The organism is Phenylobacterium sp., from assembly GCF_035309685.1.
Classification (GTDB): Bacteria; Pseudomonadota; Alphaproteobacteria; order Caulobacterales; family Caulobacteraceae; genus Phenylobacterium.
Genome location: NZ_DATGEX010000036.1, coordinates 1 through 55,896, shown reverse-complemented (window position 1 = coordinate 55,896; position 55,896 = coordinate 1). Strand labels below are relative to the sequence as shown.

50 protein-coding genes (1 of these 50 only partly in view) are annotated in these 55,896 nt (G+C 69.7%); 23 read left to right on the top strand and 27 right to left on the bottom strand.

Annotation, left to right across the window (positions count from 1 at the left end; genetic code table 11):
* A protein-coding gene (locus VKQ35_RS11870; RefSeq protein WP_324361810.1) for a class II glutamine amidotransferase crosses the window boundary here: on the bottom strand, positions 1 to 440 show its start. 475 nt of this gene lie to the left of the window's left edge; the window shows 440 of its 915 coding nt (coding positions 1-440); the start codon lies at positions 438 to 440; the stop codon falls past the left edge of the window.
* Positions 433 to 1,425, bottom strand: a complete 993-nt coding sequence (locus VKQ35_RS11865; RefSeq protein ID WP_324361808.1) for a cyclic nucleotide-binding domain-containing protein — start codon at positions 1,423 to 1,425, stop codon at positions 433 to 435. Before VKQ35_RS11865 ends, VKQ35_RS11870 begins: the two co-directional genes overlap by 8 nt.
* An 80-nt stretch (positions 1,426 to 1,505) precedes the next feature.
* On the opposite strand from VKQ35_RS11865, the gene VKQ35_RS11860 reads away from it, so the two are divergent.
* The 4 genes from VKQ35_RS11860 (at position 1,506) to VKQ35_RS11845 (ending at position 6,268) form a co-directional block, all read left to right on the top strand.
* A complete protein-coding gene (locus VKQ35_RS11860) occupies positions 1,506 to 2,660 on the top strand; it encodes a tetratricopeptide repeat protein (RefSeq protein ID WP_324361806.1) in 1,155 nt (384 codons plus the stop codon).
* A gap of 28 nt (positions 2,661 to 2,688) precedes the next feature.
* Positions 2,689 to 3,693 (top strand): YihY/virulence factor BrkB family protein, encoded by a 1,005-nt coding sequence (locus VKQ35_RS11855; RefSeq protein ID WP_324361804.1) that lies wholly within the window; start codon positions 2,689 to 2,691, stop codon positions 3,691 to 3,693.
* 108 nt (positions 3,694 to 3,801) lie between these two features.
* Positions 3,802 to 5,406 (top strand): hypothetical protein, encoded by a 1,605-nt coding sequence (locus tag VKQ35_RS11850; RefSeq protein WP_324361802.1) that lies wholly within the window; start codon positions 3,802 to 3,804, stop codon positions 5,404 to 5,406.
* A gap of 4 nt (positions 5,407 to 5,410) precedes the next feature.
* Positions 5,411 to 6,268, top strand: a complete 858-nt coding sequence (locus VKQ35_RS11845) for a hypothetical protein (RefSeq protein ID WP_324361800.1) — start codon at positions 5,411 to 5,413, stop codon at positions 6,266 to 6,268.
* A 12-nt stretch (positions 6,269 to 6,280) separates the two neighbouring features.
* Here VKQ35_RS11845 and VKQ35_RS11840 read toward each other — a convergent pair whose 3' ends face one another.
* Both VKQ35_RS11840 and prfA read right to left on the bottom strand, forming a co-directional pair.
* A complete protein-coding gene (locus VKQ35_RS11840) occupies positions 6,281 to 6,682 on the bottom strand; it encodes a hypothetical protein (protein ID WP_324361798.1) in 402 nt (133 codons plus the stop codon).
* Between the two features lie 51 nt (positions 6,683 to 6,733).
* Positions 6,734 to 7,810, bottom strand: a complete 1,077-nt coding sequence (gene prfA, locus VKQ35_RS11835; protein WP_324361796.1) for a peptide chain release factor 1 — start codon at positions 7,808 to 7,810, stop codon at positions 6,734 to 6,736.
* Between the two features lie 83 nt (positions 7,811 to 7,893).
* On the opposite strand from prfA, the gene VKQ35_RS11830 reads away from it, so the two are divergent.
* Both VKQ35_RS11830 and VKQ35_RS11825 read left to right on the top strand, forming a co-directional pair.
* Positions 7,894 to 8,472 carry a pyridoxamine 5'-phosphate oxidase family protein gene (locus tag VKQ35_RS11830; protein WP_324361794.1) on the top strand — a complete coding sequence of 193 codons (579 nt, stop codon included), beginning with the start codon at positions 7,894 to 7,896 and terminating at the stop codon, positions 8,470 to 8,472.
* 63 nt (positions 8,473 to 8,535) lie between these two features.
* Complete coding sequence (locus tag VKQ35_RS11825; RefSeq protein ID WP_324361792.1) at positions 8,536 to 8,703, top strand: hypothetical protein; 168 nt, start codon at positions 8,536 to 8,538, stop codon at positions 8,701 to 8,703.
* Between the two features lie 64 nt (positions 8,704 to 8,767).
* Here the strand turns inward: VKQ35_RS11825 and VKQ35_RS11820 are convergent, their stop codons facing one another.
* The 5 genes from VKQ35_RS11820 to ptsP form a co-directional block, all read right to left on the bottom strand.
* Complete coding sequence (locus VKQ35_RS11820; protein WP_324361790.1) at positions 8,768 to 9,064, bottom strand: hypothetical protein; 297 nt, start codon at positions 9,062 to 9,064, stop codon at positions 8,768 to 8,770.
* A 207-nt stretch (positions 9,065 to 9,271) separates the two neighbouring features.
* On the bottom strand, positions 9,272 to 10,420 hold the full coding sequence (gene ispG, locus VKQ35_RS11815) for a flavodoxin-dependent (E)-4-hydroxy-3-methylbut-2-enyl-diphosphate synthase (protein WP_324361788.1): 1,149 nt from the start codon (positions 10,418 to 10,420) through the stop codon (positions 9,272 to 9,274).
* A gap of 47 nt (positions 10,421 to 10,467) precedes the next feature.
* A complete protein-coding gene (locus VKQ35_RS11810; protein ID WP_324361787.1) occupies positions 10,468 to 10,773 on the bottom strand; it encodes a hypothetical protein in 306 nt (101 codons plus the stop codon).
* A gap of 44 nt (positions 10,774 to 10,817) precedes the next feature.
* Positions 10,818 to 11,756 carry a helix-turn-helix domain-containing protein gene (locus VKQ35_RS11805; protein ID WP_324361785.1) on the bottom strand — a complete coding sequence of 313 codons (939 nt, stop codon included), beginning with the start codon at positions 11,754 to 11,756 and terminating at the stop codon, positions 10,818 to 10,820.
* 18 nt (positions 11,757 to 11,774) lie between these two features.
* Complete coding sequence (gene ptsP, locus VKQ35_RS11800; protein ID WP_324361783.1) at positions 11,775 to 14,039, bottom strand: phosphoenolpyruvate--protein phosphotransferase; 2,265 nt, start codon at positions 14,037 to 14,039, stop codon at positions 11,775 to 11,777.
* A gap of 191 nt (positions 14,040 to 14,230) precedes the next feature.
* On the opposite strand from ptsP, the gene VKQ35_RS11795 reads away from it, so the two are divergent.
* From VKQ35_RS11795 to VKQ35_RS11780, 4 genes are all read left to right on the top strand, one after another.
* Positions 14,231 to 15,964 (top strand): alpha/beta hydrolase family protein, encoded by a 1,734-nt coding sequence (locus VKQ35_RS11795; protein WP_324361781.1) that lies wholly within the window; start codon positions 14,231 to 14,233, stop codon positions 15,962 to 15,964.
* 82 nt (positions 15,965 to 16,046) lie between these two features.
* Positions 16,047 to 16,724 carry a nitroreductase gene (locus VKQ35_RS11790; RefSeq protein ID WP_324361779.1) on the top strand — a complete coding sequence of 226 codons (678 nt, stop codon included), beginning with the start codon at positions 16,047 to 16,049 and terminating at the stop codon, positions 16,722 to 16,724.
* 9 nt (positions 16,725 to 16,733) lie between these two features.
* Positions 16,734 to 18,128, top strand: coding sequence for an MFS transporter (locus VKQ35_RS11785; protein ID WP_324361777.1), 1,395 nt, complete (start codon positions 16,734 to 16,736; stop codon positions 18,126 to 18,128).
* Positions 18,129 to 18,137: 9 nt separating this feature from the next.
* The gene (locus tag VKQ35_RS11780; RefSeq protein ID WP_324361775.1) at positions 18,138 to 18,551 is read left to right on the top strand and encodes a GNAT family N-acetyltransferase; all 414 of its coding nucleotides are present in this window, start codon (positions 18,138 to 18,140) and stop codon (positions 18,549 to 18,551) included.
* On the opposite strand, the gene VKQ35_RS11775 is transcribed toward VKQ35_RS11780, so the two are convergent.
* Positions 18,548 to 19,813, bottom strand: a complete 1,266-nt coding sequence (locus VKQ35_RS11775; protein WP_324361773.1) for an aspartate kinase — start codon at positions 19,811 to 19,813, stop codon at positions 18,548 to 18,550. The two genes, VKQ35_RS11780 and VKQ35_RS11775, sit on opposite strands and share 4 nt — an antisense overlap.
* A 120-nt stretch (positions 19,814 to 19,933) precedes the next feature.
* Here VKQ35_RS11775 and VKQ35_RS11770 point away from each other — a divergent pair, with 120 nt between their 5' ends.
* Genes VKQ35_RS11770 through VKQ35_RS11755 form a run of 4 tightly spaced genes read left to right on the top strand, consistent with a single transcriptional unit; the run spans position 19,934 to position 22,400 of the window.
* Entirely contained in the window at positions 19,934 to 20,416 is a 483-nt protein-coding gene (locus VKQ35_RS11770; RefSeq protein WP_324361771.1) for an AbrB/MazE/SpoVT family DNA-binding domain-containing protein, read from the top strand.
* Complete coding sequence (locus tag VKQ35_RS11765; RefSeq protein ID WP_324361769.1) at positions 20,409 to 20,789, top strand: type II toxin-antitoxin system VapC family toxin; 381 nt, start codon at positions 20,409 to 20,411, stop codon at positions 20,787 to 20,789. The genes VKQ35_RS11770 and VKQ35_RS11765 overlap by 8 nt, the downstream gene beginning before the upstream one ends.
* A 4-nt stretch (positions 20,790 to 20,793) precedes the next feature.
* A complete protein-coding gene (ubiG, locus tag VKQ35_RS11760) occupies positions 20,794 to 21,564 on the top strand; it encodes a bifunctional 2-polyprenyl-6-hydroxyphenol methylase/3-demethylubiquinol 3-O-methyltransferase UbiG (protein WP_324361767.1) in 771 nt (256 codons plus the stop codon).
* A gap of 32 nt (positions 21,565 to 21,596) precedes the next feature.
* On the top strand, positions 21,597 to 22,400 hold the full coding sequence (locus VKQ35_RS11755; protein WP_324361765.1) for an FkbM family methyltransferase: 804 nt from the start codon (positions 21,597 to 21,599) through the stop codon (positions 22,398 to 22,400).
* 60 nt (positions 22,401 to 22,460) lie between these two features.
* On the opposite strand, the gene VKQ35_RS11750 is transcribed toward VKQ35_RS11755, so the two are convergent.
* Positions 22,461 to 22,919: a PAS domain-containing protein gene (locus VKQ35_RS11750; RefSeq protein ID WP_324361763.1), complete on the bottom strand. Its 459-nt coding sequence runs from the start codon at positions 22,917 to 22,919 to the stop codon at positions 22,461 to 22,463.
* A gap of 245 nt (positions 22,920 to 23,164) precedes the next feature.
* On the opposite strand from VKQ35_RS11750, the gene VKQ35_RS11745 reads away from it, so the two are divergent.
* From VKQ35_RS11745 to VKQ35_RS11735, 3 genes are all read left to right on the top strand, one after another.
* Positions 23,165 to 24,676 (top strand): carboxylesterase/lipase family protein, encoded by a 1,512-nt coding sequence (locus VKQ35_RS11745; RefSeq protein WP_324361761.1) that lies wholly within the window; start codon positions 23,165 to 23,167, stop codon positions 24,674 to 24,676.
* A 221-nt stretch (positions 24,677 to 24,897) separates the two neighbouring features.
* On the top strand, positions 24,898 to 26,529 hold the full coding sequence (locus tag VKQ35_RS11740) for a long-chain fatty acid--CoA ligase (protein ID WP_324361759.1): 1,632 nt from the start codon (positions 24,898 to 24,900) through the stop codon (positions 26,527 to 26,529).
* A gap of 85 nt (positions 26,530 to 26,614) precedes the next feature.
* Positions 26,615 to 27,556, top strand: a complete 942-nt coding sequence (locus tag VKQ35_RS11735; RefSeq protein WP_324361757.1) for an alpha/beta hydrolase — start codon at positions 26,615 to 26,617, stop codon at positions 27,554 to 27,556.
* A 2-nt stretch (positions 27,557 to 27,558) separates the two neighbouring features.
* Here the strand turns inward: VKQ35_RS11735 and chrA are convergent, their stop codons facing one another.
* Positions 27,559 to 28,800, bottom strand: a complete 1,242-nt coding sequence (gene chrA, locus VKQ35_RS11730; RefSeq protein WP_324361755.1) for a chromate efflux transporter — start codon at positions 28,798 to 28,800, stop codon at positions 27,559 to 27,561.
* Positions 28,801 to 28,970: 170 nt separating this feature from the next.
* Here chrA and VKQ35_RS11725 point away from each other — a divergent pair, with 170 nt between their 5' ends.
* Positions 28,971 to 30,056, top strand: coding sequence for a Zn-dependent alcohol dehydrogenase (locus VKQ35_RS11725; RefSeq protein WP_324361753.1), 1,086 nt, complete (start codon positions 28,971 to 28,973; stop codon positions 30,054 to 30,056).
* Positions 30,057 to 30,264: 208 nt separating this feature from the next.
* Here the strand turns inward: VKQ35_RS11725 and VKQ35_RS11720 are convergent, their stop codons facing one another.
* From VKQ35_RS11720 to VKQ35_RS11695, 6 genes are all read right to left on the bottom strand, one after another.
* Positions 30,265 to 31,776 carry a carboxylesterase/lipase family protein gene (locus VKQ35_RS11720; RefSeq protein WP_324361751.1) on the bottom strand — a complete coding sequence of 504 codons (1,512 nt, stop codon included), beginning with the start codon at positions 31,774 to 31,776 and terminating at the stop codon, positions 30,265 to 30,267.
* 89 nt (positions 31,777 to 31,865) lie between these two features.
* The gene (locus VKQ35_RS11715) at positions 31,866 to 32,672 is read right to left on the bottom strand and encodes a hypothetical protein (protein WP_324361749.1); all 807 of its coding nucleotides are present in this window, start codon (positions 32,670 to 32,672) and stop codon (positions 31,866 to 31,868) included.
* A gap of 7 nt (positions 32,673 to 32,679) precedes the next feature.
* Positions 32,680 to 34,041, bottom strand: coding sequence for a M23 family metallopeptidase (locus tag VKQ35_RS11710; RefSeq protein ID WP_324361747.1), 1,362 nt, complete (start codon positions 34,039 to 34,041; stop codon positions 32,680 to 32,682).
* A 149-nt stretch (positions 34,042 to 34,190) separates the two neighbouring features.
* Entirely contained in the window at positions 34,191 to 34,541 is a 351-nt protein-coding gene (arsC, locus tag VKQ35_RS11705) for an arsenate reductase (glutaredoxin) (RefSeq protein WP_324361745.1), read from the bottom strand.
* 54 nt (positions 34,542 to 34,595) lie between these two features.
* On the bottom strand, positions 34,596 to 36,980 hold the full coding sequence (locus VKQ35_RS11700; RefSeq protein ID WP_324361743.1) for a M20/M25/M40 family metallo-hydrolase: 2,385 nt from the start codon (positions 36,978 to 36,980) through the stop codon (positions 34,596 to 34,598).
* Positions 36,981 to 37,077: 97 nt separating this feature from the next.
* Positions 37,078 to 37,464, bottom strand: coding sequence for a response regulator (locus VKQ35_RS11695; protein ID WP_324361741.1), 387 nt, complete (start codon positions 37,462 to 37,464; stop codon positions 37,078 to 37,080).
* Between the two features lie 334 nt (positions 37,465 to 37,798).
* Here VKQ35_RS11695 and VKQ35_RS11690 point away from each other — a divergent pair, with 334 nt between their 5' ends.
* Positions 37,799 to 40,306 carry a PAS domain S-box protein gene (locus tag VKQ35_RS11690; RefSeq protein ID WP_324361738.1) on the top strand — a complete coding sequence of 836 codons (2,508 nt, stop codon included), beginning with the start codon at positions 37,799 to 37,801 and terminating at the stop codon, positions 40,304 to 40,306.
* Positions 40,290 to 40,898, top strand: a complete 609-nt coding sequence (gene fixJ / locus VKQ35_RS11685; protein ID WP_324361736.1) for a response regulator FixJ — start codon at positions 40,290 to 40,292, stop codon at positions 40,896 to 40,898. The genes VKQ35_RS11690 and fixJ overlap by 17 nt, the downstream gene beginning before the upstream one ends.
* A 205-nt stretch (positions 40,899 to 41,103) precedes the next feature.
* Here fixJ and VKQ35_RS11680 read toward each other — a convergent pair whose 3' ends face one another.
* Together VKQ35_RS11680 and ctrA are read right to left on the bottom strand one after the other, a co-directional pair.
* Positions 41,104 to 45,003, bottom strand: coding sequence for a PIN domain-containing protein (locus VKQ35_RS11680; protein WP_324361734.1), 3,900 nt, complete (start codon positions 45,001 to 45,003; stop codon positions 41,104 to 41,106).
* Between the two features lie 849 nt (positions 45,004 to 45,852).
* The gene (gene ctrA / locus VKQ35_RS11675) at positions 45,853 to 46,554 is read right to left on the bottom strand and encodes a response regulator transcription factor CtrA (protein WP_293370110.1); all 702 of its coding nucleotides are present in this window, start codon (positions 46,552 to 46,554) and stop codon (positions 45,853 to 45,855) included.
* Positions 46,555 to 46,863: 309 nt separating this feature from the next.
* Between ctrA and VKQ35_RS11670 the strand changes: the two genes are divergently transcribed.
* Genes VKQ35_RS11670 through VKQ35_RS11660 form a run of 3 tightly spaced genes read left to right on the top strand, consistent with a single transcriptional unit; the run spans position 46,864 to position 49,498 of the window.
* Positions 46,864 to 47,676 (top strand): SDR family NAD(P)-dependent oxidoreductase, encoded by an 813-nt coding sequence (locus VKQ35_RS11670; protein WP_324361729.1) that lies wholly within the window; start codon positions 46,864 to 46,866, stop codon positions 47,674 to 47,676.
* A gap of 60 nt (positions 47,677 to 47,736) precedes the next feature.
* Positions 47,737 to 49,074, top strand: a complete 1,338-nt coding sequence (gene fliI, locus VKQ35_RS11665; protein ID WP_324361727.1) for a flagellar protein export ATPase FliI — start codon at positions 47,737 to 47,739, stop codon at positions 49,072 to 49,074.
* Positions 49,075 to 49,102: 28 nt separating this feature from the next.
* A complete protein-coding gene (locus tag VKQ35_RS11660) occupies positions 49,103 to 49,498 on the top strand; it encodes a flagellar FliJ family protein (protein ID WP_324361726.1) in 396 nt (131 codons plus the stop codon).
* Positions 49,499 to 49,501: 3 nt separating this feature from the next.
* Here the strand turns inward: VKQ35_RS11660 and VKQ35_RS11655 are convergent, their stop codons facing one another.
* The 7 genes from VKQ35_RS11655 to VKQ35_RS11625 form a co-directional block, all read right to left on the bottom strand.
* A complete protein-coding gene (locus VKQ35_RS11655) occupies positions 49,502 to 50,032 on the bottom strand; it encodes a MarR family transcriptional regulator (protein ID WP_324361724.1) in 531 nt (176 codons plus the stop codon).
* 103 nt (positions 50,033 to 50,135) lie between these two features.
* Positions 50,136 to 50,990: a PEPxxWA-CTERM sorting domain-containing protein gene (locus VKQ35_RS11650; protein ID WP_324361723.1), complete on the bottom strand. Its 855-nt coding sequence runs from the start codon at positions 50,988 to 50,990 to the stop codon at positions 50,136 to 50,138.
* Positions 50,991 to 51,192: 202 nt separating this feature from the next.
* Positions 51,193 to 51,564 (bottom strand): DUF4282 domain-containing protein, encoded by a 372-nt coding sequence (locus VKQ35_RS11645; RefSeq protein ID WP_324361721.1) that lies wholly within the window; start codon positions 51,562 to 51,564, stop codon positions 51,193 to 51,195.
* Between the two features lie 84 nt (positions 51,565 to 51,648).
* Complete coding sequence (locus tag VKQ35_RS11640) at positions 51,649 to 52,542, bottom strand: sulfite exporter TauE/SafE family protein (RefSeq protein ID WP_324361720.1); 894 nt, start codon at positions 52,540 to 52,542, stop codon at positions 51,649 to 51,651.
* A 197-nt stretch (positions 52,543 to 52,739) separates the two neighbouring features.
* Positions 52,740 to 53,303 (bottom strand): SRPBCC domain-containing protein, encoded by a 564-nt coding sequence (locus VKQ35_RS11635; RefSeq protein ID WP_324361719.1) that lies wholly within the window; start codon positions 53,301 to 53,303, stop codon positions 52,740 to 52,742.
* 1 nt (position 53,304) lies between these two features.
* Complete coding sequence (locus tag VKQ35_RS11630) at positions 53,305 to 54,177, bottom strand: permease (protein WP_324361718.1); 873 nt, start codon at positions 54,175 to 54,177, stop codon at positions 53,305 to 53,307.
* Positions 54,178 to 54,215: 38 nt separating this feature from the next.
* Positions 54,216 to 55,896 (bottom strand): flagellar biosynthesis protein FlhA (locus tag VKQ35_RS11625; protein ID WP_324361717.1); only part of this gene is annotated, 1,681 nt, incomplete at its 5' end.

Genomic DNA, 55,896 nt, shown 5'->3' with positions numbered 1-55,896 from the left:
CCGTGGATGCGGCGCGCGAACTCCGGCCTGATGTGCTCCACCAGGTCGAAGCGCATCTGCTGGAAGCCCGACAGATCGCCGTTATGGGCCATGACGATGGGCAGGCCCTCGAAGTGGAAGGGGTGCACGTTCTCGATATTGACCTGGGTGTCGGAGCGGTAGGGGACGCCCCGCAGGTGGGCCACCACCGCGCGGGCCTGCAGCTTGCGCGCCATGGCCTGGACGTTGCGGTCGAAGATGGCGACCTGGGTGTTGCGGTAGCAGAGCGGCGCCTCGGGTTTCGGCCAGTCCGGATCCCAGGCGGCGAAGCCGAAGCCCGCGAGGTTCAGCATGGCCAGCATCTGGGCGTCGACGGTCTGCTTCAGCAGCGAGCTGTCGGGCGCATAGAGCAGGTCGTCTAGCAGCACCGGCGGCCCGAGATAGCCCAGCATCCTACACATGGGCGGCCTCTCCGGACGCGCGCCGGGCGTTGAGCGCGGCCATGCTGCGCTGGCGCCCCTGGCGGCGCGACAGCGCGCGCAGGTCGGCGGTGAGTTGCTTGCTGACCATGTCGACCAGCTTGACCGCGGCGGAGCCGGCGTCGGCCTCCAGCTTGGCCATACGCTCCTGCGGCAGGTGGATCAGGATGGCGTCCTCGCGCACGTCGAGCTGGGCGGGCTGCGGGCCGCCGTCGATAGCGGCGACGGCGCCGACGATCTTGCCGGGGCCGTGGATCAAGAGCTGCTCGATGCCGCCGCCGAGCGGCAGGCCGGTGCGCACCGCGCCGCGCAGGATCACCCAGAGCCCGTCCGGCGGCGAGGCGGGGGCGGCCAGCACCACGCCCCGCGCCGCGTCGGCGACGGCGGCGGCGCGCAGCAGCTGGGCGATCTCCTCGGGCCTGAAATGGCTGAACTGGTGCAGGGCCTGCAACATGGCCGCCGCGCCGTCCTTGGCGCGGGCCTTGGCCGAGGCCTGGGCCGGCGGCGCGGGGCGCATCTCGGCGGCGCCGGACGGGGTCTGGGCGATCGCGGCGATGGTGCTGCGGGTCCTCGCGCAGGCCAGGTGACGGATGTGGCGGGCAAGGCCGGTGGCGGCCGCGTCGCCCATGAAGATCAGCCGCTCGAATTGTTCGCGGGCCAGGAAATGGCCGCTCGTCGCCTCGACCGCCTCGGCGGTGGCCGAGCGGCGGCCAAGGTCGATCAGGCTGAATTCGCCGACGATGTCGCCCGGCCCGACCTCGGCCAGCTGCACCAGGCCGTCGGCCAGCGTGCGGCCCTGCACGCGGATGCGCCCTTGCGCGATCACATGCATGCCGTCGGCCGGGTCGTTCTGGCGGAACAACAGCTCGCCGGGCTCAACGGCGAAGGCGGTCAGGGAGGCCCGCAAAGCCTCGATCAGGTCGGGCCCGATTCCTCCGGCGGCGCCTGTTTCAACATGGCTCGACATCGCGTCGCTCCCCCCAAGGCGCAGGTAACAACGGTTTCGGGGTCGCGCGCAATTGCGCCTCTCCGCTAAGCTTCCCGGCTATGGATTTCGACGCCGATTTCAAGGCCGCCCTGGAGGCCCAGAACACGGGCCGCACGGCGGAGGCTGAGCAGGCTTACCGCGCCATCGTCGCCGAGACCGACCACCTGGCTTCGCTGCACAATCTGGGTGTGATCCTGGAGCGGACCGGCCGGGCCGAGGAGGCCGCGGCGGTCTATGGCCGGGCGGCGCGGGCGGCGCCGGACGACCCCAGGCCCGTCCGCACGCTCGCCGCCCACTACCGGATCATGCGCGACTTCGCGGCCGCCGAGCCGCTCTATCGCCGGGTGCTGGAGCTGACGCCCGGCGATGACGATGCGGCGGTCGAGTTCGCCATGGTGCTGCTCGCCCAGGGCCGCTTCGCCGAGGGCTGGGCGCTGAACGAGCGGCGCCCGCCCCGCCAGCAGTTCCTGAAGCACGACCTCAGCTTCCCGGAATGGCGGGGCGAGCCCTTGGCCGGCAAGCGGCTGTTCGTCTGGCGCGAGCAGGGATTCGGCGACCAGATCATGATGGCGCGCTTCCTGACCCGGCTGGGCGCGGCGCAGATCACCTACGCCGGGCCCGCGGCCCTGCAGCGGCTGTTCGAGCAGCTCGGCGTCAGCTTCATGCCCTTCGGCCAGGGGCGCTTCAGCGTGCCGGAGAGCGACTACTGGTGTCTGCCGCAGTCGCTGCCGGCGCGGCTTGGCGCGACGCCGCAGACCCTGCCGCAGCCGGCCTATTTCAGCGGCCGTCCGGCGGCGTCCGGCGCACGGATCGGCGTCGTCTGGAAGGGCGAGGCCGCCAACGCCAACAACCGCTTCCGCTCGCTCCCGCCCGAGCAGGCGCAGCGTCTGCTGGCGCTCCCGGGCGCGGTCAGCCTCGACCCCGCCGACAGCGGTGCGGCGGACTTCCAGGCGACGGCGGACCTCATCGCCGGCCTCGACCTGGTGATCAGTGTCGACACCGCCACGGCGCACCTGGCCGGCGCCATGGGCCGTCCGGTCTGGGTGATGCTGGCCCGCCACGCCAACGACTGGCAGTGGCCGCGCGAGGGCGCCTCGCCCTGGTATCCCAGCGCGCGGCTCTTCGCGCAGGCGCGCGCCGGGGACTGGGCGCCGGTGGTGGACGCGGTGTGCGAGGCGGCGCGGCGGGAACCAGAAGGCGCAGGTTCGTCTTGATGCCCTGAACGACGACTTCGGGGCGAGGATGACGGCCAGCCAAACTCCAGCCCGCGCCCCGCGCGCGCCGCATCTGCGGTTCGGCCGCTGGAGCGCCTTCCTGGCGGGCGCGGCTGCGGGGCTGGCGACCGTCGCGGCGGACGGGGTGCTGCTCAAGGCCCTTAAGCTCGCCACCGTCCAGCCGGCCGACGATGTGGCCGAGGTCAGCGCGCGCAGCTGGAAGCTGATCGCCCGGCGCACGCTCAAGGAATTCACCGAGGACCGCATCCCGGCGGTGGCGGCGGGTTCGGCCTTCTACGCGCTTCTGGCCCTGTTCCCGGCGCTCGGCGTCTTCGTCTCGCTCTACGGCCTGGTCGGCGACCTGCAGGGGGCGCAGCGCCAGATCGCCGACCTGCAGGGCCTGCTGCCGGCCGGCGGCGTCAGCGTGCTCAGCGAACAGATCGCGCGGCTCGCCATCACCTCGCACGCCAGCCTGGGCCTGACCTTCCTGGTCAGCCTGCTGCTGTCGGTCTGGACCTCCAACGCCGGGATGAAAGGCCTGATCGGGGGCTTGAACGTCGCCTACGAGTGCAAGGAGAAGCGCAACTTCTTCGTCCTCAACCTGGTGTCCCTGACCTTCACCGCCGGCGCGATCCTGTTCACCACCGCCGCCATGGCCGCCGTCGTCGCGGCGCCGGAAGTGCTGTCGTGGCTTGGCCTGCGGGCCTGGGCGAGCGCCAGCCTCCTGCGCTGGCCGGCCATGTTCTTGGTGGCGGTGGGCGCCCTGTCGATCCTCTATCGCTTCGCCCCCTCGCGCCCCCACGCCCGTTGGCGCTGGATCACGCCGGGCGGGGTGCTGGCGGCCGTGGCCTGGATGGGGATGAGCGTGGCCTTCTCGGCCTATGTCGGCCGCTTTGGAAGCTACGACCGCACCTACGGCTCGCTGGGCGCCATCGTCGGCTTCATGACCTGGATATGGCTCTCCCTGACCATCGTGCTGGCCGGCGCGGAGTTCAATTCCGAGCTCGAGGACCAGGTCGGCGCGGAGCCTTGAGCCGCGGTCGTCGGCCGTAACCGGGGCCGCAAACATTGTCGCGATGTAATCCGCGCAGGCCCTGAGGCGCGTTGCGTTGGCCGCGGCCGCGCTCTTACATGCAAGGCGATGGCGACGAACGACAACAAGGCCGGGATCCTGCCGCCAAGACGCGAGGGGGGCGGTGCGGGCGCGTCGGACAAGTGGCCGAAACATCTGGCCATTCCGGCGCTCGGCCGCGAGCACGCCGCCGACCATGAGCGGCTCAAGCAGAAGCTGAAGCTCGAGCAGCAGGCCCGCGACGACGGCGCCCACGGTCTGCCGCACAAGGACGACCGCGAGCTCAACGCCATGCAGCGGCGGATCTGCGAGGAGATCTTCCGCGGCATCGCCTCGGTGCATCGGTTCCTCGCCGAACAGCTGGCCCGCGCGGCCCAGCTCCTGGCCGGCCTGCGCCCCGCGGCCCTCGACGAGGCGCTGGAGAAATCCCGGATCGATCAGGTGGTCACGCGCTCGCTGAACGAGCACCGCGCCGAGCTGATCGACCTCAAGGAGCGCGAGCTCGACGCCCTCCTGGACCTCCGCTACTTCCGCGCCAACAACAAGCTGCAGCGCGCCGCGGTCTACCGGGCCTCGCCGCACGGCCTGGCCTCGCTGTTGGCGCTCCTGATGCTGGTGGAGTCCGGCTTCAACGGCCTGCTGCTGCGCAAGATCTCCGACGAGGGCTGGATCGGCGGCATCTTCATCGCGCTCTTGATCAGCGCGGTGAACCTGGCGCTCGGCATCGCCGCCGGCGGGTTCGGCTGGCGGCTGATGGGCCATGTGCGGTGGCAGACCCGGCTGCTGGGCGGGGCGGTGAGCGCGGCCTGCCTGACGGCCGCTGTGGTCTGGAACATCTACGTCGCCCACTTCCGCGAGGTCGCCGAGCTGGCCGCCAGCCAGTATGCTTCAGGCGCCCTGCCGCAGGCCGCGCTCGACGCCTGGCGCCACGTGCGCAGCGAGGGCCTGTTCGGGCTGCACACCATGTACAGCTGGGCGCTGCTGGTCCTGGGGCTGGGCGCGCACCTGCTGGTCAGCAAGGAAGCCTGGGATCACCTGGCCGACCGCTATTTCGACTACATGAAGGTCGATCGGCGCTATCAGCACGCCCGCGACGCCTTCACCGACGCCATGGCCGAGGTCGAGGACAATGCGCGGGCGGCCATGGAAGAGACCCTGGCCGAGCTCGACCGGGCGGTGGCGGAGAGCGAGCAGGCCGCGGCCCAGACCCGCTACGTCAACGATCAGGCCCATCAGCGCCACAGCGAGGCGCTGGCCGCGGAAGCGGAATGGGTGCGCCAGGGCGCCTCGCTGCTGCAGGCCTACCGCGAGGAGAACCTGAAGGTCCGCCACGAAGGCACCGAACCGGCCTATTTCCGCAGCTTCCCGAGCCTTTCCGACTACCGCGACGGACGGTTTGGCGAGGCGGGTGAAAAGGCCGAGCTGCACGGCTCGCTGCAGACGGTCGAGGCCAGGCTCGCGGCGTTCCGCGACCATCTCAAAGGCGCGCAGGATCAGGTCGCCGAAAACGTCCGGATCGCCAAGCGCCTGCGCCTGCACGGCGAGGGGCTGCTCGCCGTGCTTGGCGACGGCGTCCGCGAGATCGAGGCCGAGGTGCTGCAAGTCGCCGACCGGCAGGTCTCGCAACGCCGGGAGCTGGCCGCCGCGGCCATCCCCACAACCCGAGTGGCCTGAGGCCATGGCGCTGGGCCGGGGCCCGCGGCGGCGGCTTCTGTCATCGCGCCGCCGTCCGGCGTCGGCCGAGCGGGTCGCCGAGACCCGCCGGGCGCTGAAGTTCTACGCCGCCGTCGGCGTCGGCGCGGCCCTGCTGCTCGGCCTCGCGATCCTGGCGCGGCCGAAGCCCGTGGACGTGGCCACCGGCTGCGAGACCGACCAGCTGCTGCCCAAGGCCCACACGGTGCTGGTGATCGACCAGACCGACCGCTTCACGCCCGCCCAGATCAGCTACGCCAAGAAGGTGCTGCTCTACGAATACGACCGCCTGCACCGCTACGACCTCTTGACCGTGCGCGGCGTCGGCGAGAACGCCGACACGCCGATGCGCAACTTCAAGCTCTGCCGGGTGCTGAAACGCGATGAGGTCTACGGCATCGCGGTCAACGAGGACCAGGTCGCCCACCGCTTCGAGGTCGTCGCCGGCAAGCCGATGGCCCGCTACCTGGATTCGCTGGCCCGGGTCGGGGAGGCCGAAACCTCGCCGCTGGTGGAGACCTTCAGCAACATCTCCCGCGAGGAGGATTTCGGGCCGGGCGTCGGCCAGCGCCGGCTGGTGATCATCTCCGACATGGCCCAGAACAGCGCCAACTTCTCGCAGTACAAGAATCGGGGCGCGCAGGTCGCCTTGCCAAGCGACCTCGGCGTCTTCCGCCCCGACCTGAAGGGCGCGACCGTGCGCGTCCACTACCTGCTGCGCCCAAGCCTGCGGCGCCTGCAGGGCCCGGCGCACGAGGCGACCTGGCAGGACTATTTCGAGCGGGCCGGCGCGAAGGACGTCAAGTTCGGCTGGGGCGTGGGCCTCGGCGACGCCAAGCGCTAGCTGCGCCGCGTCTCAACCGATGATCCGGGGTTCTCGGATATAGTCGAAATCGCCGACGCCAGGCCAGGCTTGCCCGTCCGGATAGCGCACTTCGACGCCGGACAGGTCCCGCTCCGCCGCCAGCCACATGTTGACGCCCATCAGCGTGTTTCCGAATTTCGACGCCGCGCTCTGGGTCAGGACGAAATGGGTCGTCGAGCCGCACTCGGCGCAGAAATGGACTTCGGCGTTCGGGGCGTCCTTATCTGCTCGGCAGTAGCCTGTCGTCGGGCCGTCGACGCGCACCTCCGACGGGTGGAAATACCCCCAGCGAGCGCCCGCCTTCGTGCAAAGCGTGCAGTTGCATTCGTTGATGTATTCCGGTCGCCGCTCCAGCGTGAGGCAGACGTGACCGCAAAGGCAGGAAAGCGTCATCGGGTGACTACCATGGCAAGAGGACCGCTCGGACCGTCGCGAGCATAGGCCCTAGCCGAACTCGTCTTCCAGCGCCGACAGCCTTGCCGCCTGATCCTCGGCGATCAGCGGGTCGATGACGTCGTCCAGCGCCTCGCCCTCCATGATCTTGGGCAGGTTGTAGAGGGTCAGGTTGATGCGGTGGTCGGTCACTCGCCCCTGCGGGTAGTTGTAGGTGCGGATGCGTTCGGAGCGGTCGCCGGAGCCCACCTGGCTCTTGCGCGCGTCGGAGCGGGCGGTGTCCAGCGCCTCGCGCTGCTGGTCGTAGAGCTTGACCTTCAGCGCCTTCATGGCGCGCGCGCGGTTCTGGTGTTGCGACTTCTCCGAGCTCGTCACCACGATGCCGGTCGGCAGGTGGGTGATGCGCACCGCCGAGTCGGTCTTGTTGACGTGCTGGCCGCCGGCGCCGCTGGAGCGGTAGGTGTCGATGCGGATGTCCTCGGTCTTGATGTCGATCTCCACGTCCTCGGGCTCGGGCAGGACGGCGACGGTGGCGGCCGAGGTGTGGATGCGCCCTTGCGCCTCGGTGGCCGGCACGCGCTGGACGCGGTGGACGCCGCTCTCAAACTTCAGGCGGCCGAACACGCCGTCGCCGGTGACCGCGGCGATGATTTCCTTGTAGCCGCCGGCGTCGCCCTCCGAGAGGCTGTCGATCTCCACCCGCCAGCCGCGCTCGGCGGCATAGCGCTGGTACATGCGGAAGAGGTCGCCGGCGAACAGCGCCGCTTCGTCGCCCCCGGTGCCGGCCCGCACTTCCAGGATCGCCGAGGCGTTCTCGTCCTTGTCCTTGGGCGCCAGCAGCAGCGCGACCTCATGCTCCAGGACCGGCAGGCGGGCCTTCAGCGCGTCCAGTTCGTCGCGGGCCATGGCGGCCATCTCGGCGTCGTCGCCGGCGGCCATCTCCTCGAGTTCGGGCCCCTCGGCGCGGGCGCGCTGCACCGCTTCGACCGCCTCGACCACGGGTTTGAGCTCGGCGTGCTCCTTGCCCAGGCGCACGATCTCCTGGCCGTCGGTCGCCGCGCCCATCCGCGCCTCGATCTCGCGGAAGCGGTCGAGCACCTGATCGAGCCTGGCCTGGGGAAGTCGCAAGGGTCTGGACGCCTTAAGAGAAGGGGAGCTTCCTTAGCCTTCCGCTGTCCGGATGCCAAACCGGCGGCGAGAGGGAGGGCCCCATGTACCATGAGGGTAACCGCGCGCTGCAAGACGCCTTCGGCAGCCGCGCGCTCGCCGACCGCCTGGACGAGAAGCTGCGGCGCAGCCAGTTCAACGACGACGACGCGGCCTTCATCGGCTCGCTCGGCTTCTTCTTCCTGGCGACGGCGGATGCGCAGGGACGGCCGGACTGCTCGTTCAAGGGCGGGCCGCCGGGGTTCGTCCGCGTCGCGGCGCCGGACCTGCTGGTGTTCCCCGACTACGACGGCAATGGGATGTTCAAGAGCCTGGGGAACCTCGGCGTAAACCGCCACGTCGGCATCCTGTTCATCGCCTTTGGCGAGGCGCCCAAGCGGCTGCGCTTGAACGGCGTGGCGCAGGTCGTCGGCGACGACCCGCTGATGGCGGATATCCCCGGCGCCCAGCTGCTGGTGAAAGTCACGCCGGTCGACATCTTCCCCAATTGCCCGCGCTATGTGCCGAACCTGGCGTTGGTCGAGCCGTCGGCCTACCTCCCCGACCCGGAGGCGCCGCCGCTTGAGCCGAAATGGAAGACCTTCGAGATCTTCAGCGACGTCGTCCCGGCCCGCCGACGCTAGTCCGGTCGCCGGAACATCGCCGCCGGGCGCCCGTTAAGACGCCTCGTAGCGTTGGAGACCGCGATGGCAGGCGAACGGACAGGACTGAGTGGGAAGGCCGTGCTGATCGGCCTGATCGCCGCGGTGCTGGTGGGCTTCACGGTGCTCTTGCTGCTCCACGCCCGGCAGAACCAGCCGCTGAGCACCGACGCGGTGCCGAGCGCGTCCTCGGCGCTCGCCGCCTCGCGCTAGCAAAAAGGCCTCCGCCCATCGCTGGGGGAGGCCTCAACGCTCACGCCCGGAGGCGCGGAATGGCTTAGGCGCGGACGCCGCTCAGCGGAGCGTTGCCGAAGGCGCCGAGCTTCACGTTGCCGGTCATGGCGTCGCCGGCCACGGTGGCCGAGAACTCCAAGGTCATCGGCATCGGCTGGGTGATGTTGGCGCTCCAGGTGAGGGTGTCGCCGTCGACCTTGCCGCTGACTTCGCTGTCGCCCATGCGGCCCGAGGTCTTGCCGGTGAAGGTGTCGCCGTTGGTGGTGATCGAAGCGGTCACCTCCTGGGCGCCCATCGGCGTGTTGATGGTGATCTTCCAGTTTCCGTCGGCTGCGGCCATGGTCTCGCTCCCAAAAAAGGCAGCCGCACCTAAGCGCGGATGCGAGAGCCGCGCAAGAGTGACACGGGCGTCATTTTTTAGATCCTCCCCCGCAGGGGGAGGGGGACCGCGCAGCGGTGGAGGGGGTTTCAGCCACCGACTCAGGAGATGGAACCCCCTCAGTCTGTCTTCGCAGACAGCTCCCCCTGAGGGGGAGCATCTCCTGGTCTACTCCGCCGCTAGCGGCGCCTCGGCGGCCTTCAGCGCCGCCGCGCGGGCTTCGACGAGGCCGACGATGTGGTCGACCATCTGGTCGTTGTCCATCTTGTGGTCCGGGCGGCCGGCCACATAGACCATGCCCGAGCCCTTGCCGCCGCCGGTGAAGCCGAGGTCGGTCATCAAGGCCTCGCCCGGGCCGTTCACCACGCAGCCGATGATCGACAGACTCATGGGCTGGGCGATGTGGGCCAGCCGGGCCTCCAGCGCTTCCACGGTCTTGATCACGTTGAAGCCCTGCCGCGCGCAGGAGGGGCAGGCGATGATGTTGACGCCGCGGTGGCGCAGGCCGAGCGATTTCAACAGGTCGAAGCCGACCTTGATCTCCTCCACCGGGTCAGCCGCCAGGCTGACGCGGATGGTGTCGCCGATCCCGGCCCAGAGCAGGTTGCCCATGCCGATCGAGGACTTCACGGTCCCGGTGCGCAGGGCGCCGGCCTCGGTGATGCCCAGGTGCAGCGGGCAGTCGATGGCCTCGGCCAGCAGGTTGTAGGCGGCCACCGTCATGAAGACGTCCGACGCCTTCACGCTGATCTTGAACTCGTGGAAGTCGTGGTCCTGCAGGATGCGGGCGTGGCGCAGCGCGCTCTCCAGCATGGCGTCGGGGCAGGGCTCGCCGTACTTTTCCAGGAGGTCGCGCTCCAGCGAGCCGGCGTTGACCCCGATCCGCATGGAGCAGCCGTGATCGCGCGCCGCCTGGATCACGTCGCGCACCCGGTCGGGACTGCCGATGTTGCCGGGATTGATCCGCAGGCACGCCGCGCCGGCCTCGGCCGCCTCGATGCCGCGCTTGTAGTGGAAGTGGATGTCGGCCACGAGCGGGACCTTCGAGGCCTTGACGATGGCCCGGAACGCCTTGGTGGAGTCCTCGTCGGGGCAGGAGACGCGCACGATGTCGGCGCCGGCCTCCTCCAGCTGGCGGACCTGGTCGATGGTCGCCTGGGCGTCGGCGGTCAGCGTGTTGGTCATCGACTGGACGGTGATTGGCGCATCGCCGCCCACCGGCACCTTGCCGACCATGATCTGGCGGCTCTTGCGCCGCTGGATCGAACGCCAGGGGCGCAGCGCGGTGTGGTCCTGGACGTGGTCTTTGACGCTCATGATCTTGCGAAAATAGGCGTTTGTGCGCGCGAACCCAAGCCGCGATCTCAGACGCCAGTCCAGATCGGCGCACCGCCGATCACTCGGCCGATGAGGACCGCGGGCGCGGAGCAAAGCCCGGTCAGGAACATCATGCCGTAGAGTTGCCCAAACAAGCTGGGCTGGCCTGGAATCCCCTGGTTCGCGTTCAGTTGGCGCAGAAACCGCCATTGCAGGAGGCTGGCTGCCAGCCCGAAGCCCAAGATCGCGTATGCGAGGTAGATGTTGTCCAGCCGAAGGGCCGAGACCAACACGCAGGCCGCCATCGACAAGCCGATGGCGACCATGGCGAGCGGCGCCAATTTGAGGGTCATCCGAGGCCTTTCCACGCAGCCGGGGCTGGATGGGAAACGCGGTTTCAGCCCTGCGGTTCGGCGAGCTTGCCCAGCGACACCTGGGCGGCGGGTAGCACGCCCTTCGACTGGCCCCCGACGAACACCTGGAAGCTGGCGGGCGCCGAGACCGTGGCGGTCAGGCCGGCCAGTTCCGGGACGCGGTAGGCTTCGCCCGGGCCGAACTGCCGGGCGAAGTAGATCTGGCCATCCTGGCCGCGCACGATCAGCGAGGCGGACTTCAGCGCCTGCAGGGTGACCGTCGAGGGCTGCGGCGCCACGGCGCCATAGATCTTGCCCTGCGCCACGAACACCGGCGACAGCGTCTTGGGGTCGACCGTCACCGTGTCGGTGGGGAGGCCCGGCTTGGCGACGCTGGTCGGCTTGGTCCAGGTCCCGTCGGGATTGAGCGTCGGCATGCCCGGCGTCTCGTAGGGCGGCGGCACGGTGGATTCCACCGGCGCCGGCAGGGGCGCGCCGAGCTCGACCGGGCCGGCCTTCTGGGCGGCCAGCGCATTGGCCGTGGAGCGCGGCGAGGCGGTCGGCGGCGGCGGGGCGTTGGCCAGCATCGCGCGCTGGGCGACGTTCCACAGCACGATGGCCGCCAGGATGATGACGATGCCGACGACGATGGCCGCCACCCGGGGATCGCCGCTCTGCACCACCCCCACCGGCGCGCGCAGCGGCTCGTCGAGGTTCGGCTCCTCGGCCTTGAAGCGCTCCACCGCGGCGTCGCCGTCCAGCCCCATGGCCTCGGCGTAGGCGCGGATGTAGCCGATGGTGAAGGGCCGCGAGGGCAGGCGGTCCAGCCGCATGATCTCGATGTCGGCGAGATAGGCGCGGCGGACCCGCGTCAAGTCGGCGACCTCCTCCAGCGTGAGCTTGCGCTGCTCGCGGATCGCCTTCAGCGCCTGGCCGATGTCGCTGCCGAAGTGCAGGTCGGGCGGAGTGTTGTCGATAGCCAAGCGCGTAGGACCCCGGACCTAGACCGCCGCCGAAATCTTGCGCGCCAGGGTCTCGATCTCGTTGCGCACCGACCCCGCGCTGCTCTTCAACAGCGCCGCGACGCCGCGCCGCGCGGCCTCGCGGTCGCAGGAGAGCACCATCTGCTTCACCGGACCGACCCCGGCCGGCGGCATGGACAGCCGCTCGAAGCCCAGCGCCACCAGGGCGAAGGCTTCCAGCGGCCGGCCCGCCATCTCGCCGCAGACGCTGACCGGCGTGCCGGTCTCGGCGCAGGCGCGCTGGATCTGCTCCAGCGCCCGCAGAGCCGGCGGCGACAGCGGGTCGTAGCGTTCGGCCATCCGCGGGTTCCCCCGGTCGGCGGCGAACAGATATTGCATCAGGTCGTTGGTCCCGACGCTGACGAAGTCGGTGAGCGGCAGCAGCGCGTCCAGGTGCCAGACCAGCGACGGCGCCTCGATCATCGCGCCCACGTGCAGGCGCGACGGCGCGGCGCGGCCCCGCCGCTGCGCCCAGGCGATCTCCACGTCCACCCAGGCGCGGGCGGCGCGGAACTCGTCGACGTTGGAGATCAGCGGGAACATGATCCGCAGCTCCCGCCCGCGCGCCGCGGCGATCAGCGCCCGCAGCTGCAGGCGCAGGAGCGCCGGGCGGTCCAGGCCCATGCGGATCGCCCGCCAGCCCAGCGCCGGATTGTCCTCCCGCTCGGCCTCCATGTAGGGCAGCACCTTGTCGCCGCCGAGGTCGAGGGTGCGGAAGGTCACCGGCTGGTCGCCGGCCGCGTCCATCACCCGGCCGTAGAGCGCAGTCTGGGCGTTGAAGCGCGGCATCTCCTCGGCGACCATGAACTGGAACTCGGTGCGGAACAGGCCGATGCCCTCCGCCCCGGTCTCGGCCAGGATGTCGAGGTCGACGTCGAGGCCGGCGTTCATCAAGAGCGTGATCTTGGCGCCGTCGCGGGTGAAGGCAGGCGTGTCGCGCAGCTTGGCGAACTCGGCGCGGCGTTGCCGGCGCACGTCGATGCGCGCCTGGATCGCCTTCACCACGTCGGTGCGTGGGCGCAGGTAGGCTTCCGCCGTCTCGGCGTCGACGATCACCATGTCGCCTTCGGAGACCGCGTCTCGCAGGCCCGGCAGGCGCCCGACGCAGGGGATATCCAGCGCGCGGGCGACGATCGCCGCGTGGCTGGCCGCCGAGCCTTCCTCGAGCAGCAGGCCGCGCAGCTTGGTGCGGTCGTATTCCAGGAGGTCCGCCGGCCCCAGGTTGCGCGCGATCAGGATGGCGTTGTCGGGCAGCTCGCGCGCCTCGTGGCCGTCGCCGGACAGGTGGCGCAACAGCCGGTCGTTGAGGTCCTCCAGATCGTGCAGCCGCTCGCGCAGATAGGGGTCGCGGGCCTGGCCGAGGCGCGCGCGGTGCTCGGAGCGCACGCGCTCGACGGCGGCCTCTGCGGTGAGGCCGTTGCTCACCGCGTCCTGCAGGCTGCGCAACCAGCTCTGCGAATGGGCGAACATCCGGTAGGTGTCGAGCACCTCGAAGGAGGCGTCGACCAGGCCGGCGTTGCCCTCCAGCATCTGGTCGATCTGGGCCTGCAGGCTGGCGATGGCGGCGGCGAGGCGGCGCTCCTCGGCGGCCACGTCCTCCGACAGCAGCTGCGAGGGCGCGACGGGCGGCTCGTGCAGCACCGCCACGCCATAGGCCAGGCCGTCGCCGAACCGCGAGCCCTTCAGCCGCTCGGGCCGGTGCGGCGCGATCTCCACGCCCTTCAGCGCCGCCTCGCCGATCAGCTCGCCGGCGGCGACCATCTCGGCCAGCACCATGGCGACGATCTGCAGGTCCTCGACCTCGTCGTCGGTGTAGTTGCGCGCCGTGCGGTTCTGGACGACCAGCACCCCGATGGCGCGGCCGCCGCGCAGCAGGGGCACGCCCAGGAACGCGTGGTAGGGGTCTTCGCCGGTTTCCGGGCGGTAGGAGAAGGCCGGGTGCTCGGGCGCGTCGGCCAGGTTCAGCGGCCGGCCGAGCTTCATGATCTCGCCCACCAGGCCCTCGCCCGGCTTCATGCGGGTGACGTGGACGGCGGCGGGGTCGAGACCTTCGGTGGCGAACAGCTCCATGTCGCCGGCCGCGCGGCGCATGTAGAGCGAGCACACCTCGGCGACCATGGAGCGCGCGATGATCCGCACCACCATGTCCAGGCGCGCCTGCGCCGGGCCGCCGCCCGCAAGCGCCTCCCGGATCTGCCGAAGCAGACTGCGCTGACCGCGTATGGCTACCCCAGGCTGGGCCATCGGCCTTCCGGACTCTCCCTCATTCTTTTCCGCGTCCTAGCAGGTTTGTGTCGCCGAACGGAGACCGAAAGGGACGTTTCCACCGTTTGACGCCGTTGCACAGCAATCGGGCGCCCACGCTTGAGCTTTCCCTCCAGTCGACGCATCGTCGCGCCCAACGAACAGAAAACACCTGTCCTCGGGGGGACGCCATGCTGCGGAAATGGGGCTTCTTCATCCTGGGCCTGGTGCTGATCCTGGGGGGATCGGTCCTGGCCCATCAGATCGAGACCGCGGGCCACGTCTCGCTGCGCGAGGTGCGCTTCGCCGGGGACAAGGGACTGACCCAGGCTGGCCTGCTCTATGTGCCGGCGAGCGCGACGCCCGCCCATCCGGCCCCGGCGGTGCTGGTCAGCCACGGCTACATCAACACCCGCGAGATGCAGAGCCCGTTCGCCATCGAACTCGCCCGGCGCGGCTTCGTGGTCCTGGCCATGGACATGGTCGGCCACGGCTATTCCGAGGGCGCAGTGGGGCAGGTGAGGGATCTGGGCGGTCCGGCGGCGCTGAAATACCTGCAGAGCCTGCCGATGGTCGACAAGGCCAATATCGGACTGGAAGGCCACTCCATGGGCGGCGTGCCGATCACCGGCGCCGCGGCCGCCCAGCCGGACGGCTACAAGGCCATCGTCTTCGAGGGTTCGACGCCGAGCTTCCTGGGCGTCAAAGGGCCCGCGACCTACCACGACCTGGCGGTCGTCTACGGGCAGTTCGATGAGTTCGCGCCCTTGATGTGGGGCGTGCCCAAGGGCTCGCTCGTCCCGACGTCCAAGAAGCTCGCCAAGGTGTTTGGCCAGCCATCCCCGATCCTGGTCGGCAAGATCTACGGGACCATCGCCGACGGCAGCGCGCGGATCCTGGAAAACCCGCCGGTGACGCACCCCTGGGAGCACTTCAGCCGCGCCGGCGTCGGCGGCGCCGTCGACTGGTTCGAAAAGACCCTGACGGGCGAGGCCAATCCCCTGCCGCCCGGCGACCAGATCTGGCTCTGGAAGGACATCGGCACCGCGATCGGCTTCGCGGGCTTTATCTGCCTGCTGATCGGGACCTTCGAGGTGCTGCTGACCACCCGGGTCTTCGCCAGCCTCAACCACCCCATGGAGCCGGTCGCCGAGCGGCGCGGCTGGAAGTGGTGGCTGGCCGCCCTGCTGACCGCGGCGATTCCCGCGCTGACGTATTATCCGGTGATGAAGGCCGGCGTGTTCTTCTTCCCGATGCAGCTCTTCCCGCAGTCGATCCAGAACCAGCTCATCGTCTGGGCGCTCGCCAACGCCATCATCTCGCTGGTGCTGAGCTTCGTCCTGCGCGGCGGCAAGCCGGTGTTCACCCACGATTGGCTGAAGTCGGCGGGGATCGCCGTGGCGACCATCGCGGTGGGCTATCTGTCGCTGGCCGTCGTCGATGCGGTGTTCAAGGTCGACTACCGCTTTTGGGTGCTGGGCCTGCATCCGCTGGACGGGCGCCACGCCCTGATGGCGATTCCCTACGCCCTGCTCTGGGCCGTCTACTTCCTGGTGGCGCTACGGGCCATGGCGGCGAACCTGGCGGTGAAGGGCGAGGGCTTCATGTTCCAGACCGGCGCCTGGAAGCTGGCGGCGTGCCTGGGCTTCATCGTCCTGCTGGTGGTGGAGTATTCCACCCTGTTCCGCACCGGCTTCCTGTTCACGCCGACCGAGCCCCTGAACACCATCGTGGCGATCCAGTTCGTGCCGCTGCTGGCGGTGGTGGGCGCGATCGCGGCGATCACCTACCGCCGCACCAACTCCTATGTCCCGGGCGCGCTGATCTGCGCCCTGCTGCTCAGCTGGTACGTGACCGCCGGCACCGCGACCCACTGGTATCCCGGCTTCAAGCTGCCGACGCCGGGGGCGGCGAGGGCGCGGTAGGGAAAGGCCCGTTGTCATTGCAGAGGAGGTGGGCGACAGAGGTCCACCGGCTGACACGCGCCCAACGAGTCCAGGATCCTTCATGCAGTTCGACGACGTCATCCTCGGCCGCCGCAGCATCCGCGGCTACAAGCCCGATCCGGTGCCCCGGGCGCTGATCGAGGAGATCATCGGCCTGGCCATGCGCGCGCCCTCGTCGATGAACACCCAGCCGTGGAATTTCTACATCATCACCGGCGAGCCGCTCGACCGGATCCGCGCCGGCAACACCGAACGCAATCTGGCGGGCGTGCCGCACAGCCGGGAGTTCCGCATCGGCCAGGCGTTCGCCGGCCCGCACCGCGAGCGGCAGATCGGCGTCGCCAAGCAGCTGTTTTCCGCCATGGGCATCGCGCGTGAGGATGCGGCCGGCCGCCAGGACTGGGTGCTGCGCGGTTTCCGCCAGTTCGACGCGCCGGTCTGCGTGATCATCACCTACGACAAGGTGCTGGCCGACAGCGACGACACGCCCTTCGACTGCGGCGCCGTGGCGACTGCGCTCGTCAACGCCGCCTGGTCGCGCGGCCTGGGCTGCGTGATCAATAGCCAGGGCATCATGCAGTCGCCGGTCGTCCGCCAGCACGCCGGCATCGCCGACGATCAGGTGATCATGAAAAGCATCGCGCTCGGCTGGCCCGACGAAAGCTTCCCGGCCAATGCGGTGGTCTCCGAACGCAAGCCGGTGGCCGAGGCGACGGTGTTCGTCGGTTTCGGGGACTAGGCCGACGGGGTGAGCAGGGCGAACGAGAACAGCTGGGCCGACCTGCTGGCCGATGGCCGGCTGCCGCGCTTTGCGTTGATCTGCCTGGGCGTCTGGCTGAACGCCGCCGACAGCCTGGTCACCGCCACCATCATGCCCAGCGTCGGCGCCCAGCTCGGCGGCTACGCCTATTTCAGCTGGGCGACGGCGGGCTTCCTGGTCGGCGCGATCCTGGCGGGGGCGAGTTCGGGCCGGGTCTCGGAGATCTTCGGCCTGCGCGGCGCGACGGCCGCGGCGGGCGCCCTGATGGCCGCCGGCTGCGTGATGAGCGCGCTCGCGCCCGACGTCGGCACGTTTCTCGTGGGCCGCCTGATCCAGGGCCTGGGCTCCGGCTGGATCAGCGGCTTCGCCATGGTCGCCATCGCGCTGATGTTCCCGGAGCGGCATCTGGCGCGGGTGTTCGCCAGCGTGACCTTCATCTGGGGGATCGCCACGGTGCTGGGGCCGCTGTTCGGCGGCGCGGTGCTGCAGGCCGGAAATTGGCGCGACGTGTTCTGGCTGTTCGCCCTGCAGGCCGGCGTCTTCGCGGCCGCCGCGCCCTTCCTGCTGCGCGGCTCCGCCAAGGCCGGCGGCGGGCCGGGCATCCCCTGGACCCAGCTTGGCGTGCTGGGCGTCGGCGTCGCGGCGATCGCCCTCGGCGATGTGGTTCAAGCGCCGGCGCTTGCGATCGGGCTGGTGGCCGCCGGGATCGCGGTGCTGGGCCTGGTGGTCTGGATCGACCGGTTCGCCCCTGTGCGCCTCTTGCCGCACAGGGCCGGCGACCTGCGCACCGTCTGCGGCTCGGGCTATTTCGCCATGTTCGCGCTCACCGCCGCGACCATGGGCTTCGCCATCTACTGCCCGCCGATCCTGCAGCAGCTGCGCCACTTCAGCCCGCTCGGCGCCGGCTACGCCATCGGCTCGGAGTCGGCGGCCTGGACCCTGGCGGCGATGCTGGTGGCCGGCGCGACTGGCCTCTGGGACGGCCGCTGGATTCGCGTCGGCGTGATCTGCCTGGTCGTCAGCCTCGTCGTGCTGGCCTGGAGCCAGGCGGACGGGCCCTTCCTCTGGGTGCTGGCCGGCGGCGCCCTGATGGGCACGGCCTTCGGCTTCTCCTGGTCGTTCATGAGCCGCCGCCTGCTGATGGCGCTCTCGGAGGAAGACAAGGCCATCGGCTCGTCGGCCATCACCGCGGTGCGGCAGACCGGCGCCGCGGCCGGCTCGGCGATCAGCGGCGTCGCGGCCAACCTCTCCGGCTTCTCGACCGGGCTGACCGACGCCAGCGCGCGATCAACCTCGCTGTGGATCTACGTCTCAGTCATCCCGCTGGCGCTCGTCGGCGCCTGGGCGGCGTTCAGGCTGACGGGGAGCGCGGAGAAGGCGTAGGGTTCGCGTATGGAAATCCGCCGCCTGCAGCCCGGAGACGAGGATCTCCTCATCGAGGCCGTGGCCCTGACCGACGAGGACTGCCCGTCGGAGGCCGCGCCCGGCCACCTCGCCGACAAGGACCTGGTCTGCATCGTGGGCCTGGACGCCGGCGAAGTCGTCGGTTTCATCTACGGGCACATCCTGCGCCGCTTCGAGGCCACGAGCCTGTTCATCTATTCGGTGGACACCGCGCCGACCCACCAGCGCCAGGGTATCGCCAAGTCCATGCTTCAGGCGCTTGCGGCGGAGGGGCGGACAGGCCGCTGGGATGAGATGTTTGTCTTCACCAACCGCTCGAACGCCGCGGCCATGGCGCTCTACGCCAGCGCCGGCGGTGTCAGCCCGCCGCCGGACGACGTGGTGATGTTCGACTTCGCCTAGAGCTGGTCCAGCCCGTAGGCGGCGTGCAGGGCGCGCACCGCCAGCTCGGTATAGGCCGCGTCGATCAGCACGCTGATCTTGATCTCCGACGTCGAGATCACCTGGATGTTGACACCCTTTTCCGCCAGCGCGGCGAACATGGTCTTGGCGACGCCGGTGTGGCTGCGCATGCCGACCCCGATCACCGAGACTTTGGAGACCTCGTCGTTCACCGCCACGTCGTCGAAGCCGATGGTCGACTGGGCGGCGCGGACGATCTCGACGGCGCGGGCGGCGTCGCGCTTGCCGACGGTGAACTCCATATTAGCGGTGTCGGCGGTGCGCGCGTGGCTCTGGACGATCATGTCCACATTGACGTTGGCGTCGGCCAGCGCCCCGAAGATCGAGGAGGACACGCCCGGATGGTCGGGCAGGCCGAAGAGGCTGATCTTCGCCTCGTCGCGGCTGAAGGCCACGCCGCTCACGATCCGCTTTTCCATGATCTCATCCTCGTCGCAGACGATTGTACCCTGCCCCGAACCGTCAAGATTGGGCGCTTCCCCCGGCTCTACAAAACTCGACAGCACCCGCACCGGCACGTTCTGCGCCATCGCCAGCTCGACCGAACGCGTCTGCAGCACCTTGGCGCCGAGCGAGGCCATTTCCAGCATCTCCTCGTAGGAGATCTTGGCCAGGCGCCTGGCCTTGCTCTCGATGCGCGGGTCGGTGGTGTAGACCCCGTCCACGTCGGTGTAGATGTCGCAGCGCACCGCCTTCACCGCCGCGGCGATGGCGACCGCGCTGGTGTCGGAACCGCCCCGGCCGAGCGTCGCGATGCGCCCGTCGCGGGTCACGCCCTGGAAGCCGGCGATCACCGCCACCTGGCCGGAGTCCATGGCGGCGATCAGCTTCTCCGGCTCCACGTCGTCGATCCGGGCGCGGCCATGGGCGTCGTCGGCGATGATCGGGATCTGCCAGCCCATCCAGGAGCGCGCGGGCGTGCCGGAGTTGCGCAGCGTCATGGCCAGCAGGCCCGCGGTCACCTGCTCGCCGCTCGCCACCACCACGTCATATTCGTCGTCGGAAGGGTCGAGCCCCTGCGCCGCCGCGCCCGAGCCGTCGGTCCAGGCCACCAGCTCGTTGGTCTTGCCGGCCATGGCCGAGACCACCACGGCCACCTGATGCCCAGCCGCCACCTCGGCGTTCACCAGCCGCGCGACGCGCCGGATCCGCTCCAGGTCGGCCACCGACGTGCCGCCGAATTTCATGACAAGGCGAGACACGTCGCGCCGGACCCCTTCGACAAGAGGGCGCCGTTCTAACGATGGTCCGGAAGCGGCACAACGGCCTTGACCGGCAAGAGATTCGAAACTATCTAACTAACTATCAAGTGGAGGTCGAAAATGGATAGCCCCAATGTCGCTCGCATCGTCGGCGGAGACATGACGGTGTCTGACAAGATCCGCGCTCTGGATGCGGAGGGCTATCCGCGAGCCGATATCGCCCGTGTCCTGGGCAAGCGCTATCAGCACGTCCGCAATGTCCTGGAAGCCGACAAGCTTCATCCGCCGAAGGAAAAGCCCCTCGCCGCCGATCCCAGTCCTGGGGTTCAGGACGCGGGCCGCCATTTCGAGAGCAGCCAGCGTCTGTCTGTCGAGGCGGGAGGCGTCGTGCGCCTGCCGCCGGAGTTGTTGGCCGTGCTCCAGGCGAAGCCGGGCTCAGTGGTCATCGCAGAAGTCCAGGACGACGGCGTCAAACTGTTCAGCAATGGCGCTGCATGGGACCGGGTGAGAGCCCTGGTCAAACAATTCGGGATCGATCCGAAACGTGATCTGGTGGCCGAATTGATCGCGGAGCGCCGGGCCGAGGCTGCTCAGGATGACTGAGGCCGTGCTCGACGCCTCGGCAGTTCTCGCCCTGATCCAGGGCGAGCCCGGCGGCGCGGCCGTCGAGGCTCGCCTGGACCGGGCGAAGCTATCGGCGGTTAATCTGGCGGAGGTGGCGCAGCGCCTGAACGATCAGTGGCCGGACGACATGGTGGCGACGGTGCTGGCGAAGCTCCCCTGCGAGGTCGTCGATTTCAACGCGGCGCTGGCCCTGCGCGCCGGCCTGTTGCGCCGCCTGACCCGGGCGAAGGGTCTATCACTCGGCGACCGGGCCTGCTTGGCCCTGGCCGAGCGCGAGAGCGCCGCCGTGCTCACAGGGGACCGCGCCTGGGCCGAACTGGACCTTGGGGTGGAAGTCGTGCTGATACGGTGAGGTCATGAATCCCGCCGTCGTCAAATCCTCCATCGATCCTGCCGAGGTCGAGCGGTTCTCGCGGATCGCCGCCGAATGGTGGGACCCGAAGGGCAAGTTCGCGCCGCTGCACAAATTCAACCCGACGCGGCTCGCCTTCATCCGCGATCAGGCGCTGCACCGTTTCGGCCGCGACGGCGCCCAGCGGCGCCCGTTCGAGGGCCTGACCCTGCTCGACATCGGCTGCGGCGGCGGCCTCTTGAGCGAGCCCATGAGCCGTCTGGGCTTCACGGTCACCGGCGTCGACGCCTCGGAGCGCAACATCGGCACCGCGAGCGCGCATGCCGCCGAGGTCGGCGCCACCGTCGACTACCGCTGCGCCACGGCCGAGGCCCTGCTGGCGGCCGGCGAGGCCTTCGACGTGATCCTTAACATGGAGGTGATCGAGCACGTGGCCGACCCGGGCCAGTTCCTGCGCGACTGCGCCGCCATGCTCAAACCCCCCTCTGAAGGCAAAATGGGCGGCCTGATGATCGTCGCCACGCTCAACCGCACGCTGAAGGCCTTTGCGCTCGCCAAGGTCGGCGCCGAATACGTCCTGCGCTGGCTGCCGGCCGGCACCCACGACTGGAACAAGTTCCTCAAGCCCGAGGAACTGCGCGGCTTCCTGGCGGATACGCCACTGGCCGTCGACGGTCCCTACGGCGTCGTCTTCGATCCGCTGAGCGGCCGCTGGAGCCAGAGCCACGACGCCGACATCAACTACATGATGACGGTTGCGCGCGACGCGGCCTAAGTCTCGCCATGGCTGGGGAGCAAACGTCACCGATGCCTTCGTTACGCGTGCTGGGACACGCCTTCCGGGCCTGGCGACGCAACCGGCGCTGGCGCAAGCACGAACCTGAGACGCCCTACCTCGCCGACCTGCTGTCGGGCGCGCCCACCTGCCTGCACGTGGGCGCCAGCGACGGGCGCCATTCCTACGTCATGACCCAGGTCGCGCCCAAGGCGACGATCTACGCCATCGAGCCCTCGGCCTTCTCCTTCGCGGTGCTGAACCTGACGCTGGCCTGGCACGGCATCAAGGACCGCGTGACGCCGGTCCACGCCGCGGTCGGCGACAAGCCCGGCGAGATGCTGCTGATCACGCCCCGCAATATCACCGGCCGCATGGGCCGCGCCTACGCCTTCGTCGCCGACGAGGCGCCGGTGGGCGAGGTTCGCCCCGACCTGCAGGACACCGGCATGGAGCTGCAGACCACGCCCGTCACCACCATCGACGCCTTCTGCGCCGAGCGGGGCCTGGGCAAGGTCGACTTCATCCGCATGGACATCGAAGGCGCCGAGCTGATGGCGCTGAAAGGCGCCGCCCACATCCTCGACCGCGACCGCCCCCACGTCCTCCTGGAAATCCACCCCACCATGCTCGCCGCTCGCTTCGGCGGCACGGCCGAACAGGTGATCGAGCTCTTCACCGACCGCGGCTACCGCATGTTCGCCCTCAACGGCGACCGCCTGGAAGAACGCTTCGGCGTCGTCACCGACAAGCCCTGGAAGGACTACTTCTTCATCCACCCGGCGCGGGCCGCACGCCTGCCCGACGGGGTGTTCAAGGCGCGGATGGCGGCCTAAGCACACCCTCAACACCGCTCATCCCCCGGGAAAGCGGGGTCCAGCTTTTTTGGCCGTCGGCTATCCCCGCAGAATCTCGTTGAAGGTGTCTTCGGATATCGGCTCAAAAAAGTTCAGCAGTTCGCCGTGCCGCCGAGGAGAACTCGGGAGCGCCTTGGGGTTGCCCCGGAACCATGCCCAGGACCCATCCTTCTTCCTGAACCGGTGAACGCGTGCGCTCGACGCGTCGCCTGGGCGAAAGACCGAGGCGGTGTTCGCGATGAACCGGTCTCGATCGTCGGGATGCACGAAATCCACCCCCATTTTGCCAACCAGGTCCTTGGGCTCGTAGCCCAGAATGCGGCAGGTCGCGGACACCGACAGGATCACCCCGCGGGCGTCCGCCGTGATGATGATGTCCGGTCCAAGCGCGGCGCCACGGCCGTTGGGATCCGCTCCGTCGTCACTCATTTGCGATTTCCCCCGGCGGCGCGCTTCGAGCCCGTCGCGCAAAAAGCGGCTGAACACCCAGAGCGTCAAGACGTCGTCCCATGGCCGCAACCTCAGCCGTCGCCGCAGGAAGGTCTGTCGGCATGATCGCTATTCGGCGGAGCCCATGATGGCGCATAGAGGCGCGCCGCCCTCTCGAATCTCGACCTCATGAGCGGCCGAAGGCCAATATTGTGCGCGCCGCTGGACCGGACAGCGAGCTAGGCTCGCGGGGTCCACGCCCTCTTTCGTGTATTTCGTGTATTTCGTGGTTCGTAAAGCGGGGAAGCGACCACATGACGATCCTGAAGATGCTGCTGGCGACCGTCGCCGCCGCCATCGCCGGCGCGGCGCACGCCGGGCTGACCGCGAAGCTGGACGCCGGCGTGGTCGAGGGATCGGCGAACGGCGACGTGGCCGTCTGGCGCGGCATCCCCTACGCTGGCCCCGCCTCGGGCGCGTTCCGCTGGCGCGCGCCGCAGCCGGTGAAGCCCTGGGCCGGCGCGCGGCCGGCCACGGCCAACGGCGCGGCGTGCCTGCAGCCGCATCTCAGCGACGATCCCTGGGCGCAGGTGGGCGCGCAGAGCGAGGACTGTCTGTTCCTCAACGTCTTCGCGCCCGCGAAAACCCCAAAGAGCGGCGACGCGGTGATGGTGTTCATCCACGGCGGCTCGTTCATCCGTGGCTCCGGCGGCGTGCCGCTCTATGACGGCTCGGCGCTGGCCAGGCGCGGCGTGGTGGTGGTGACCATCAACTATCGGCTCGGCCGCTTCGGCTATTTCGCGCACCCGGCGCTGACCGCCGAGAACGCCGATGGCGGCAGGCTGGGCAACTACGGCCTGATGGACCAGATCGCCGCGCTGCAGTGGGTGCAGAAGAACATCAGGGCGTTCGGCGGCGACCCCAGGAACGTCACGGTCTTTGGCGAGAGCGCCGGCGCGGTGGCCGTCCAGATGCTGACCACCAGCCCGGCGGCCAAGGGCCTCTTCGTGCGCGCCATCGCCGAATCCGGCGGCGGCACGGCGGCGGCCGCGGCGATCCGTGGGCCCGGGCTCACCTACGAGACGGTCGGCGCGGCCTGGGCCAAGGCCGCCGGCGCCCCTGACGCCACGCCCGCGCAGCTGCGCGCCATCCCGGCCGCCGAGGTGCTGAAGACCGGCCCGGTCGGCCCGATGATCGACGGCGTCATGCTCAAGCGCAGCCCGGGCGACGCCTACCGCAAGGGCGAGCAACTGCGCGTCGGCCTGATGATCGGCGGCAACTCGCACGAGGCGAGCCTGTTCGGCGAGAATGTCGCCGTCGCCAAGGCAGGCCTGGGCGCCGCCTTTCCCGCGCTGCTGGAGGAGGCCAAGGTTCATCCGTCCAAGGCCGGCGCCGAGTCCGACCTGATCACCCAGACCGCGGCGATCCAGTCCTCGCGCTACCTCGCGGAACGCAACGCCGCGTTGGGCCTGCCGTCCTACTCCTACTATTTCGACGAGGTGGCCGGCTCCGACCGCGCCAAGGCCAAGGGGACCGACCACGGCGGCGAGCTCAGCTTCCTGTTCGGCACGCGCATCGACAAGGAGGTCTGGGACGACCAGGACCGCCACGTGTCTCAGCTCACGGGCGACTACTGGACCAACTTCGCCAAGACCGGCGACCCCAACGGCGGCGTCGCCCCCCACTGGGACCCGGTCACCAAGACCGCCTCGCCCTACATGCACATCGACGCCGCGCCCCACACCGAGCACCCCACACCGCTGCAGGACCACATCGAAGCCGCCGCCGTCGCCGTCGCCGAAAAGGCCTGGGACGCGCAGAAATGAAGGCGTCCCTGCTCCTGGCCTCCGCACCAGCGGAGGCGCCCAATGCCAACACGAAGGCCACAAAGGGCACGAAGACCACGAAGAGGCGTGCGCGATCGCTGACGCAGCGGCAGGCAGGGCGCCTTCGTGATCTTCGTGCCCTTTGTGGTCTTCGTGTCGAATGACTGAGCCGCCGCTGTCGCGGCGGCTCCGAGGATGATGTGCGTGATGGGAAGGTGAGCATGCAATCCCTGATGATGGACCGGGCGCTGACGCTGCCCTCGATCCTGGAATACGCCGCCCGGTATCACCCGCACCGGCAGGTGGTGGACCGCACCGTCGAGGGGCCGATCCACCGCTACGGCTATGCGGACGCGCTTGCGCGCACCAAGCGGATGGCCAATGCGCTGATCGCGATGGGTGTAAGGCCCGGCGACCGCGTGGCGACGCTGGCCTGGTCGACGCACCGGCATTTCGAGCTCTATTTCGCGGTGACCGGCGTCGGCGCGGTGCTGCACACCATCAATCCGCGGCTGCATTCCGACCAGATCGTCTGGGTGGCGAACCACGCCGAGGACGCGTTCCTGTTCTTCGACATCACCTTCGCGGGCCAGGTCGCCGAGCTGAAGGGCCGCATGCCCCTGGTGCAGGCCTTCGTGGCCATGACCGACGCGGCGCACCTTCCCACCGATGCGCCGGGCGACGCGCTGATCTACGAGGACCTGATCGCGGCCAATTCGGCGGACTTCACCTGGCCGGAGATCGACGAGAAGCAGGCGTCGGGGCTCTGCTACACCTCCGGCACGACGGGCAATCCCAAGGGAGTGCTCTATTCGCACCGGTCCACGGTGCTGCACGCCATGGCGCTGGCGCTCCCGGACGCCTTCGACTTCTCGGCCCGCGACGTGGTGATGCCCTGCGCCCAGATGTACCACGCCAACGCCTGGTGCACGCCCTATGCGGCGCCTCTGGTCGGCGCGACCCTGGTGCTGCCGGGCCGGGCGCTCGACGGCGAGAGCATCGCCGAGCTGATCCAGAGCGAGGGCGTGACCTTCCTGCTGGGCGTGCCGACCATCTGGGTGGGGGTCGCCGATCACCTGGACCAGACCGGCGAGCGGCTGAGCTCGGTCAGGACCATCGCGGTCGGCGGCTCGGCGCCGACCGCCGCCCTGGTCGCGCGCATCGAGGACCGCCTGGGCGGCCAGGTGCGCCAGATCTGGGGCATGACCGAGACTTCGCCCCTCGGCGTCATCAACACGCCCTTGCCGGAGCACGCGGACGAGGACGCCGCGGCCGCGTCGCAGCGCAAGCTGAAGCAGGGCCGCGGCCTCTGGGGCGTCGACCTGCGCATCGTCGGCGAGGACGGCGTCGAACTGCCCCGCGACGGGGTCAGCGCCGGCGCCCTGCAGGTCCGCGGCCCCTGGACCGTCGGCGCCTATTTCAAGCACGACGGCGGCGAGGTGTTCACCGCAGACGGCTGGTTCGACACCGGCGACATCGCCACCATCGACGCCCAGGGTTATCTGCGCCTCACCGACCGGGCCAAGGACGTCATCAAGTCCGGCGGCGAGTGGATCTCCACCCTCGACCTGGAGGACGCGGTCTGCAGCCACCCGGCGGTCGCCATGGCCGCCGCGGTCGGCGTGCCGCACCCCAAGTGGGACGAGCGGCCGCTGCTCTTGGTGACGCTGCGCCCCGGCCAGACCGCGGACCCGGAAGACCTCAAGGCCCACGTCGCCGCCCGGGTCGCCAAGTGGTGGACGCCGGACGAGGTGCGGATCGTCGACGCGCTCCCGATCGGGCCCACCGGCAAGGTCCTGAAACGCGAATTGCGTGATCGGCTGGCCACAGGCGCGCCGATAAGCGCGGCCTGAAGCTGAACAGGAGCGAACCAAGCCTTTCAGACGGCGTTCCGAGTACCCAGGTCACAGTCTAAGCGGACCTGAGGAGATTGCCGCCGTGACCGCCGCCACCATCTCGCGCAAAAGACCCAAAGGCGTCCTGGCCATGGGCTGGGCCAGCTTCGAAAGCGCCGCGCGCGGCCGCACCGAACATGCCCCGACCTCCGCCGACTATCCCGACAGCGTGGTCCGCCGCACGAGCTTCACCGCCGGCGGGGGCCTCGGCTGGCGGATTTCGGCGCTGGAGACGCCCCGGGCCGCGCCCGCGCCCTGGAAGATCGTGGTGATCACCGGCGCGCCGTCCTGGGCCGAGTACTGGGCCGAGACGCTGGCCGAACTGCCGCTGGACCGCGAGATGATCGTCGTCGACCGCCCCGGCTATGGCGCGTCGGAGCCGCAGGAGCCGGTCACCGACATCCGCACCCAGGCGCTGGCGCTGGCGCCCCTGCTGAACGCGGCGCGCGGGCAGAAGATCATCCTGGTCGGCCAGAGCTACGGCGCGGCGATCGCCACCCTGATGGCGCAGGACAACCCCGGTAAGGTGGAGAGCCTGGTGCTGCTGTCCGGCTTCTTCTCCGAGCCCGGCGCCACGGCGCGCTGGCTGCTCGACATGGGCGGCAAGGCGCTGAAGCTGCTGCCGCGCGACCTGCGCCATGCGGTCATCGAATGCACCGGCCAGCGGCCGCAGCTCGCCTACGCCAAGCGCGCGCTGGCGAGGCTCTCGATCCCGATCCACATGATCCACGGCGACAAGGACGACTTCGCCCCCATCGAGGTCGCCGAGCGTCTGGCCGCCGAGACCGCGACGCGGCGGCCGATCGACTTCGTGCGCACGCCCGGCGGCAACCACTTCCTGAACGACGGCCCGGCCGAGCAGTTGATCGCCGTCCTGGAAGCCTGCATCCCGGCCCGCCAGCCCTGGACCTTCCGCTGGCCGAAACTGCCGGCGATCAGCCTGCCGGGCGTCTTTGGCCTCGGCGCGCCGCGCCAGACCGCCTGAGCCTAGATGGGGGATTTCGCCAGGAGGCCGAAGATCGCCGCCGAGCCCAGCACCACCAGCCAGGGCGGCAGCTTGGCGACCGACAGGAAGACAAACGCGCCTGCCGCCAGCAGCCAGTCGCTGGGCTTGCGGATGGCGGTCATCAAGACCGGGTTCCACAGCGCCGCGGCCAGCACGCCCACCACCACCGCGTTCAGCCCCGCCATCGCCGCCCGCGCCAGCGGCTGGCCCTTCAGCCGGTCCCAGAGCGGCAGCACGCCCAGGATCAGCAGCAGACCCGGCAGGAAGATCGCCGTCAGGGCTGTCAGCCCGCCCCGCCAGCCGCCCGGCGCCACCTCCTGGGCCGCGCCCACGAAACCCGCGAAGCTGAACAGCGGGCCGGGCAGGGCCTGCGCCGCGCCATAGCCGCCCAGGAAGTCGTCCAGGTTCAGCCAGCCCCGGCCCACCACCTCGCTCTGCAGCAGCGGCAGCACCACATGGCCGCCGCCGAACACCAGGGCGCCGGCCCGGTAGAAAACGCTGGCGAGACCGAGGCTGGGGCTGTCCAGCAAGGCCGCCAGGAACGGCAGGAGGCCGAGCAGCAGGGCGAAGACCGCCAGCGCGCCTGCCGAGACCTCCAGCGGCACGCGATGCGTCGCCGGATCGTCGGGCGGGCTCTCGCCTTGCGGCTCGCGCAGGAAGGCCGCCCCGAAGGCCGCGCCGGCCAGCAGCACCAGGATCTGCGCAACCGGTCCGTGGGCGACGATGAGGCCGAGGCCGCCGCCGATGGCGAGGCCCGCGCGGATCGGCCCGACCGCGAGCGTCCGCGCCATGGCGACCAGCGCGTTCAGCACGACCGCCGCGGCGGCGATCTGCAGCCCATGCAGCACGCCCTCGCCCCAGACCCCGTCCAGGCGCGGCGTCAGATAGCCCAGCGCGATCATCGCCGCGCCCGCCGGCAGCGTGAACCCGAGCCACGCGGCCAGCAGGCCGGCGTAGCCGGCGCGCCTAAGCCCGATCGCCATGCCGAGCTGGCTCGACGCGGGTCCGGGCAGGAACTGGGCGAGCGCCAGCAGGTCGGCGAAGGCCGCCTCGCTGAGCCAGCCGCGCCGCTCGACGAACTCGCGGCGGAAATAGCCGATGTGCGCCACCGGCCCGCCGAACGCGGTCAGGCCCTGGACCAGGAAGGCCCGGAAAACCTCCAGGGCCTTTCCTGGCCAGGCGCCGCTGCTGTCGGCGACCTCTTGCGACGCGGGCTCGTCCATCAGGTCCTGTCTTGCGGCTCGCGGCGCAGGCTGTCGATTCCTTTGACGGGCAGAAGGCGGCTGCTTTTGGACCGCGTAAAGGCGAAAGCCCCTTGGCCGGCCGATCTGATCGGCGATAAGGCTTCTCGCGAAGGCCCGGTGAGCGGGCTCAAAAGCCTAAGGAAACCGCCATGAAGGCCGCCGTGCTGCGCGAAGTGGGTCAGCCGCTCCAGATCGAGCAAGTCCAGATCAACAAGCCGGGCCCGCACGAGGTGCTGATCCGCACCGCCGCCGCAGGCCTCTGCCACTCCGACCTGCACTTCATGCAGGGCTCCTATCCGCACCCGCTGCCGGCCGTGCTGGGCCACGAGAGTTCGGGCGTCGTCGAGCAGGTCGGCTCGGAAGTCCGCACGGTGAAGCCGGGCGACCACGTGATCACCTGCCTTTCGGCCTTCTGCGGCCACTGCGAGTTCTGCCTCACCGGCCACATGAGCCTTTGCGTCTCACCCGAGACCAAGCGCGGCAAGGACGACGAACCGCGCCTGTCGGCCCCCACCGGCCCGATGATGCAGTTCCTCAATCTGTCGTCCTTCGCCGAGCATATGTTGATCCACGAGCACGCCTGCGTGGCGATCCGCAAGGACATGCCGCTCGACCGCGCCGCCCTCATCGGCTGTTCGGTGACCACCGGCGTTGGCGCGGCGATCCACACCTCCAACGTTAGGCCCGGGGAGACCGTGGCGGTGATCGGCTGCGGCGGCGTGGGTCTGTCGGCGATCAACGGCGCGGCGATCGCCGGCGCCAGCCGGATCATCGCCATCGATATGAACGCCACCAAGGGCAACCTCGCCATGGAGTTCGGGGCCACCGACTTCGTCAACGCGTCGGAGACCGACGCGGTGAAGGAAGTGATCGAGATGACCAAGGGCGGCGTCCACCACGCCTTCGAGGCGATCGGCCTGGCGAAGACCGCCGAGCAGGCGTTCAACATGCTGCGCCGGGGCGGCACCGCCAACATCATCGGCATGATCCCGGTCGGTCAGATGGTCTCGATCATGGGCGCGGCCTTCCTCGGCGAGAAGAAGCTGCAGGGCTCGCTGATGGGCTCCAACCGCTTCCCGGTCGACATGCCGCGGTTCGTGGACTTCTACATGTCCGGCAAGCTGAAGCTCGACCAGATGATCTCCCAGCGGATCAAGCTGGAGCAGGTCAACGAGGGTTTCGAGGACATGAAGAAGGGCGAACTGGCCCGCTCCGTGATCGTCTTCGACGCCTAGGACGGATTCAGGGTCGAATCTCCCTTCCCCTCGATGGGGAAGGGTCGGGGATGGGGCGTGCACACCGTGATGACGTGGCCCCGCTGTTCGGCGAGGGCGCCAACTCGCGCCCCGGCTCGACGTCGGGGTCACACCCCAACCCAACCCTTCCCCATCGAGGGGAAGGGCTCGGAAGTGGCCCGCGCCGGCGGGCGAAAGCCAATCCGCTCTAGCTCTGCAGCACCGCGCGGACGCCCGGCAGCGGGTCGTTCACGACCCGGCTTTCCAGGCCGAACAGCATGGTGGCCCGCGTCTTCGCATCATAGGCCGGCCAGCCCGGATCGCCGGTCTTGGCGAAGGCCAGCCAGGCCGTCGACATCTGGTCGGCGACCACCTGCGGCTCGTCGCCCCGGCCGACGAAGTTGCGGGCCTTTTCGACATTGTCGAAGACCAGCGGAATCTCGATGGCGTGCGGGCTGCGCAGGCGCCCCTTCGCCACCGGCGTCTCCCAGGTCAGCAGGTACATCCAGACCGGCGCGGCGGCTTGCGCCGCCTTGCGCTCGGCGAGCTTGATCGAACCCGCCCACATGCCCGCGGCGGTGGCCACGCCGGACGCCACGTGGGTCGGGCTGTAGTCCGGATAGGCGGCGCGGATGGCGGCGGTGAGCGCGTGGGCCTTGTCGCCGGCGCTGCTCTTGGCGTGCTTCTCGAGGTCCGCCTCATCGAAATTTCCGAACTTCGGATGGCCCAGCATGAACAGCGTCGACTCGTCCTTGTTGGTGCCGATCAAGAGCGGCACGTCGGCGTTGAGCGGCGAGGCGTCCGGCTCGAACGGGTCGCGGGGCAGGGCGACGCCATCCACGACCGGGGTGAAGAGGCGCATGGGCTCGCCCGGGACCTTGACGCTGGCGTGGCTGATCGCCTCGGTGGAGAGCGCGGCCAGCTTTGCCGGCGTGTCGGCGCCGAGTTCCTTCAGCACCTGGCGGGCGATCTTGTCGGCGGCGGCGATGGTCTTGCCGGTGAGGCCGGGTCCGGACTGGATCACCGCCTTGTGGAACAGGCCGCGCGCGCCCGGCATGGCCATCAGCAGGCTGACCTTCCAGCCGCCGCCGCTCTCGCCGAAGATTGTGACGTCGCCGGGATCGCCGCCGAACGCCGCGATGTTGTCGAGCACCCATTCCAGCGCCTGGACGATGTCCAGCATGCCCGCGATCCCCGACTGGGCGTAGTCTGGCCCGAACACCTCGCCCAGATGCAGGTAACCGAAGACGTTCAGGCGGTGGTTGACGGTGACCGTGACCACGTCGCCCTTCCGGGCCAAGGCGCCGCCGTCGTACATCGCCGCCCCGCCCGAGCCGTTGGCGAAGCCGCCGCCGTGCAGCCAGACCATGACCGGGCGCGCTTTTGAATCGAGACCGGGCGTCCAGACGTTGAGGAACAGGCAATCCTCCGACGACGCCGGCTCGTCCGGCGCCGGTGGATCGCCGGGCGAGGTGCGCCGCTCGCCGGGCGCGAGGCCCGACTGGATCGCCGGGGCGCCGTAGGCCGTCGCCTCGGCGGGTTCGGTCCAGGGCGCCGGGTAGGAGGGCGGCTTGAAGCGGGCGGCGCCGGTCGGCGGCGCGCCGTAGCGCAGGCCCTTGAACACATCGAGGCGCTCCTCGACGTAGCCGCGAACCGGGCCGTTCGAGGTGGCCACGACATCGCTGTGGGTGAGGGGCGCGAGCGCCAGGTCGTCCGCCATCGCTGGATCCTCCGCCGGCCTCTCGTTGTGCTCTCGGGGGCCGTGGGCCTATCAAACGACCGGTCAGGCCGAAGCGCAAGCAGCGCTGTCTACAGCTTGGGCGTCATCACCAGCCACGGCGTCGGCTTGGCCCGCCACTCCCAGACCGCCAGCAGCTGGTCCAGGTGCGAGAGCCAGACGAACCAGGGCGGTGGAGTGAAGGTCTTCGGCCCCTGGTCGACGCGCACGATGTGGTGGGTCGGCGCGAAGCGGGCGACCATCGTGGCCAGCGCATTGCGGCGGAACACGTCGTGAGTCTCGACGATCACCGTCATGCCGCCGAGCGCCGGGCTGAGCTCCGGCTGCAGGATGTCGACCTCGGCGCCCTCGGCGTCGACCAGCACCAGCGCGCGGCGTCCTGCGAAGGCCTGAAAGCCGTCGGGCGCGAACTCGCCGCCGATGATCACCCGGTCGGATACGCCGTTGCGCGCCGCCAGGTCCGCGCAGGCGAGGCGGGCCTGCTCCTCGATGTCATAGGCGTAGACCGTGACCTGCGGCGCCAGCCTGGCCATGCCCACGGCGTAGTAGCCCTCGGCGCAGCCCACATCGATGACGCAATCGATCCCGGCCGCCACGATGGCGGTCAGATAGGGGTGAAGCTCGGATTCGTAGGTGCCGAGCAGGCGCGAGATCAGCGAGCCCTCGGTGGCCTGGCTGACATATTCCATGCCGGCGAACGGCCCGCTCCAGATCTTGGCGCCCTGCTCCTTGATGAAGGTGTTGGCGAGCACGTGGGAGCGCCAGCGCGACAGCAGCCGCAGCGCCTGCTCGAGATCCTCCATCTCCGCGCCCTCGGGCCAGCCCTGCGTGCGCTGCACGATAAGGTCGGCATACTGGGTCGTGAAGCTCGAGGGCATGGCCGGCTCAGCGTCGCAGGGCGGCCGGCCCCGGGTGGGTGTCGGCGACCGCCAGGGCCGCGGGCGCGCCATGCGCCAGCAGGCCGTCGATGCGGGCCTTTTCGCTGTCGAAACGCTGCAGCTCCGCGCCGGCCAGCGCCGAGCCCTGCGGGACCTTGGCGCCGATGGGGTTCACCCGCTGGCCGTTCTTCCAGATCTCGTAGTGCAGGTGCGGGCCCGTCGCCAGGCCGGTGGCGCCGACATAGGCCACCACCTGGCCCTGACGCACGTGGACGCCCGGATGGATGCCGGCGGCGTAGCGCGAAATGTGGCCGTAGCCGGTGTCCCAGCCCTCCGAATGGCGGATGCGCAGCCAGTTGCCATAGCCGCCCCAAGGGCCGGCCTGGGCCACCACGCCGTCGCCGGCGGCCACGATCGGCGTCCCCCAGCCGACGCCGAAGTCGACGCCCTGGTGGGCGCGGGTGTAGCCCAGCACCGGGTGCTTGCGCATGCCGAACAGCGAGGTGATGTGGGCCCCGTCCACCGGGGTCTTCAGCAGGAAGCCTTTGATGTTCTTGCCGAGCTCGTCGAAGTACTCGACGTCGTTCCCGCGCGCGAAGCGGTAGAACTTCACCCCGTGGATCTCGGCGTACTGCAGGTCGCCGGCCTCGACCGTGCGGCCGGCCTCGGTGACCTTGCGGTCGAACACCAGCTTGAAGGCGTCGCCGGGCTGCAGGTCGCGCTGGAAATCGATCTTGTGGGAGAACAGTTCGGCGACCTTGGCGGTGATCTGCGGCGTGGCCCCGATGTGCTCGGCGCTTTCGTAGAGCGAGCCCTGGATGGAGCCGTCGGCGACCGTGGTTTCGTCGCGCAGCTTTTCGTCCAGCTCGCGCAGGCGCAGCGCGCCGTCGAAGCTGCGCGAGATGGTGATGGCGCTGGCCGGGCCAGTGCGCAGGGAAAGGCCGATCAGCTTGGTTTCTCCCGCCTCGCCGGCGACAGAGCCTGCGCGCGGCCTGGCGATGGCGGTTTCGATCAGCAGGCCCGCCTTGATGTGGACGGTGTCCATGGCCTTGGACAGCATCTGGACGGCGAGCGCGGCCTCGGCGGGGCCGACGCCGGCCCGGCGCACGGCGCCTTCCAGGGTCTCGCCGCGCTGCAGCTTGACCGGCACGCTCTCGGCGGGCGCGAAGCCGGCCAGGGCTTCGGCGCGGGTGAAGGCGGTGTGCTGCAGAGCCGCGATGGCGGCGGTGTCGAGGGGCGCGGCGGCTTTGGGCGAGCTGTGCAGGAGGGCGAACGCGGCGCCGGCGGCAAGGGCCACCGCCACGGTGGCGCCGGCCGCAACCGGCCGGGCATGACGCGCCAAAAGCGGCCGCAGGTCGTTGAGTTGCATCCAGCCCCCGAGCTTGAAGCCGATCTGGTTAAGGCCTGCGCGCCGCAAAGCCAACCCTTGGCGCTGACGCCAGACGCCGCAGCTTCGGCGGCCAAAAGAAGGCGGGACCAGCTTGACCGGCCGCGATCACGGCGATGTGTCGCAGGAGGTCAGAGGAGCGTCAGCACCAGCTCGGCGGGCCGGCAGAGCGCCGCGCCCTTGGGCGTCACCACGATCGGCCGCTCGACCAGGATGGGGTCGAGGATCATGGCGGCGATCACCGCCGCGTCGGAGGCCGCCGGGTCAGTGAGGCCAAGCTCGTGCGCCTGGGTGCCTTTCACCCGCAGCAGCTCGCGGGCTGGGCGGCCGACCTGCCGCACGAGGCCTTCGAGCTGTGGGCGGGTCCAGCCGACCTTCAGATAGTCCACAACCTCGGGCTCGATCCCCTTTTCGCGCAGCAGGGCCAGCGTGTTGCGCGAGGTCCCGCAGGCGGGGTTGTGATAGATGGTCACGTCACTCATGGCGGCGGCTTAGCGCGGCCGGGCAGTTAGGAAAAGCGTCGCCGGAGCGCGGCCTCACCACGTCCAGGTGCGCGTCCCCTCCATCAGGGTCGAGTCCGACATGTCGAAGCCCATCAGGTTCGCCGGTCGCTTGGGCAGGGGCGGGACGCCGTCCGGCCAGCGCTCCAGCGTGGCGTCGTACTGCAGGGTCAGCTTGCCCGGTCCGCCCGGCTGGATGATCAGGTCGAAGCCCTGCTGAGCGGCCGCCCATTGGATGAGCGTGTCGCCGCCCGGCGTCATCGGCAGATGGACAGGCGCGCCGCCCGCGCCCACCAGGGTCGCTGCGGTATTGGCGACCAGACGGAGCTGGATGACGCGCACGCCCGGCGGCGGGACGACGTGCACGGTCAGCCGTCCGTCGGCCCCCTTGGCGAAGGTCAGGTCCGGCGCCGGCATGTCGATATAGGGCGAGGGCGCGGCGTCGACCTGGCGGCCGCGCGAGCCGACCTTCAGCTTGCCGATCTTGCCGCCGCCCGCGGTCATCACCGCGTCGGACCAGGCGGTGCGTTCCGGGGCGTCGCTGTAGCGCCAGGCCTTGTGGGTGTCCTGGTCGAGCCGGTAGCTGACGTAGGTCGCCTGCGGATGACGCGCGTCGTAAGGGTGGTTGAAGCGGACCGCCACGGTGACCGCCAGGCCCGCCAGGATCAGCGCGGGGCCCACGAGCCGGGCCGGCGGGGCGCCTTCCTCGGTCTGGGCGAGCGGCCAGAGCGTCAGGACCGCGGCCAACAGGGCGATCGCCTGCAGCTCCATCAGGTCGAGGCTGAGATAGGCGGCGTGGGCGAAGGAGGCTGCGAACGCCGCCCCGATGGCGGCCAGGACAGCGAGGAGGATAAGGCTGCCCGGCCCCTTGTAGGCGGCCAAGCCTGTCCCGGCCGCGCCCAGGCAGGCGATCGCGAGCGGCCAGGCCACGATGAATGCGGCGGCCGGCGCCAGCGCCTGGGCCGCGATCGCGAGCGCGAGGCCCAGCAGCAGGACGCCGGCCCAGGCGCCCGGCCGGGTCGCCGCCCGGCCGTAGGCCGCGAAACCGACCGCAGCGGCGGCGAGGCCAAGGCCCAGGCCGACCTGGTCGAGGCCGCCGAACAGGCAACAGCCGATGCCGGTGGCGAGCGGCAGCAGGGCGGCCTTGCGCCGGCCGCGGGCGAGCTCCGCGGCGGCCATCAGAAGCACGCCGACGCCGGTGAGGAACACTGCGGTCTCCCACAGCGGGGCCTGGGCCAGCAGGAACCGCTGCTCCAGGTAGCCGGTGTGCGCCCCGGTGGCGCGCCGGGCGAAATGCAGCACCGCGATTCCGCCGACGACGGCGAACAGGCCGCCGCCGGCGCCCCGCGCCAGGTCCCACCACGGGAAGGCCTCGATCCGGCGCGCGCGGATCACGCCGCAGGCCAGCAGGGCCGCGGCGCCGGCGAGGACCGCCCAGCCGCCCCACGGCGGATAGGCGAGCGTGACGCCGCCGGGGATTTGACTGTAGACCAGGTCCGGCTCAGCCGCCGGAAGCTTCGGTGCAAAGGCCGCCGCCGCCGCAGTCGCCAGCACCTGGTCGCCCATGTCCTGCAAGGTTCCGCGGTCCTGCGTCGCGGGAACCGAGGAGGCCGCGTGGTAGTCGAACTGGCGCCCCACGAAGGCATAGTTCAGGCCGGGTACGCCGGCCCGCTTGGACACGGTGAAGTCGGTGTCGTTGGGCATGTGGCTGTAGACGAAGCCGGTCAGCGACGACGCCACCGGGCGCGGCGCGGTCGCCGCCATCAGCCGGACCGCCGCGCCGTTGGCGTCGCCGGTCTGGAACATCTGCACCCGGCCCGCCGAGCCCCGCGCCTCCATGTTGAAGAGGAAGCCGACCCGCTTGGCCTCAGGGTCCCGGCCGAAGAAGGCGTCGGCGCCGAGCATGCCCGCCTCTTCGCCGTCGGTGAGCAGAACCAGGACATCGCGGGCCGGGACCCCGCGGGCCTTGATCGCCCGCACGATCTCCAGCGCCGAGGCCACGCCGGCCGCATCGTCGGAGGCGCCTGTGGAGCCCGGCACGCTGTCGTAGTGGGCCATCAGCGCCACGGCCGGGGCGTTGCGGTCCCTGCCCGGCAGGACGCCCACGATGTTCTCCACCGCGCCGCCCACCAGGACGTTGCTGGCGAACCTTGGCCGGTCGATGCCGACTCCGGGGCGCACCTGCGGGCTCAGTCCCATCGCCGTCATCCGCCCGACAAGGTAGTCGCGCGCCGCGCGGTCGGCGGCGGAGCCCACCGGGTGGGGAACCGAAGCGAAGCCGCGGATGTCGGCCATGGCCCGGTCGGCGGAGAAGCCGGCGGCGGGCGCGGTGACCGGCTGCGGCGCCGGGGTCCGCTCGCCCGTCCAGGCGATCACCGCCGCGGCCAGCAGCGCAGCGACCAGCGCAAGCAATCGTCCCAAGACGTCCCTCCGACGCGATTTTGCGCGGAGCCTATCGTGTCGCCCAGGAAAACGAAAACGCCGCTCGCCGAGGATCGGCAATCCGCCGGTTCGGCGCTCAGCCGCCCAGCAATTCGCGGATCGCGAGCGGCAGCTCGCCGCCCAGCAAGGGTTTTTCGACGATGCGCGCGCCCAGGCGCTCGGCCGCGGCGCGCACCTCGGGCTTCGGCTGGGTGGTGATCAGGATGGCCGCGCAGGTCATGCCGCGGCCGCGCAGAACCTCAAGCGCATCGACGCCCAGCGTGCCCGGCAGGTTCTGGTCGAGCACCAGGCAGGCGGCGGCGGGCGGTTCGGCGGCGCCCAGCAGCGCGTCTGCGGTCTCGTGCACCTCGATGCGGTAGCCCTCGATCTGCAGGGCGAACATCAGGGCCTGGCGCACCGAAGCGTCATCCTCCACCAGCAGGATCAGCGGGCCGTCCTTGGGGGTTTCGTCTTGCGGATCCATCGTGCGCTGCCGTGACGTCCGGAGCGCATCCTGCGTCCGCATCCTGGCCTACCACCCGCCGACTCCGCCCCAAATTTGGGAGCGCTACCTAGGTAGAGCTACGTATCGAGGTCTCGATACGGCCGATCATTTGTCATGAAAATCAATTATCTAACATCGTTTTCCGAAGCTGGATCCGCCGATTGGGACTCGACAAAACGCCACATGGCGATACTCGTCGAAGTTGGGCAAATTCAACCGGGGAGGGAATTAGGCAACTGTCCCGCGCATCATGTGATCATAGTGCCCGACTTCGTCGGCCGTTGAGGCGCGCCGGCGCTTGCGGAGGGTCGGCATGAACGACGCCCACCGAAGGAGCCGGCTGGCCTCCCAGGCGCTGCTTGTCCTGTCCGCCCTGCTGCTTTTGGCCGGCGCGGCGTCTCGGGCGCGGACCTGGGGCGACGGCGACCGGGCGCTGAGGTCGGCGCAAACCACCTTCCGGATCATCGATGCGGCCGACCAGATGGCGCTGGCTCTGGCGCGGGCCGAGCTCGACCGCCGCGCGCCCGCGGCGCTCGACGCCGACGTCCGGGCGATGCGGGTTCAGGCTGACGCGCTGACGCAACTGGCCCGCGCCGATCCGGCGCAGGCCGCGCGCGTCGAGCGCGCGCGTCGCCTGGCCGAAACCGAGGTCGCTGGCCTCGCCCGTTCGCCCCAGGCCGACACCCGGGCCGCCGGCTTCGCGGTCGGCGAGGTGCTCGCCGCCGAGCGCGCCAAGGCCGGCGCCCTCGGCGCGGCGTTCCGCCAGCAATGGCTGCAGACCCTGCGGGCCCTGGCGCTGATCCTGACCGGACTCGCCATGGCGGTCTGGGCGCTGGTCCTGTTCCTGCGCCGCATCCGCCGGTCCGACCGCGCGCTGGAGCAGGCGACCCGCGAGCTCAGCGCCGCCGAGATCGAGGCCCGCCGCAACGCCGCGTTCCTGGACGGCATCGGCACGGCCACGCCCGACATGATCTACGCCAAGGACCGCGAGCTCCGCTACGTCTACCTGAACCCCGCCGCCGTGGCTGTGATCGGCCGACCCCTCGACGAGATCCTGGGCCGGCGCCGGGCCGATTTCGTCATCAACGACAATGTGGAGGGCGAGCTCGACGTCGCCGACCGCGAGGTGCTCGAGACCGGCCAGACCCATACCTCCGAGGAGCGCTTCACCTCGCCGGACGGCGCGCAACAGGTCTATCGCTCGACCAAGTTCCCCCTGCGGGATGGCGACGGGGCGATCATCGGCGTCGCGGGACTGACCATCGACATCTCCGAATCCTACGCCACCCGCGACGCGCTTGCGGATTCTGAGGCCAAGTATCGCGCCATCGCCAACGCCATGCCGGCGCTCGTCTGGTCCGCCGACGCCGAGGGGATGCGCGACTTCTACAACGACCGCTGGCGCCAGTTCGTCGGCGAGGGCGGGGCGGCCGACGACGGCTGGGGCTGGCTGGACCGGGTCCACCCCGACGACCGCGCCCGGGTCGAGGCCAATGCGCGGCGCGCGATCTCGATCGGAGAGCCCTATGGCGTCGAATACCGCCTGGTCGGCGAGAGCGGGCCGCGCTGGTTCCTCGAACGCGTCCAGCCGGTGCGCAACGAGGACGGCCGGATCCATCGCTGGAAGGGCGCCTGTGTCGACATCGAGGAGCTGGTCGAGAACCGCGCCGCCAAGGAGCGGGCCTTCGCCGACCTCGCCGCGCGCGAGGCGCATCTGAGCTCGATCCTCGACGCGGTGCCCGACGCCATGGTCGTCATCGACGAGCACGGCGTGATCCAATCGTTCAGCGCCGCCGCCGAGCGGCAGTTCGGCTGGCCGGCGGCCGAGACGGTCGGGATGAGCCTGGCCATGCTGATGCCAAGCCCCTACCGCGAAGGCCACGAAGGCTACCTGAAGCGCTATCTCGAAACCGGCGAGCGCCGGGTGATCGGCATCGGCCGGGTGGTGGTGGGCCAGCGGCGCGACGGCTCGACCTTCCCGATGGAGCTGTCGGTGGGCGAGATGCGGTCCGGAGAGCGCCGGTTCTTCACCGGCTTCGTCCGCGACCTGACCGAGCGCCAGGCGGCGGAGCGGCGGTTCCAGGACGTGCAGGCGGAGCTGGCCCACGTGTCCCGGCTCTCGGCCATGGGCGAGATGGCCTCGGCCCTGGCCCACGAGCTGAACCAGCCGCTCTCGGCCACCGCCAACTACATCCAGGGCTCGCTGCGCCTGCTCAAGGAAGAGCCGGTCGACCGCGCCGTCGTCACCGAGGCCCTGACCGTCGCCGGCGAGCAGATGTTCCGCGCCGGCGACATCATCCGGCGGCTGCGCGACTTCGTCTCCAAGGGCGAGACCGAGCGGCAGATCGAGAACCTGCCGCAGCTCCTGGAGGAGGCCGGCGCGCTGGCCATGGTCGGCGCCAAGGACCGCGGCGTGCGGCTGATCTATGACATCGCGCCCACCGTCGGCCTGGTCATGGTCGACAAGGTGCAGATTCAGCAGGTGGTGCTGAACCTGATGCGCAACGGCGTCGAGGCCATGGCCGGCACGCCGGCCCCCGAGCTGACCGTTTCCGCGGCCGAGGCGGCCGACGACATGGTGATGGTCTCGGTGCGCGACACCGGCACGGGCCTGAGCCCGGAGGTCGCCGGTCAGCTCTTCCAGCCCTTCGTCACCACCAAGCAGCACGGCATGGGCGTGGGCCTGTCGATCTCACGCACCATCGTCGAGGCGCACGGCGGCCGCATCTGGGCCGAAGGCGAACCCGGCAAGGGCACGACATTCCACTTCACCGTGCGTGCGGTGCACGAACAGGAGATGGCTCATGGCGAACTCGTCTGACGTCTATGTCGTCGATGACGACGAGGCGATCCGAAGGTCGCTGTCGTTCCTGCTGCGCACCGCCGGCCTGCCGTCGCGCACCTTCGACGACGCCGAGGCGTTCCTGGCCGAGGCGCCGGGCCTGGCCCCAGGCTGCGTGATCACCGACGTGCGGATGCCCGGGATCGACGGGATCGAGCTGGTGCGGCGGCTCAGCGAACAGCGTCTGCCGCTGGCCACCATCGTCATCACCGGCCATGGCGATATCGCGCTCGCTGTTGAGGCCATGAAGGGCGGCGCCGTCGACTTCCTGGAAAAGCCGTTCAAGGAAGAGGTGCTGCTGGCCGCCGTGCAGAAGGCGCTGAACACCGAGACGCGAGACCAACAGGACGAGGGCGACCGGCAACGCTACCGGGCCGCCTTCGCGGGCCTCTCGAAGCGCGAGCGCGAGGTGCTGGAGCAGGTGGTGGTCGGCAAGACCAGCAAGGTCATCGCCTACGACCTGGGCATCAGCCCCCGCACCGTCGAGGTCTACCGCGCCGGCATGATGATGAAGACCGGCGCCAAGAGCCTGTCCGAACTGGTGCGGATGGCGCTGCTGGCGGGGCTGTAGGGGGAGGGAGGGGCGTCAGCTAGCCCTTAGGGCGATACGGGTCGGCCCGCCGCGCGGGGCGGAGGTGTCCGCGCTCGACTGACGCCGGAGTTCGCGACTGGGGCGGCTTCTTACTCATTGGCGACATTCGCAGAGGCCGCATTAGGGCAAAGGCCCGCGACTTCCGAGGCGACTAGACGTGCGCCGCGCGGCCACGGCACAGCTCTTAGGGATAAACGCCTGGGCCCGGATCGAGATCGATCGGGAGGAAGTGGCCGCGGACCCAGCCGCGGACATAGGCGGCGGCGCGCCGGAAGTGATAGCTCTGTTGGCCCAGCTTCTGGAACGCGCCATGCAGGCCGGTGAGGAAGTCGGCCCAGTCGGGGCGCTGATCGGTCAGCCGCTCCAGCACCCGCCCGGTGAAGTGACCCGCCCGGACGTCCGAGAAGTCGTGCGTCCACAGCTCCCTCAGGAAGGCGATACCGACGCTGGTGTTGGACGCCCAGTCCGACTTGGGGCCGCCCAGGTAGCGCGTCACGGCGTCGAACAGATATTCGACGCGAGGATCGTCCACCGTCGCGAGCGCCAGCAGGCTGTCAGCCGTGAGCCAAACGTGGCCATGACGCATGGCCGCGAGCTGGCCGGTGGCGATCATATAGGCCCCAAGGTCAAGTTCGCCTTCATCCGCCACCACGGTGATGGCGGCCTGCATCCACGCGCCGACCGGCGCGCCGTTCTGTTCGGCGAGGTTCCGCAGCGGCATGTCGTCGGAGAGCAGCGGCACCCGGTGATTGATCGCCAGGTGCGCGGGATCGAGCACGGCGGCCGAGGTGAAGCGGTCGATCTCCTCGCCATCGAGGCGCAGGGTCTCGGAGCCGTCGGTGGGCATGATCTCGCAATGCGCCTGGATGGCGGAGAGTCCGGCCTTCATGGCCGCGATCGCCGCAGCCTTCATCTCCACCGTGTGGGTCTGGCGCACTGGCCGACCGTCGATGAAGGCCAGGCTGAGGCTTTCTTGGCTGGACTGCAGCTCGCGCTCGCGGAGGAGCTCCATCAGGCTATCGACGGCCGAGCGCGGCAGCAGCAGCCGCCCGAAGGTGGCCCTGAGCTGCGGCAAGACCTCGAGCCGATAGGCGGTCCAGGCCGTCAGGAGGTCGAGCGCCAACCCGTTGCCCAGGGCCGCCTGAAGGGCCGGGAAGGTCGCCTCGCGCTCGCCGTGGATCCCGGCGCAGGTGCGGATATCGCGCCCGATATTGGGCAGGTGCTCGGCGAGTTCGAGCACATTGCGCCCCATCATCGCCGCGACCGCGCTGAGCGGCAGCGGCATCTCGGCATAGGCCTTCAGGATCGCCTCGTCCCGCTCCCCGGCCTGGCGCACGATGGCCAGCATCGGCTCCAGGTCCCCGTCCTGGACCGACATCTCGATGAGGCCGGTCTCGCCCGGGAAACGGGTGGCGTAGCTGCTCATGATGTCGTGCAGCAGCCACACGACCTTCGGCTTCAGAGCCCGCAGCCGGTAGCGGCGGGTCTGCCCGCCGGCCGTGTCCAGCGCGACCTCGTCGCCGACCGCCTTGCCGGCCATGGCCTGGGCCAGGGGATGGTCTGGAGCCAAGCCGATCCCGCTCACGTTCTCAGCCTCGATCACGCCGGTGACGTCAGCGGCGCCGTTCAGTCCCTGAAGGTCGAACCAGACGCCCGGACCCGCCACCCGCGCCGCCGGAATGACGTCCTCGGAGCTGTCACCGATGAACACCAGGCCTGGGTAGAAGCTGATCAGCCCGGCGTCGTCCCGAGCCCGGGCGGCCGTGCGATAGCCCAGTTCGAGCGCGCGGGCGCCGGCGCCGCTCAGCCGGAGCAGATGCGCCAGGCGCATGAACGCCCGGGGATCACCCTCCAGCTTGCCTTCGTCCAGCGCTAGGAGGTGTTTGGCGGCGGCCTCCGACCGGCCCTCACGTTCCATCGCATCCATGAGTTCGAGATGTGCGCGCAGGTCATTGGGCGCTGCGGCCAATGCCGCCCTGAGGTGGGCCTCGGCGGCGCGTAGGTCGCCGCGCATCGCCTCGGCGTGGCCGGCCAGGCGCGCGTAACGAGGATCGGCGAGCACCTGGGGCGACAGGCTCGCGAAGAAGGCATGTGTGCGGGGCCGCGGGTGGCCGTTGGCGAACGCCCAAACCAGCCAGGCCAGCGGCTCCGAATGGGCGACGACCGAGACAAACCCGTCGAGGGCGGCGATGACCCCGTCAAAGTCTGTCCGCTGCATGGCGAGCTGGGCGACCATCACGCGATCGCCGAAGGTGCTGTCGGGCTTGAGGAGCCCGGGCGCGATCGCCGCCAGTTCGTCCGCCCGTTCCGGGTCGGTGGCCCGTAGTGCGCCCGCGGCCATGACATAGGCGGGCGGGTGCTCGGGCCAAGCGGCGACCAGAGCGTCGGCCGCCGCCCGCACGTCCGGCGGCACGCGTTCCACAACCTGGGCCTGGAACAGGATCGTGTCGAAGTCGGCCTGCTCCTCGCCCTCAAGAGCCGCTCGGCGCGCCTCGGTCGCTGTCTTGATCACCCCGGCATAGTCGCCGGCGTTCGACAGGGCGGTCATCTGCAACAGGGTGCGTCCCCCTTCGTCGGGGAGACCCTCAGCGAACCGCAAGGCGTCGAGCGGGCGATTGTCGTCGAGCGCGAACTGCGCGGCCATGCCGACCACGGTGAGATCGCTGGGCGCCAAGGCGATCGCCTCGTCGGCGGTGCGGCGGGCCTTCTCGGTCTCGCCCAACACGCGCCAGGCCGTGACCAGGTTGCAAGCCATGGAGGTCCAGGCGTCCTCGCCAGCGTTCTCGTAGCGCCTGACCCGGTCCCAGACCGCCTGCAGGATGTCGGCCGCTTCCCGCGCCTTGGCGAAGTCGACCTTGGCGAGACCCAGTTCGCCTTGCGGCCCGGCGGGCGCGAGCGCCTCTTCGAGGGTGGCCTCCGCGGCGAAACGCTGCAGGACCTCGTCGTCCGGATGATCGGCGAGCGCGGCATGGGCCACCGCGCGCCATTCCCCAGGCTCTCCGGCGCCGCGCAGCCAGCTGAGGTGGTTCAGCGCCACCTTCTCCTCAGCGTAGAGCGCCTTTGGGATGTCCGGACGCGGGTCGCCCACGTCCAGCGATACCGAGGCGGCGAGGAACAGGGCGGCCGCCGCGCCGGCGTCGGTAGGGTCCGCCTTTAGCGCCGCCCGCGCGCGCTTCGCCGCCTCCGGCGCCTGGCCGGAGAACGCCAAGCCGACAAAGCTGTTGGCGGCGATCTTCCGGTCCCCGGGATCGAGCAGGTGCGCCTCGGCCACCGCAGCGGTGGCGCGGGCTGTCTCGCCGAGGTGTAGCCAGGCCACGCCAATGTTGGACCGCACCCGGGCGCGGACATTGGCGGTGTCCTCTACGGTCAGGCGGCCCTCCAACGCTTGCAACAGGGCGAGCGCCGTGCGGGGTTTCCCGGCGCGCAGCAGGTCGCGGTAGCTGTCGATCTCCTCGTGCAACTTGGCGTCCGCCGCCGACCGTCGTCGGGGGTCGGTGTCTCCCACTGACCCGACGACTTGCAGCCGTTCGACGGTGGCCTGGAGCACGGCCACCTGTTCCGAGATGCGGGTGATCGCGGCCGTCTGGGACTGGCCGACTTCGGTCAAGGTGTCGATCGCCTGGCTATGGCCAGGGTCGAAGGCGTTGTAAGCCTTCGGATCAGCGCGGATCTTGTCCTGCAGGGCGCCCCAGCCCCAGATCTGCACGTCGATGATCCGACCGGCGCGTTTCTGCTCAGCCGCCAAGGCCACCGCCAAGGTGTCCATCGCCGCGTCGTCGGGCGCGGTGGTCACAAGGTAGAACTCGGTGAGCGCGGGCCTGACCGTAAGCGCCTGCTTCAGTTCCTGGCGGACCTGCGCCTCGGTCAGCTTTTGGCCGGTCGTGCGCAACTTGCATTGCACGCCCACCGGCTGGTCAGGGTCACGGTCGCGCTTCCCCAGCAGATCCAGGCCCTTCTGGCGCTGGCCCGAGGTTCCGAAGGTCTTCAGGTTCGGGTCGCCGATCAGGCCGCAGAACAGAACCGCGCACTTCACCTCGAAGTCGCGTGCGTTCGCCGGCATGGGGATGATGGCGGTCGAATACATGCCGGCCGAGGCGGCGACCCCTACCTTTCCTGGTGAAGCTCCAAGGCCATTAGGTAGCGTGGGTTCGGGTCCGGCGCGACGTTACCGACAGGCCCGTCCACAATTAGTTGCACGGGACGTGTCGAGAGACGTGACCGGGCAACGGTCGAACATCGCGAAGGCCGAAATAGTGGAAGAGCGATCTAGCTGCCAACGTTCACTTTTTGGAAGCAGCTCGAGTTCCGCCGTTGGCGCATCGGGGACGTTCGGCACTGCACGAAAAGGGGTTCGTGGGAGCGCCGCCAGGCGCTTGCCCGCCTTGAATCTCACGGTAGATGCGAGCCTTGCGGGATCGGCAAGTCAAGGTCGGCCCGAGGGGCCGCCGCGCAGCGGTCGCCTTCGGCGAACCTTGAGGTGAGATGCGGTCGCCGAAGGCGAGCAAACGCTCCGGGGGAGCGTTTGCAGCGACGAACGCCCGTAGCGAAAGCGAAGGGCCGAGGAATGCCGATCCCGCAAGGCAAACTGGCCGCCATGAGATCTATGGCTCGGTCTGTCCGACGGACGAACTGCGATCGCCCGCACGTCCCCACGAGGGCTCGGTCGCGAAACAATTCGTGAACACCGAATCTTAGGCCCCACGCCGGCCCGGCCTTATCCTGCTCGGTTGGGTCGGCGGATGTCCGGCTCGCGGTCTTTCTCAATGTCGGCGACGGTGCGCGCGGGCGACGTGCGGGCCTTTAGGAACATAGGGGTGGGAGTCTGTTGCGACGGACCCAACTTTGGCGCGCGGGTCCGGGGCCGCGCGCAAAGAAGAAGGGCGCCCCGCGCGTGGCGGGACGCCCTTCTCTTCAGCGACAGGTCGTCTTGGCCTTAGGCCGCGACGACGGCGCCGATCTCCTGCGGGTCGCGCAGCACGTAGCCGCGGCCCCAGACGGTTTCGATGTGGTGCTTGCCCTCGGCGGCCGCGGCCAGCTTCTTGCGCAGCTTGCAGATGAAGACGTCGATGATCTTCAGCTCCGGCTCGTCCATGCCGCCGTAGAGGTGGTTGAGGAACATCTCCTTGGTGAGGGTCGTGCCCTTACGCAGCGAGAGGAGTTCCAGCATCTGGTATTCCTTGCCCGTCAGGTGGACGCGCAGGCCGTTCACCTCGACGGTCTTGGCGTCGAGGTTGACCAGGATGTCGCCGGTCTTGATGACCGATTGGGCGTGACCCTTGGAGCGGCGGACCACCGCGTGGATGCGCGCCACCAGCTCGTCCTTGTGGAACGGCTTGGTCATGTAGTCGTCGGCGCCGCCCGAGAAGGTCTTCACCTTCGTGTCGATCTCGGCTGAACCCGACAGGATCATGATCGGCGTGTTGATCTTGCCAACGCGCAGGGTGCGCAGCACATCCATGCCGCTCATGTCCGGCAGGTTCAGATCGAGCAGGATCAGGTCGTAGTCGTAGATCTTGCCCAGATCGACGCCTTCCTCACCCAGGTCGGTCGTATAGACGTTGAACCCCTCGGACTTCAGCATCAGCTCGATGCTTTGTGCCGTGGCGCTGTCGTCTTCGATCAACAGTACCCGCATCTGTCTCTCCTAGTGCGTTTCCGCGTGCCCCGCGAATTCAGTGAATCCGCCGCGGACCTCGCCGTTAACCTGCCGCCGAGTTAATTTAAGACTGGTTAATCGGGGGTGTCCGTCTGAACCGAATCGTTAATCCGATGCGGAATCGGCATCAAGAGTCGCACCCCTGCCGCGGAGTCGCAGGGCTGTTGAATCTTTCGTGATTGGACAACCGGGCCGAACGCGGCGGGGCCGGGAGCCTTTCGGGAACGCGCCTTGGACCTGCCCCGTTTGGTCCCCAGATAGGCTGTGCGGCACCGTCGGGAGACCACCATGAGCGCCAGGTTCAAACCCCTTGAGGGGCAAGTGATTGTCGTCACCGGGGCGGGCTCGGGCCTGGGCCTGCAGATCGCCAGGCTGGCGGCCAAGGCGGGCGCCGCGGTCGTGCTGACCGCCGGCGACGAGGCGACGGTCCGCGCGGCCTGCGCGGAGATCGGCGGACGCTGCCATCCCGTGGCCGCCGATCCCGCGAGCGCCGACGGGTGCGACCGTGTGGCGCGGGCCGCGGTGGCGCGCTTTGGGCGCATCGACAGCTGGATCGACGCCGCGGGCGTGGAGGCGGCGCTGGCGCCCGCCGTTCAGGCGCTGGTCAAGCATCTGGGCGAGGGCGAGGCCGCCGCCGCCGTGGTCGCCTTCGGCCAGAGGATCGATAAGGCCGCCCGCGCCGAGCTGCGCCAGGCCAAGGGCCGGATCGCCGCGACCCTGATCAAGCTGCCCAAGGACTGGCGCCACGACAGCCCGGCCCAGAAGGCGTTCGGGGCCGCCGCCGAAGCCGCCCTGCACGCCGTCGCCAAGCCCATGGGCGAGATGGCGCTCGCCGCCAGGGGCAAGGGCCTGACCGCGGTCACCCAGGCGCGCAAACATCCCAGCGTCCTGGTGGGCGTGGGATTGCTGGCTGTGGCCGGCGCGGCGCTCTGGTTCGGCCGCGGCCGGATCGCCGGCGCCGCGGCCGCCGCGAGGCCCCGCGTGGCCCGCGCTGTCCGCCCCGCCTTAATGGGAATGGTGAAGCGCAGGCCCCTCCAGGCCGCCCAATTGGTGGCCAAACATCCTAAACCGGCGCTCAGATTAGCCCGTATCCTGCGCTGATCTTCACCCCTCCTTAAGCGCGATCACCCGACTCTAGGGCCTCGAATTCGAGGGCTGTTCTTGAAGAGTCTTGTGGCCGCGGTCGAGCGGCTCGATCCCCTGACGATCTCCGGCCGCGTGGCGGCCGTGAACGGTCTCCTGATCGAGGCCCGCGGCGGGCTGACCCGTCTGTCGGTCGGCGCCCGCGCCGAGATCGTCCGCTTCGGTGAAAAACCCCTGTCGGCCGAGGTGGTCGGTTTCCGCGACGCCCGCGCGCTCCTGATGCCCTTCGGCCCGGTCGAGGGCGTGGCGCCGGGCGCCGAGATCCGCATCGAGCCCCTGGGCTCGGCCGTGCGCCCGACCAAGGCCTGGCTTGGCCGCATCGTCGACGCCTTTGGAAACCCGATCGACGGCAAGGGCCCGCTGGGTCAGGGCCTGGCCGCCTATCCGCTGCGCGCCGCCCCGCCGTCGGCTCACGCCCGCGCCCGGGTCGGCGAGCGGCTGGACCTGGGCGTGCGGGCCATGAACGTCTTCACCACCTGCTGCCGCGGCCAGCGCCTGGGCGTCTTCGCCGGCTCCGGCGTCGGCAAGTCGGTTCTGCTGTCCATGCTGGCCAAGAACGCCGACTGCGACGCCGTCGTGGTCGGCCTGATCGGCGAGCGGGGCCGCGAGGTCCGCGAGTTCATCGAGGAGACGCTCGGCGAAGAGGGCCTGAAGCGCGCCATCGTGGTGGTCGCCACCTCTGACGAACCGGCCCTGAAGCGCCGCCAGGCCGCCTACATGACCATGGCCATCGCCGAATATCTGCGCGACCAGGACATGGAAGTCCTCTGCCTGATGGACAGCGTCACCCGTTTCGCCATGGCCCAGCGCGAGATCGGCCTGGCCGCCGGCGAACCGCCGACCACCAAGGGCTATACGCCGACCGTCTTCACCGAACTGCCCAAGCTTCTGGAGCGCGCCGGCCCCGGCCCGATCCGCCCCGACGGCACGCGGGCAGGTCCGATCACCGGCATCTTCACCGTGCTGGTCGATGGCGACGACCACAACGAGCCGATCGCCGACGCGGTCCGCGGCATTCTCGATGGGCATATCGTGATGGAGCGGGCCATCGCCGAACGCGGCCGCTTCCCGGCGATCAATGTCCTGAAGTCGATCAGCCGGACCATGCCCGGTTGCCATGGCCCGCACGAGCGCGCGATCGTCACCCAGGCGCGCCAGACGCTCGCCGCCTACGCCAACATGGAAGAGCTGATCCGTATCGGCGCCTATCGCGCCGGGGCCGATCCTCAGGTCGACCGGGCCATCGCCCTCAATCCGGCGCTCGAGGGCTTCCTCGCGCAGGACAAGGACGAAGTCACCAGCCTGGACGCCGGCTTCGAGCGGCTGAGCGGCATCCTCAATAGCGTACCGGCGTGAGCATCCCCCAATGAGTTGGACCGAATCCTTGATCAAACTCGCGGGCTACGAAGTGGAGAACCGTCAGCTGCGGCTGACCGAAATCACCAAGCGGCTGGCCGACGCCGAGATCCGGCTCGCGGTGCTGGTCGCCGAGGGCGAGGCGGAGGCCAAGCACGCCGGCCAGGACGCCGAGGCCGGCTGGTACCTGGCGGGCTATTCCGCGGGCCTGAAGGTGCGCAAGGCCGCCCTGCAGGCGGAGATCGACGCCATCCAGGCCGAGGAGCGCGGCGCGCGCGATGCGCTGGCCCAGGCCTTCGAAGAGCAGAAGAAGTACGAGCAGGTGGCCGAGAGCGCCCGCACCGCCGAGGCCAAGGAAGCCAAGCGCCGCGAAAACGCCGAACTCGACGAAGTCGGCATGCGGATGGCCCGCAAGAGCGCCTGAGGCCTATCCCGAGGCGTCGAGGCCTTCGCGGCTGAAATGGATGATGCCGTCGCGGGCGAGCCGACTCGGAGCGAGGTTTTCCAGCACTTCCATCAGCACCCGCGCCGCCGCGCGCCGCTCGGCCTCCGGCACATTGTTCAGCAACTGCTCGTTCAGCGCCAGCACGACCCCCATCGCGCGGCGGTGGGTCTCGCGGCCCAGGTCGGTGAGGCTGAGGATCACCTGCCGACGGTCGCGGGTCTCGCCGGCGCGGTCGATCAATCCCGCGGCCACCAGCTGGTCGGCGATCCGGGTGAGGGTCGTGCGTTGCATGGCGGTGAAGCTCGCCAGTTCCGTCATGGTGCTGGCCCCGAACCGCTCCAGCACGCCCAGCACCCGATAGCGGCTGACGTTCAGGCCAAGGCCGCGGAGGGCGCCGTCCAGCTTGGAGTCGCGGAACTGGTAGATCGCGACGATCAGGTGCAGCAGATAGTCGTCGACCGCGAACGGGAACTCGTCCGTCGGGTCCACAGAGGCGTGCCGCGCCGCAGTCATGACCCAAGTATCCCGTGATTTGATCGAAGGCGCCAAGAACTCTGCTTGGCCGGGCGCCGGCGAGGGCGTCCGCGTCAGGGCGGCTAGGGCGGGGACCCGTCGATCAGAACGCCATCGCGGCCGGCCGGCGGCGCGCGCGCATCGCGGCGCCCAGCGCGCCGAAGCCCACCAGCATCATCGCCCAGGCCGCGGGTTCGGGTACGCCGGGGCCACCGGTGGGGCCGGGCGGTGTCCCGACCGTGTTACTGAAGTTCGAGCTGTATTCCAGGTTAAAGCCTGGATGGGTGGCCAGGAACCCGGGGTCGATCGTGACCATCGGGTCAGCGTCGGCGGCGCAGTTCGGCGACGCGCCATTGGCGCCACCTTCGCAAGTCGCCACCATAAAGAACTCGAAGTCCGTATTGGACGGAACATCAAAATCGGCGCTGAGGTGGATGGTGTCCGTGCAAGCATCGCCGCAACCAGTGTTGAAGTTGCAGGGGCCGCCCGAACAGGCCAGAAAGCCCGTGCCGACCCCCTGGTAGGTCCCAAAGTCGAAGTCATCGTCCGAGGTCTTAAAGAGGCCGGCGAAGGCTTGCATGTTCGAGTCTTGGTCGCCGGCGCTTGCTGAGAGGTTGGCGATGACGTGGAGAGGCACGATCATGTCGTCCGGCCCGTGGGCTTCGTAGTGGACGAAGAGCGAAGCGAAAGCGGTGGCCGGCTCGGAGCCGATCGGACTGTTTGTCCTCACCGAGGCGCTATTGTCGGTGGTCGTGGCCGTGCCGGTAGAGCACACGCCGAACCCGCAGTCGGCGCCTGAGACGAGCCCCTGGTCGAACAGGTAGTTGGCGCTAAGCCCGGAGGTCGTCACGTATGAAAAATATCTCGCGTCCGGCAGATCGTCAGCCCGCACCGCCGTCGAAACGAAGAGCATCGCGGAAATCATCGCGATGACGGCCGATATCGCCCTGAGGTTCATCACAGTCCCCAACCGGCCGGTTCCCGGCTGGTCGCCCAATCCACCAATGGTTGGCGGCAAGCCTAGGCGCCTTGGCGACAGTGTGGCTATTGCCTATTTAGGCAATTTCCATTCATTTTATTGAGGAAATTCGCCAATCAGGCGAGTAACCGAGGCCTGCGAACCGCAGCATCCGCCGCCCGCCGCCCGGTTGTGCGCCGATCTATTTCGGCGCGATCCCGCTGCGCTTGCGCTCGGCGTCGACGCTGTCGCGCAGGACCGAGAGATCCTCGCTGATCCGGAAGATCGCCACATAGAACTCGCAGAACGACCGCCAGATCAGCACCAGCGCTCCCATCACCAGGAAGCCGCCGATCAGCACCGGAATGGCCAGCAACAGGCCGATCACCGACGGGTCGCGGATCACCAGGCCGACGGCCGCGCCCATGGTCCCGAACGCGCCCAGCGCGATCAGGGCCAAGCCTGCCCAATAGATGATGTGGATAACCTGATTGGTCATCAGGTGCTCGAAGGTGAGCAGGTCCCACAGGACGGCCGAACCCGCGCCCTTTGGTTGGTTGAGAGGTCGCCGCATCCGTTTCCCAAGACACTCAGTCGGAGCCCCGCTCCGTCGCCCGCACCGCTATCAGCCCCGACCGGCGGCGGCAATGGCGGCTGGCTAGCCGGGAAGCTCCGCGGGCGCCTCGCCGGCGGGGGAACTCGCCGCGGTGCGGGCAAGCGCCGCACGCAGCATCACCGCGCCGGTGTAGGTCACGACGGCGACCACGCCCCAGCGCAGGATATCGAGCGGCAGGGATTTCACGATGAAAGCCGCGACCAGCACGGCCGGCGCGCCGCCGAGCGCCATCCCCAGCACCAGCCCCAGATCGACCGGCCGCTTGGCGACGATCCGCACGCCGCTGGTGACCATCAGGAGCGCGGCCGAGCCCATCATGATCGGGAAGGCCGCCTTCGGGTCCATGCCGAGCAGGCTGATCAGGATGAGGGTCGGGGCGAAGTTGCCGATGCCGAGGTTCATCAGCACGCCGAGCCCGAAGCTGACGGCCACGACGACGGCGAACGGCAGCGGCGGCAGGCTGGTGGCCGTCCCGCCGTGCGGCATCAGGCCCAGGTTTGAGAGCGAGAAGGTGGCGGCGGCGATCAACAGGCCCAGGCCCAGCGTCAGCCGGATCGGCCGGATCGGCAGGCGGGCGGCGATGGAGACGCCCAGCAGGGCGCCCAGCACCGAGGCGGCGATCGCCGCGCCCAGCAACAGGGGATCGACCGCGACGCCGGTGATGAACACGAAGCCCTCCACGGCGGCGGCCAGCGCATAGCCGGAGACCATCGTGGCCGGGATCAGGTCGTCGGGCACGCGCCGGCGGAACTTCAGATAGGCGGTGGTCGGCGCGAAACAGCCGATGCCCAGCGCATCGAAGAAGCTGGTCACCGCGCTCATCACCGCGCCCTCAAGCGAGGGCCGGCTCGGGCGCTTGCGCAGCTGGATGCCCAGCGCAGCGGCGAACACGAGGCTGGCGAGCCCGAGCGCGGTGAGGAGCAGGATCAGAATCATGACGGCGAAACTCCCCCGCTCAGCCGCGAGCCCGCACTCTGGCGCGAACCGCGACGGTAGCGTCGAACGCCGCGCCCGCACACGGACTTTCTCCTTGGCCGCGGCCTCGGCTTGACAGGCCGGCGGGCGGCCCAAGGTCCTGGCCTTCCTGGAGGAAGCCCTGAAGCCGGAACCGAAAGGCGTCTGACGCCCAAGGCCTAAGGCTGTGCGGGTTTGGCGAACTTCGGCGCGGTCGCGGCCGGCGCCTGGGCCTTGCCCGCGAAGCTGTCGGCCAGCGCCTTCAGCGTCCAGGCGTCGCCCTGCTTGAACTTGTCCAGCAGCCAGTCGTAGGCCGGGCCGTCGCCATAGCCGACGCCGCTGACGACCACCCGCGTCGCATAAGCCCCCGCGGGCCGGAACTCGAAGACCGTGGCGGTGGCCGCGAACTCCTTGGGGTAGGGAAAGCTCGGCGGCGCCTGGATGTTGCGCAGCGCCAGCATCCGGCCCGGGATGAAGGCGACGATCTGGTTCTTGATATTGTCGGCCTGGCCCACGTGGGCGCTGGCGTCGTAGTTGGTCTCGATCGTGCCCCCCAGCCGAAAGTCGACCGAGGCGAAGGGGACGCCCAGGCGCTTCCAGCCTCCGGGCGTCGTGAAGACGGCGAACACCTTCGCCGGCGGCGCCGGCACCACGCCGGAGATTTCGAAGCCGCGGGTCCCGGCGGGTTCGGCGACGGCCGGCGCCGCCACGAACAGGGCGGCGGCGAGAAGGACGCCGCGCATGTCAGGCGGTCTTGGCCGCCGCGCGGGGCGGCGGGGCCAGCGCCGCGTGCAACATCACCGCGGCGGCGTAGGTGACGACCGCGATCACGCCCCAGCGCAGCTGGGCGATCGGCAGCGACTTGACGATGAAGGCCGCCACCAGCACCGCCGGCACGCCGCCCAGGATCATGCCCAGTACGAGCTCCATGTTGAGCGGGCGGGCGCGGATGATCCGCACCCCCGCGACCAGCACCAGGAGGGCGGCGGAGCCCATCATCAGGGGAAAGGCGGCGCGCGGGTCCATGCCCAGCAGGCTGACCAACACCAGGGTGGGCGCGAAATTGCCGACTCCCAGGTTGACCAGCACGCCCAGGACGAAGCTCGCGGCCACCACGATGATGAAAGGGATCAGCGGAAGGCTGGTCGCCGTGCCGCCGGGCGGCATCAGGCCGAGCGCCGAGGCCGCGAAACTGGCTGCCGCGATCAAGAGGCCGATGCCCATGACGAGCCGGATCGGGCGCACCGGCAACCAGGCGGCGACGGAAACCCCGACCAGGCCGCCCACGACGGAGGCCGCGATGCCCAGGCCCAGGAGCAGCGGGTCGATCTTCACAACGCTCAGGAAGATGAAGGCCTGGGTGGTGGCCGGCAGGCCATAGCCCACCATCATGGTGCAGGGGATCAGCTCGTCCGGAACCAGCCGGCGGAACTTCATATAGGCCGTGGTCGAGGCGAAGGAGCTGATGCCGAGGGTGTCGAAGAAGTTGGACACCGCGCTCATCGCGACGCCCTCAAGCGACGGGCTCACCGGCGCCTTGCGCCAGGCCTGGAAGAGGGCCAGGGCGAACAGCACGGTCCCGACAGTCAGCGCCGCCAGCAGCAGGTTATGGATCATTGCAGTCGGCCCCCCGGCGCTATCGCGGGAACGCTAGCCTAGATCGTGCCGACGGTCTTCAGCTTGGCGCGAGGATGGACCTCGTTCTGGCTCATCACCGGGGTCTGTCCACGGAACCTCTCGATGATCGAGCGGACATAGGGGCGGATGGTCGGGCTGGTCAGCAGCACGGGCGAATCCCCGGCGAGCGCGGCGCGCTCGAAGACGTCGCGGACGCCGCGGACGAAGTCCTGCAAGCGCGAGGGGGCCAGCGCCAGCTGCTTGTCGTCGCCGCTGCCCACCAGGCTGTCGGCGAAGGTGTTCTCCCACTCCGGCGTCAGCGTCACGATCGGCAACGCGCCATCATCGCCGCGATGGGCGAAGGAGAGCTGGCGGGCCAGCCGCGCGCGGACCTGTTCGACCAGCAGGGTGACCGATGAGGTGTGCGGCGCGGCCTCGCCGATCCCTTCCAGGATCGCCGGCAGGTCGCGGATCGAGACCCGCTCGCGCAGCAACGCCTGCAGGACACGCTGGATGGTGGTGGCGGTGACGACGGAGGGCACCAGGTCCTCGACCAGCTTTTTCTGTTCGGCCGGCAGGTCCTTCAGGAGCTTCTGCACCTCGGCGTAGGACAGGAGATCCGGCATATTCTCCTTGAGGATCTCGGTCAGGTGGGTGGTCAACACGGTCGCCGGATCGACGATGGTGTAGCCGCGGAAGGTGGCTTCCTCGCGCAGGTTCTCGTCCACCCAGGTGGCGGGCAGGCCGAACGCGGGCTCCTTGACGTGCTCGCCGGGCAGCTCGACCTGGCCGCCGCGCGGGTCCATGGCCATCATGTGGCCGAGGCGCACTTCGCCGCTGCCGGCTTCCATCTCCTTGATGCGGATGCAGTAACCCTGGGAGGCCAGGCGCATGTTGTCGAGGATGCGAACGCTCGGCATCACGAAGCCGTAGTCGGCGGCCAACGTCTTGCGCAGCGCCTTGATCTGGTCGGTGAGGCGGCGGCCTTCGAGGTCGTTGATCAGGCCGAGCAGGCCATAGCCCAGCTCGATCTTGATCTCGTCGATGGCCAGCGTCTGGGCGATGGGCTCTTCCTGCGCCGGCGTGTCGGGCACGATCTCGACCTTCGGCGGTTCCATGGCCTTCTGCGACCGGCGCCAGGCCAGCACGCCCGCCCCGATGGAGATGGCCGAGAACGGCAGGATCGGCATGCCAGGTACGATGGCGATGACCCCAGCGGCGGCCGAGACCATGCCCAGCGCCACGGGGTTCATGGCCAGCTGGGTGACCAGCGCCTTGTCCGCCGAGCCCTCGACGCCCGACTTGGAGACCAGGAAACCGGCGGCGATGGAGATGATCAGCGCCGGGATCTGGCTCACCAGACCGTCGCCGATGGTCATCAGGGTGTAGGTGGTGGCCGCCTGGCCGATCGGGATGTGATGCTGCAGCACCCCGATCAGGATGCCGCCGATCACGTTGATGGCGACGATGATCAGGCCGGCGACCGCGTCGCCGCGCACGAACTTGGACGCGCCGTCCATGGCCCCGAAGAAGGTCGATTCCTGCTCCAGCTCCTTGCGCCGGCGCTTGGCCTCCTCCTGGTCGATCAGGCCGGACGACAGATCGGCGTCGACGGCCATCTGCTTGCCGGGCATGGAATCCAGGGTGAACCTCGCCGCCACCTCCGCGATGCGGGACGAGCCGCGCGTGATCACCACGAAGTTCACGATCACCAGGATC

What these genes read in the sequence shown, in the direction of transcription:
- VKQ35_RS11865 (WP_324361808.1), bottom strand. Translation starts at nt 1,425, where the DNA reads ATGTCGAGCCATGTTGAAACAGGCGCCGCCGGAGGAATCGGGCCCGAC.
- VKQ35_RS11860 (WP_324361806.1), top strand. Translation starts at nt 1,506, where the DNA reads ATGGATTTCGACGCCGATTTCAAGGCCGCCCTGGAGGCCCAGAACACG.
- VKQ35_RS11855 (WP_324361804.1), top strand. Translation starts at nt 2,689, where the DNA reads ATGACGGCCAGCCAAACTCCAGCCCGCGCCCCGCGCGCGCCGCATCTG.
- VKQ35_RS11850 (WP_324361802.1), top strand. Translation starts at nt 3,802, where the DNA reads ATGGCGACGAACGACAACAAGGCCGGGATCCTGCCGCCAAGACGCGAG.
- VKQ35_RS11845 (WP_324361800.1), top strand. Translation starts at nt 5,411, where the DNA reads ATGGCGCTGGGCCGGGGCCCGCGGCGGCGGCTTCTGTCATCGCGCCGC.
- VKQ35_RS11840 (WP_324361798.1), bottom strand. Translation starts at nt 6,682, where the DNA reads ATGACGCTTTCCTGCCTTTGCGGTCACGTCTGCCTCACGCTGGAGCGG.
- VKQ35_RS11830 (WP_324361794.1), top strand. Translation starts at nt 7,894, where the DNA reads ATGTACCATGAGGGTAACCGCGCGCTGCAAGACGCCTTCGGCAGCCGC.
- VKQ35_RS11825 (WP_324361792.1), top strand. Translation starts at nt 8,536, where the DNA reads ATGGCAGGCGAACGGACAGGACTGAGTGGGAAGGCCGTGCTGATCGGC.
- VKQ35_RS11820 (WP_324361790.1), bottom strand. Translation starts at nt 9,064, where the DNA reads ATGGCCGCAGCCGACGGAAACTGGAAGATCACCATCAACACGCCGATG.
- ispG (WP_324361788.1), bottom strand. Translation starts at nt 10,420, where the DNA reads ATGAGCGTCAAAGACCACGTCCAGGACCACACCGCGCTGCGCCCCTGG.
- VKQ35_RS11810 (WP_324361787.1), bottom strand. Translation starts at nt 10,773, where the DNA reads ATGACCCTCAAATTGGCGCCGCTCGCCATGGTCGCCATCGGCTTGTCG.
- ptsP (WP_324361783.1), bottom strand. Translation starts at nt 14,039, where the DNA reads ATGGCCCAGCCTGGGGTAGCCATACGCGGTCAGCGCAGTCTGCTTCGG.
- VKQ35_RS11795 (WP_324361781.1), top strand. Translation starts at nt 14,231, where the DNA reads ATGCTGCGGAAATGGGGCTTCTTCATCCTGGGCCTGGTGCTGATCCTG.
- VKQ35_RS11790 (WP_324361779.1), top strand. Translation starts at nt 16,047, where the DNA reads ATGCAGTTCGACGACGTCATCCTCGGCCGCCGCAGCATCCGCGGCTAC.
- VKQ35_RS11780 (WP_324361775.1), top strand. Translation starts at nt 18,138, where the DNA reads ATGGAAATCCGCCGCCTGCAGCCCGGAGACGAGGATCTCCTCATCGAG.
- VKQ35_RS11770 (WP_324361771.1), top strand. Translation starts at nt 19,934, where the DNA reads ATGGATAGCCCCAATGTCGCTCGCATCGTCGGCGGAGACATGACGGTG.
- VKQ35_RS11765 (WP_324361769.1), top strand. Translation starts at nt 20,409, where the DNA reads ATGACTGAGGCCGTGCTCGACGCCTCGGCAGTTCTCGCCCTGATCCAG.
- ubiG (WP_324361767.1), top strand. Translation starts at nt 20,794, where the DNA reads ATGAATCCCGCCGTCGTCAAATCCTCCATCGATCCTGCCGAGGTCGAG.
- VKQ35_RS11755 (WP_324361765.1), top strand. Translation starts at nt 21,597, where the DNA reads ATGCCTTCGTTACGCGTGCTGGGACACGCCTTCCGGGCCTGGCGACGC.
- VKQ35_RS11745 (WP_324361761.1), top strand. Translation starts at nt 23,165, where the DNA reads ATGACGATCCTGAAGATGCTGCTGGCGACCGTCGCCGCCGCCATCGCC.
- VKQ35_RS11740 (WP_324361759.1), top strand. Translation starts at nt 24,898, where the DNA reads ATGCAATCCCTGATGATGGACCGGGCGCTGACGCTGCCCTCGATCCTG.
- chrA (WP_324361755.1), bottom strand. Translation starts at nt 28,800, where the DNA reads ATGGACGAGCCCGCGTCGCAAGAGGTCGCCGACAGCAGCGGCGCCTGG.
- VKQ35_RS11725 (WP_324361753.1), top strand. Translation starts at nt 28,971, where the DNA reads ATGAAGGCCGCCGTGCTGCGCGAAGTGGGTCAGCCGCTCCAGATCGAG.
- VKQ35_RS11720 (WP_324361751.1), bottom strand. Translation starts at nt 31,776, where the DNA reads ATGGCGGACGACCTGGCGCTCGCGCCCCTCACCCACAGCGATGTCGTG.
- VKQ35_RS11715 (WP_324361749.1), bottom strand. Translation starts at nt 32,672, where the DNA reads ATGCCCTCGAGCTTCACGACCCAGTATGCCGACCTTATCGTGCAGCGC.
- VKQ35_RS11710 (WP_324361747.1), bottom strand. Translation starts at nt 34,041, where the DNA reads ATGCAACTCAACGACCTGCGGCCGCTTTTGGCGCGTCATGCCCGGCCG.
- arsC (WP_324361745.1), bottom strand. Translation starts at nt 34,541, where the DNA reads ATGAGTGACGTGACCATCTATCACAACCCCGCCTGCGGGACCTCGCGC.
- VKQ35_RS11695 (WP_324361741.1), bottom strand. Translation starts at nt 37,464, where the DNA reads ATGGATCCGCAAGACGAAACCCCCAAGGACGGCCCGCTGATCCTGCTG.
- VKQ35_RS11690 (WP_324361738.1), top strand. Translation starts at nt 37,799, where the DNA reads ATGAACGACGCCCACCGAAGGAGCCGGCTGGCCTCCCAGGCGCTGCTT.
- fixJ (WP_324361736.1), top strand. Translation starts at nt 40,290, where the DNA reads ATGGCGAACTCGTCTGACGTCTATGTCGTCGATGACGACGAGGCGATC.
- VKQ35_RS11680 (WP_324361734.1), bottom strand. Translation starts at nt 45,003, where the DNA reads ATGTATTCGACCGCCATCATCCCCATGCCGGCGAACGCACGCGACTTC.
- ctrA (WP_293370110.1), bottom strand. Translation starts at nt 46,554, where the DNA reads ATGCGGGTACTGTTGATCGAAGACGACAGCGCCACGGCACAAAGCATC.
- VKQ35_RS11670 (WP_324361729.1), top strand. Translation starts at nt 46,864, where the DNA reads ATGAGCGCCAGGTTCAAACCCCTTGAGGGGCAAGTGATTGTCGTCACC.
- VKQ35_RS11655 (WP_324361724.1), bottom strand. Translation starts at nt 50,032, where the DNA reads ATGACTGCGGCGCGGCACGCCTCTGTGGACCCGACGGACGAGTTCCCG.
- VKQ35_RS11650 (WP_324361723.1), bottom strand. Translation starts at nt 50,990, where the DNA reads ATGAACCTCAGGGCGATATCGGCCGTCATCGCGATGATTTCCGCGATG.
- VKQ35_RS11645 (WP_324361721.1), bottom strand. Translation starts at nt 51,564, where the DNA reads ATGCGGCGACCTCTCAACCAACCAAAGGGCGCGGGTTCGGCCGTCCTG.
- VKQ35_RS11640 (WP_324361720.1), bottom strand. Translation starts at nt 52,542, where the DNA reads ATGATTCTGATCCTGCTCCTCACCGCGCTCGGGCTCGCCAGCCTCGTG.
- VKQ35_RS11635 (WP_324361719.1), bottom strand. Translation starts at nt 53,303, where the DNA reads ATGCGCGGCGTCCTTCTCGCCGCCGCCCTGTTCGTGGCGGCGCCGGCC.
- VKQ35_RS11630 (WP_324361718.1), bottom strand. Translation starts at nt 54,177, where the DNA reads ATGATCCATAACCTGCTGCTGGCGGCGCTGACTGTCGGGACCGTGCTG.